The sequence below is a fragment of the Staphylococcus sp. HMSC14C01 genome (assembly GCF_001808085.1).
Classification (GTDB): Bacteria; Bacillota; Bacilli; order Staphylococcales; family Staphylococcaceae; genus Staphylococcus; species Staphylococcus hominis.
On sequence record NZ_KV792040.1, the window covers coordinates 57,672 to 115,342 of the forward strand.

General features: G+C 30.9%; 56 protein-coding genes, 1 other RNA gene and 1 pseudogene (2 of these 58 cut by a window edge). 55 read left to right on the forward strand and 3 right to left on the reverse strand.

Annotated elements, in window-relative coordinates; all coding sequences use genetic code 11:
• The 16 genes from HMPREF3131_RS07445 to HMPREF3131_RS07520 all read left to right on the forward strand — a co-directional run.
• Positions 1-259, forward strand: partial view of an ACT domain-containing protein gene (locus tag HMPREF3131_RS07445; RefSeq protein WP_017176158.1) — the 3' portion only. The gene continues 197 nt to the left of window position 1, outside the view; the window shows 259 of its 456 coding nt (coding positions 198-456); its start codon lies beyond the left edge, outside the window; its stop codon occupies positions 257-259.
• 11 nt (positions 260-270) lie between these two features.
• Positions 271-876, forward strand: coding sequence for a Holliday junction branch migration protein RuvA (gene ruvA / locus HMPREF3131_RS07450; RefSeq protein WP_070436594.1), 606 nt, complete (start codon positions 271-273; stop codon positions 874-876).
• A gap of 29 nt (positions 877-905) precedes the next feature.
• On the forward strand, positions 906-1,901 hold the full coding sequence (gene ruvB, locus HMPREF3131_RS07455; protein ID WP_017176160.1) for a Holliday junction branch migration DNA helicase RuvB: 996 nt from the start codon (positions 906-908) through the stop codon (positions 1,899-1,901).
• A 9-nt stretch (positions 1,902-1,910) separates the two neighbouring features.
• A complete protein-coding gene (gene queA / locus HMPREF3131_RS07460) occupies positions 1,911-2,936 on the forward strand; it encodes a tRNA preQ1(34) S-adenosylmethionine ribosyltransferase-isomerase QueA (protein ID WP_017176161.1) in 1,026 nt (341 codons plus the stop codon).
• Between the two features lie 19 nt (positions 2,937-2,955).
• Positions 2,956-4,095 carry a tRNA guanosine(34) transglycosylase Tgt gene (gene tgt / locus HMPREF3131_RS07465; RefSeq protein WP_049382000.1) on the forward strand — a complete coding sequence of 380 codons (1,140 nt, stop codon included), beginning with the start codon at positions 2,956-2,958 and terminating at the stop codon, positions 4,093-4,095.
• 16 nt (positions 4,096-4,111) lie between these two features.
• Positions 4,112-4,372, forward strand: a complete 261-nt coding sequence (yajC, locus tag HMPREF3131_RS07470; RefSeq protein WP_002448938.1) for a preprotein translocase subunit YajC — start codon at positions 4,112-4,114, stop codon at positions 4,370-4,372.
• Positions 4,373-4,567: 195 nt separating this feature from the next.
• On the forward strand, positions 4,568-6,853 hold the full coding sequence (secDF, locus tag HMPREF3131_RS07475) for a protein translocase subunit SecDF (protein ID WP_049382001.1): 2,286 nt from the start codon (positions 4,568-4,570) through the stop codon (positions 6,851-6,853).
• Between the two features lie 125 nt (positions 6,854-6,978).
• Positions 6,979-9,252: a single-stranded-DNA-specific exonuclease RecJ gene (gene recJ / locus HMPREF3131_RS07480; protein ID WP_049382002.1), complete on the forward strand. Its 2,274-nt coding sequence runs from the start codon at positions 6,979-6,981 to the stop codon at positions 9,250-9,252.
• Positions 9,253-9,273: 21 nt separating this feature from the next.
• Positions 9,274-9,792, forward strand: coding sequence for an adenine phosphoribosyltransferase (locus tag HMPREF3131_RS07485; protein ID WP_070436595.1), 519 nt, complete (start codon positions 9,274-9,276; stop codon positions 9,790-9,792).
• A 333-nt stretch (positions 9,793-10,125) separates the two neighbouring features.
• Positions 10,126-12,315, forward strand: a complete 2,190-nt coding sequence (locus HMPREF3131_RS07490) for a RelA/SpoT family protein (RefSeq protein WP_017176166.1) — start codon at positions 10,126-10,128, stop codon at positions 12,313-12,315.
• A gap of 15 nt (positions 12,316-12,330) precedes the next feature.
• Positions 12,331-12,783 (forward strand): D-aminoacyl-tRNA deacylase, encoded by a 453-nt coding sequence (gene dtd, locus HMPREF3131_RS07495; RefSeq protein WP_049382003.1) that lies wholly within the window; start codon positions 12,331-12,333, stop codon positions 12,781-12,783.
• Positions 12,780-13,655, forward strand: coding sequence for an N-acetylmuramoyl-L-alanine amidase family protein (locus HMPREF3131_RS07500; protein ID WP_049382004.1), 876 nt, complete (start codon positions 12,780-12,782; stop codon positions 13,653-13,655). The genes dtd and HMPREF3131_RS07500 overlap by 4 nt, the downstream gene beginning before the upstream one ends.
• 351 nt (positions 13,656-14,006) lie before the next feature.
• Entirely contained in the window at positions 14,007-15,284 is a 1,278-nt protein-coding gene (gene hisS / locus HMPREF3131_RS07505) for a histidine--tRNA ligase (RefSeq protein WP_019835425.1), read from the forward strand.
• Entirely contained in the window at positions 15,284-17,050 is a 1,767-nt protein-coding gene (gene aspS, locus HMPREF3131_RS07510; protein WP_070436596.1) for an aspartate--tRNA ligase, read from the forward strand. Before hisS ends, aspS begins: the two co-directional genes overlap by 1 nt.
• Before the next feature lie 212 nt (positions 17,051-17,262).
• Positions 17,263-17,453, forward strand: a non-coding RNA gene (gene ssrS / locus HMPREF3131_RS07515) — 6S RNA.
• An 87-nt stretch (positions 17,454-17,540) separates the two neighbouring features.
• On the forward strand, positions 17,541-18,317 hold the full coding sequence (locus tag HMPREF3131_RS07520; protein ID WP_049382005.1) for a tRNA threonylcarbamoyladenosine dehydratase: 777 nt from the start codon (positions 17,541-17,543) through the stop codon (positions 18,315-18,317).
• Positions 18,318-18,371: 54 nt separating this feature from the next.
• Here the strand turns inward: HMPREF3131_RS07520 and HMPREF3131_RS07525 are convergent, their stop codons facing one another.
• The gene (locus tag HMPREF3131_RS07525) at positions 18,372-19,640 is read right to left on the reverse strand and encodes a replication-associated recombination protein A (RefSeq protein ID WP_070436597.1); all 1,269 of its coding nucleotides are present in this window, start codon (positions 19,638-19,640) and stop codon (positions 18,372-18,374) included.
• 83 nt (positions 19,641-19,723) lie between these two features.
• On the opposite strand from HMPREF3131_RS07525, the gene cymR reads away from it, so the two are divergent.
• Positions 19,724-20,146: a cysteine metabolism transcriptional regulator CymR gene (gene cymR / locus HMPREF3131_RS07530; protein ID WP_002448977.1), complete on the forward strand. Its 423-nt coding sequence runs from the start codon at positions 19,724-19,726 to the stop codon at positions 20,144-20,146.
• A 109-nt stretch (positions 20,147-20,255) separates the two neighbouring features.
• Positions 20,256-20,399: an SAS049 family protein gene (locus tag HMPREF3131_RS11195; RefSeq protein WP_017176172.1), complete on the forward strand. Its 144-nt coding sequence runs from the start codon at positions 20,256-20,258 to the stop codon at positions 20,397-20,399.
• A 98-nt stretch (positions 20,400-20,497) separates the two neighbouring features.
• Here HMPREF3131_RS11195 and HMPREF3131_RS07535 read toward each other — a convergent pair whose 3' ends face one another.
• Positions 20,498-21,502: an LLM class flavin-dependent oxidoreductase gene (locus tag HMPREF3131_RS07535; RefSeq protein WP_049382006.1), complete on the reverse strand. Its 1,005-nt coding sequence runs from the start codon at positions 21,500-21,502 to the stop codon at positions 20,498-20,500.
• 199 nt (positions 21,503-21,701) lie between these two features.
• Between HMPREF3131_RS07535 and HMPREF3131_RS07540 the strand changes: the two genes are divergently transcribed.
• From HMPREF3131_RS07540 to holA, 32 genes and pseudogenes are all read left to right on the forward strand, one after another.
• Positions 21,702-22,841: a cysteine desulfurase family protein gene (locus tag HMPREF3131_RS07540; RefSeq protein WP_070436598.1), complete on the forward strand. Its 1,140-nt coding sequence runs from the start codon at positions 21,702-21,704 to the stop codon at positions 22,839-22,841.
• Between the two features lie 3 nt (positions 22,842-22,844).
• Positions 22,845-23,957: a tRNA 2-thiouridine(34) synthase MnmA gene (mnmA, locus tag HMPREF3131_RS07545; RefSeq protein WP_017176175.1), complete on the forward strand. Its 1,113-nt coding sequence runs from the start codon at positions 22,845-22,847 to the stop codon at positions 23,955-23,957.
• An 86-nt stretch (positions 23,958-24,043) separates the two neighbouring features.
• On the forward strand, positions 24,044-24,715 hold the full coding sequence (locus HMPREF3131_RS07550) for a tetratricopeptide repeat protein (RefSeq protein WP_017176176.1): 672 nt from the start codon (positions 24,044-24,046) through the stop codon (positions 24,713-24,715).
• A 1-nt stretch (position 24,716) separates the two neighbouring features.
• A pseudogene (locus HMPREF3131_RS07555) lies at positions 24,717-27,140 on the forward strand (ATP-dependent RecD-like DNA helicase).
• A 279-nt stretch (positions 27,141-27,419) separates the two neighbouring features.
• Entirely contained in the window at positions 27,420-30,050 is a 2,631-nt protein-coding gene (gene alaS / locus HMPREF3131_RS07560; protein ID WP_070436599.1) for an alanine--tRNA ligase, read from the forward strand.
• 64 nt (positions 30,051-30,114) lie between these two features.
• The gene (locus HMPREF3131_RS07565; protein WP_002448947.1) at positions 30,115-30,375 is read left to right on the forward strand and encodes an IreB family regulatory phosphoprotein; all 261 of its coding nucleotides are present in this window, start codon (positions 30,115-30,117) and stop codon (positions 30,373-30,375) included.
• Entirely contained in the window at positions 30,376-30,804 is a 429-nt protein-coding gene (gene ruvX, locus HMPREF3131_RS07570; protein WP_017176179.1) for a Holliday junction resolvase RuvX, read from the forward strand.
• A 14-nt stretch (positions 30,805-30,818) separates the two neighbouring features.
• A complete protein-coding gene (locus HMPREF3131_RS07575; RefSeq protein ID WP_017176180.1) occupies positions 30,819-31,133 on the forward strand; it encodes a DUF1292 domain-containing protein in 315 nt (104 codons plus the stop codon).
• Positions 31,134-31,393: 260 nt separating this feature from the next.
• Complete coding sequence (locus HMPREF3131_RS07580; RefSeq protein WP_017176181.1) at positions 31,394-32,029, forward strand: O-methyltransferase; 636 nt, start codon at positions 31,394-31,396, stop codon at positions 32,027-32,029.
• Positions 32,030-32,031: 2 nt separating this feature from the next.
• Positions 32,032-32,955 carry a peptidase U32 family protein gene (locus HMPREF3131_RS07585; protein WP_017176182.1) on the forward strand — a complete coding sequence of 308 codons (924 nt, stop codon included), beginning with the start codon at positions 32,032-32,034 and terminating at the stop codon, positions 32,953-32,955.
• A 13-nt stretch (positions 32,956-32,968) separates the two neighbouring features.
• On the forward strand, positions 32,969-34,237 hold the full coding sequence (locus HMPREF3131_RS07590) for a peptidase U32 family protein (protein ID WP_017176183.1): 1,269 nt from the start codon (positions 32,969-32,971) through the stop codon (positions 34,235-34,237).
• A complete protein-coding gene (gene udk, locus HMPREF3131_RS07595) occupies positions 34,237-34,860 on the forward strand; it encodes a uridine kinase (protein ID WP_017176184.1) in 624 nt (207 codons plus the stop codon). Before HMPREF3131_RS07590 ends, udk begins: the two co-directional genes overlap by 1 nt.
• A gap of 57 nt (positions 34,861-34,917) precedes the next feature.
• Positions 34,918-35,394: a transcription elongation factor GreA gene (gene greA, locus HMPREF3131_RS07600; RefSeq protein ID WP_017176185.1), complete on the forward strand. Its 477-nt coding sequence runs from the start codon at positions 34,918-34,920 to the stop codon at positions 35,392-35,394.
• Between the two features lie 336 nt (positions 35,395-35,730).
• On the forward strand, positions 35,731-36,459 hold the full coding sequence (pxpB, locus tag HMPREF3131_RS07605) for a 5-oxoprolinase subunit PxpB (RefSeq protein WP_070436600.1): 729 nt from the start codon (positions 35,731-35,733) through the stop codon (positions 36,457-36,459).
• On the forward strand, positions 36,449-37,453 hold the full coding sequence (locus HMPREF3131_RS07610; protein ID WP_070436601.1) for a 5-oxoprolinase subunit C family protein: 1,005 nt from the start codon (positions 36,449-36,451) through the stop codon (positions 37,451-37,453). The genes pxpB and HMPREF3131_RS07610 overlap by 11 nt, the downstream gene beginning before the upstream one ends.
• A 2-nt stretch (positions 37,454-37,455) precedes the next feature.
• Positions 37,456-37,896: an acetyl-CoA carboxylase biotin carboxyl carrier protein gene (locus HMPREF3131_RS07615; RefSeq protein ID WP_017176188.1), complete on the forward strand. Its 441-nt coding sequence runs from the start codon at positions 37,456-37,458 to the stop codon at positions 37,894-37,896.
• Positions 37,897-37,910: 14 nt separating this feature from the next.
• Positions 37,911-39,272, forward strand: coding sequence for an acetyl-CoA carboxylase biotin carboxylase subunit (locus HMPREF3131_RS07620; protein ID WP_017176189.1), 1,362 nt, complete (start codon positions 37,911-37,913; stop codon positions 39,270-39,272).
• On the forward strand, positions 39,272-40,024 hold the full coding sequence (gene pxpA / locus HMPREF3131_RS07625) for a 5-oxoprolinase subunit PxpA (protein ID WP_070436609.1): 753 nt from the start codon (positions 39,272-39,274) through the stop codon (positions 40,022-40,024). The genes HMPREF3131_RS07620 and pxpA overlap by 1 nt, the downstream gene beginning before the upstream one ends.
• 12 nt (positions 40,025-40,036) lie before the next feature.
• Positions 40,037-41,275 (forward strand): NRAMP family divalent metal transporter, encoded by a 1,239-nt coding sequence (locus HMPREF3131_RS07630; RefSeq protein ID WP_017176191.1) that lies wholly within the window; start codon positions 40,037-40,039, stop codon positions 41,273-41,275.
• Positions 41,276-41,442: 167 nt separating this feature from the next.
• The gene (locus HMPREF3131_RS07635) at positions 41,443-42,129 is read left to right on the forward strand and encodes a 5'-methylthioadenosine/adenosylhomocysteine nucleosidase (RefSeq protein WP_017176192.1); all 687 of its coding nucleotides are present in this window, start codon (positions 41,443-41,445) and stop codon (positions 42,127-42,129) included.
• A gap of 27 nt (positions 42,130-42,156) precedes the next feature.
• A complete protein-coding gene (locus HMPREF3131_RS07640) occupies positions 42,157-42,684 on the forward strand; it encodes a YqeG family HAD IIIA-type phosphatase (protein WP_017176193.1) in 528 nt (175 codons plus the stop codon).
• Positions 42,685-43,785 carry a ribosome biogenesis GTPase YqeH gene (yqeH, locus tag HMPREF3131_RS07645; RefSeq protein WP_070436602.1) on the forward strand — a complete coding sequence of 367 codons (1,101 nt, stop codon included), beginning with the start codon at positions 42,685-42,687 and terminating at the stop codon, positions 43,783-43,785.
• A 12-nt stretch (positions 43,786-43,797) separates the two neighbouring features.
• Positions 43,798-44,604: a shikimate dehydrogenase gene (aroE, locus tag HMPREF3131_RS07650; RefSeq protein WP_019834855.1), complete on the forward strand. Its 807-nt coding sequence runs from the start codon at positions 43,798-43,800 to the stop codon at positions 44,602-44,604.
• Between the two features lie 6 nt (positions 44,605-44,610).
• Positions 44,611-44,901, forward strand: a complete 291-nt coding sequence (yhbY, locus tag HMPREF3131_RS07655; RefSeq protein ID WP_017176196.1) for a ribosome assembly RNA-binding protein YhbY — start codon at positions 44,611-44,613, stop codon at positions 44,899-44,901.
• 4 nt (positions 44,902-44,905) lie between these two features.
• Positions 44,906-45,475, forward strand: coding sequence for a nicotinate-nucleotide adenylyltransferase (locus tag HMPREF3131_RS07660; protein ID WP_002449696.1), 570 nt, complete (start codon positions 44,906-44,908; stop codon positions 45,473-45,475).
• On the forward strand, positions 45,465-46,031 hold the full coding sequence (yqeK, locus tag HMPREF3131_RS07665) for a bis(5'-nucleosyl)-tetraphosphatase (symmetrical) YqeK (protein ID WP_070436603.1): 567 nt from the start codon (positions 45,465-45,467) through the stop codon (positions 46,029-46,031). Before HMPREF3131_RS07660 ends, yqeK begins: the two co-directional genes overlap by 11 nt.
• An 18-nt stretch (positions 46,032-46,049) precedes the next feature.
• Complete coding sequence (rsfS, locus tag HMPREF3131_RS07670) at positions 46,050-46,403, forward strand: ribosome silencing factor (protein WP_002449779.1); 354 nt, start codon at positions 46,050-46,052, stop codon at positions 46,401-46,403.
• Between the two features lies 1 nt (position 46,404).
• Positions 46,405-47,136 carry a class I SAM-dependent DNA methyltransferase gene (locus tag HMPREF3131_RS07675; protein WP_019834856.1) on the forward strand — a complete coding sequence of 244 codons (732 nt, stop codon included), beginning with the start codon at positions 46,405-46,407 and terminating at the stop codon, positions 47,134-47,136.
• 52 nt (positions 47,137-47,188) lie between these two features.
• Positions 47,189-47,851 carry a helix-hairpin-helix domain-containing protein gene (locus HMPREF3131_RS07680; RefSeq protein ID WP_070436604.1) on the forward strand — a complete coding sequence of 221 codons (663 nt, stop codon included), beginning with the start codon at positions 47,189-47,191 and terminating at the stop codon, positions 47,849-47,851.
• A 66-nt stretch (positions 47,852-47,917) separates the two neighbouring features.
• Positions 47,918-48,382, forward strand: a complete 465-nt coding sequence (locus HMPREF3131_RS07685; RefSeq protein ID WP_017176200.1) for a ComE operon protein 2 — start codon at positions 47,918-47,920, stop codon at positions 48,380-48,382.
• A 176-nt stretch (positions 48,383-48,558) separates the two neighbouring features.
• Positions 48,559-50,565: a DNA internalization-related competence protein ComEC/Rec2 gene (locus tag HMPREF3131_RS07690; protein ID WP_242228114.1), complete on the forward strand. Its 2,007-nt coding sequence runs from the start codon at positions 48,559-48,561 to the stop codon at positions 50,563-50,565.
• A gap of 70 nt (positions 50,566-50,635) precedes the next feature.
• Positions 50,636-51,610, forward strand: a complete 975-nt coding sequence (gene holA, locus HMPREF3131_RS07695) for a DNA polymerase III subunit delta (RefSeq protein WP_017176202.1) — start codon at positions 50,636-50,638, stop codon at positions 51,608-51,610.
• Between the two features lie 41 nt (positions 51,611-51,651).
• On the opposite strand, the gene rpsT is transcribed toward holA, so the two are convergent.
• On the reverse strand, positions 51,652-51,903 hold the full coding sequence (gene rpsT / locus HMPREF3131_RS07700; RefSeq protein ID WP_070436606.1) for a 30S ribosomal protein S20: 252 nt from the start codon (positions 51,901-51,903) through the stop codon (positions 51,652-51,654).
• A 330-nt stretch (positions 51,904-52,233) separates the two neighbouring features.
• On the opposite strand from rpsT, the gene lepA reads away from it, so the two are divergent.
• From lepA to dnaK, 5 genes are all read left to right on the forward strand, one after another.
• Positions 52,234-54,057 (forward strand): translation elongation factor 4, encoded by a 1,824-nt coding sequence (gene lepA, locus HMPREF3131_RS07705; RefSeq protein ID WP_017176204.1) that lies wholly within the window; start codon positions 52,234-52,236, stop codon positions 54,055-54,057.
• 82 nt (positions 54,058-54,139) lie between these two features.
• Complete coding sequence (gene hemW, locus HMPREF3131_RS07710) at positions 54,140-55,261, forward strand: radical SAM family heme chaperone HemW (protein WP_017176205.1); 1,122 nt, start codon at positions 54,140-54,142, stop codon at positions 55,259-55,261.
• A gap of 103 nt (positions 55,262-55,364) precedes the next feature.
• Positions 55,365-56,342: a heat-inducible transcriptional repressor HrcA gene (gene hrcA, locus HMPREF3131_RS07715; protein ID WP_070436607.1), complete on the forward strand. Its 978-nt coding sequence runs from the start codon at positions 55,365-55,367 to the stop codon at positions 56,340-56,342.
• A gap of 31 nt (positions 56,343-56,373) precedes the next feature.
• Positions 56,374-56,997 carry a nucleotide exchange factor GrpE gene (gene grpE / locus HMPREF3131_RS07720; RefSeq protein ID WP_017176207.1) on the forward strand — a complete coding sequence of 208 codons (624 nt, stop codon included), beginning with the start codon at positions 56,374-56,376 and terminating at the stop codon, positions 56,995-56,997.
• Between the two features lie 42 nt (positions 56,998-57,039).
• A protein-coding gene (gene dnaK, locus HMPREF3131_RS07725; RefSeq protein WP_017176208.1) for a molecular chaperone DnaK crosses the window boundary here: on the forward strand, positions 57,040-57,671 show its 5' portion. 1,201 nt of this gene lie beyond the right edge of the window; 632 of the gene's 1,833 nt are visible here — the first part of the coding sequence; it begins with the start codon at positions 57,040-57,042; its stop codon lies beyond the right edge, outside the window.

Here is a 57,671-nt window from a genome sequence, read left to right on the forward strand (position 1 = left end):
GATTTTTGAACACCGTGAATTCACCTTAATTCTCTATGTTAATGATATAGTAGGAATGCTTGCTCAAGTATTACAAACTATTTCAAAATTAGCGTTATCCGTTTTAACTATTCATCAAAGTGTTCCAATGGAAGAAAAAGCAACGATTACACTCTCTTTGAGTGCAAAAGATCAATCATTATCAATAGAAAAGGTCATGGGCACTTTGAGAAATATTCAACATGTTTATAAAGTTGAATTAATTAGTATGAGTATGTAAGGAAGGTATCTATGTACGCTTATATAAAAGGACATTTATCTCAATTGTTTCCAACACATATTGTTGTAGAAACGTCTAATGGTAGCGGTTATGAAATTCAAACTCCAAATTCATATCGATTTCAAAAATATTTAAATCAAGAATGTAAAGTCTTTACTTCACTGATTGTAAGAGAAGACGCACAATTATTATATGGTTTTATTAGCGAAGAAGAAAAAGAGATGTTCTTAAGCTTAATAAAAGTTACAGGTATAGGCCCTAAATCAGCTTTAGCTATTCTAGCAACAAGTACACCTAACGAAGTTAAACGTGCAATTGAAAATGAAAATGATACTTATCTAACTAAATTTCCTGGTATAGGTAAAAAGACTGCACGACAAATTGTATTAGATTTAAAAGGTAAAGTTAAGATTACAGAAGAGACTAGTGAGACCTTATTACAGGTTGAGGGACAAGTTGAAGAAAATGACAATATAATTAAGGAAGCGTTATTAGCGCTTGCAGCTTTAGGATATTCTAAGAGAGAGCTTTCTAAAGTTGAGAAAGTGCTTAATAAAACATCCATCCACTCTGTTGATGAAGCAGTTAAGATTGGTTTAAAAACGCTTATATCTTAATATTATGAACGATAACTGGGGGGATAAATATGGATGATAGAATGGTAGATCAATCATTACACAATGAAGAATCTTCTTTTGAATTCTCACTCAGACCAACTAAATTAAAACAATATATTGGGCAATCATCAATAAAGAATAATTTAGAAGTTTTTATAAAAGCGGCTAAACTAAGGGATGAGCCATTAGATCATGTATTACTTTTTGGTCCTCCAGGATTAGGTAAAACAACACTTTCAAATATTATTGCTAATGAAATGGAAGTCAATATAAGAACTGTATCTGGTCCATCATTAGAGCGACCCGGAGATTTAGCGGCAATTTTATCAGGTTTACAGCCTGGAGATGTTTTATTTATTGATGAAATCCATCGCTTAAGTAGTGTAGTAGAAGAAGTTTTATACTCTGCTATGGAAGATTTTTTCTTAGATATTATTATCGGTAAAGGTGATGAAGCACGTAGTATACGTATTGATTTACCACCTTTTACTCTAGTAGGCGCGACAACACGTGCTGGAAGTCTAACAGGCCCTTTAAGAGATCGATTTGGTGTTCATTTAAGATTAGAGTACTATTCGGAATCAGATTTAAAAGAAATCATTATTCGAACTGCTGAAGTATTAGGTACAAAAATTGATGATGAAAGTGCAGTTGAGCTTGCTAAGCGTTCAAGAGGAACACCTCGTGTTGCAAATCGACTACTAAAAAGAGTAAGAGATTTTCAACAAGTAAATGAAGATGAACAAATTTATATCGAAACAACAAAGCAAGCTCTAAACTTATTACAAGTGGATGATGAAGGCTTAGATTACATTGATCATAAAATGATGAATTGTATTATTAATCAATATAATGGAGGTCCTGTGGGACTGGATACGATAGCAGTGTCAATTGGAGAAGAACGTATTACAATCGAAGATGTCTATGAACCCTTTTTAATACAAAAAGGATTTATAGAACGAACACCAAGAGGTAGAAAAGCGACACCATTTGCCTATGAACATTTCAAAAAAATTAAAGAATGAGGGAATAATATGAACGTTGAGGAGTTTGATTATCATTTACCTGAATCATTGATTGCTCAGACACCTTTAAAAAATAGAGATCAAAGTAGATTACTTGTGCTAGGTAGAAAGACCGGAAATATTGCACATAAACACTTTACAGATATTATGGATTATTTTGAACCTGGAGATACATTAGTATTAAATGATACACGTGTTATGCCAGCACGTTTATTCGGTTTAAAAGAAGAAACAGGTGCAAAGGTAGAAATGTTAATGCTTACTAGAATAGAGGACAATGACTGGGAAGTATTATTAAAACCAGCAAAACGTATTAAAGTAGGTAATACTTTATCATTTGGTAACGGCAAAATCATTGCTGAATGTATAAAAGAATTAGAACAAGGTGGGCGCATTATGCGTTTACATTATGAAGGTATTTTAGAAGAACGCTTAGATGAGTTAGGTGAAATGCCTTTACCACCTTATATTAAAGAACGTTTAGATGATCCGGATAGATATCAAACTGTGTATGCTAAAGAAAATGGTTCCGCTGCAGCGCCTACTGCAGGGTTACATTTTACAGATGAGCTTTTACAGAAAATAAAAGACAAAGGTGTCAATATTGCATTTATTACACTACATGTTGGCCTAGGTACCTTTAGACCAGTAAGTGTGGAGGATATTGATGATCATGAAATGCATAGTGAGTACTATCAAATGACTAAAGAAACGGCAGATATGCTGAATAAAACTAAAGAAAATGGGCATAGAATTATTTCTGTAGGTACGACGTCTACTAGAACGTTAGAAACAATTCGTCGTGATCATGAACAATTTGTCGCTACAAGTGGTTGGACAGATATATTTATTTATCCAGGGTTTGAATATAAAGCAATTGATGGGTTAATTACTAATTTTCATTTACCCAAATCAACATTAGTGATGTTAGTCTCTGCTTTTAGTAGTCGTGAATACATTTTGAATGCTTATAAAGAAGCGGTAAAACTTAAATATAGATTCTTTAGTTTTGGAGATGCAATGTTAATAATTTAATGAATGAGAGGTACAGATTATGCCAGCAGTAACTTATGAGCACATTAAAACATGTAAGCAATCAGGTGCACGTTTAGGGATTGTTCATACACCCCATGGCTCATTTGAAACACCCATGTTTATGCCAGTAGGTACGAAAGCAACAGTTAAAACAATGAGTCCAGAAGAGTTAAGACAAATTGAAGCTAGAATTATATTAGGAAATACGTATCATTTGTGGTTACAACCTGGAAATGATATTATCAAACAAGCTGGGGGCTTACATAAGTTCATGAATTGGGATGGCCCTATTCTTACAGATTCTGGTGGTTTCCAAGTGTTTAGTTTGAGTAATCTTAGAAAAATATCAGAAGAGGGTGTCGAATTTAGACATCATACAAATGGCTCTAAGTTGTTTTTAAGTCCAGAAAAATCAATGCAAATTCAAAATGACTTAGGTTCAGATATTATGATGGCATTTGATGAGTGTCCGCCTATGCCTGCCGAATATAAATACGTAAAAGATTCAATTGAACGTACAACAAGATGGGCTAAACGATGTCTTGAAGCACATCAACGTCCAGAGGACCAAGCATTATTTGGTATTATACAAGGTGGAGAGTACAAAGACTTAAGAGAACAAAGTGCTAAAGAACTTGTATCATTGGATTTTCCTGGATATGCTATTGGTGGTTTATCTGTAGGTGAACCAAAACCAGTGATGTACGATATGGTTGAACATACGGTTCAATTTATGCCAGAAGACAAACCAAGATACTTAATGGGAGTAGGATCACCTGATGCATTAATAGAATGTAGCATTCGCGGTATGGATATGTTTGATTGTGTGTTGCCAACACGCATAGCTAGAAATGGAACATGCATGACATCTCAAGGACGATTGGTTATAAAAAATGCTAAATATGCAGATGATTTTAGTCCTATAGATGCGAATTGTGATTGCTATACTTGTAAGAATTATACACGTGCATATATTAGACATCTAATTAAAGCAGAGGAAACGTTTGGTATCCGTCTTACTACTATTCATAATTTACATTTTCTGCTAAAATTAATGGAAGATATTAGACAGGCCATTCGAGAAGATTGTTTATTAGATTTTAAAGAAGAATTTTTCGAACAATATGGGCTAAATGTAGAGAACCCTAAAAACTTTTAATAAGGAGAACAATATAATGAATGTTTCAGCATTAATCTTGCCTATAATTTTAATTATAGTATTTTATTTCTTTTTAATTAGACCGCAACAAAAACGTGCGAAAGAACATCGTGAAATGATTAGTCGTATCGAAGCAGGTCAAAAAATTACAACTATTGGTGGAATCAAAGGAACTGTTAAAGCTGTGGATGAAACAGCAGTTGTAATCACAGTAAATGGTCATGGTACTGAAATGACATTTGAAAAACCTGCGATTAAACAAGTTGACCCATCATAAATTATAATAACAAGACATTCCAGACAACAAATTGTCGTGGAATGTTTTTTTATTAACTAGCTATCGTGATTACACTAATAAAAAGGTTATGTTAAGATAGATAAGTCTTGTCACATAGATGTAATCTTTAATTCACTTGCACATGGTTTATTAAAAGATTATTCTAATTACATAATTAAATAATGAGGTGTTCATGTGAAAAAAACAAGTAGAATAATTGCATTCATACTCATTGTAGCGCTACTATTTGTAGGTATGGGCTTTACATATAAGAATGTAGTTAAGAATGTAAATCTAGGTTTGGATTTACAAGGTGGTTTTGAAGTGTTATATCAAGTTAAACCACTTGGCGGTGATGGTAAAATCGATGATAAGGCTTTACAATCTACTGCTCAAACTTTAGAAAATCGTGTTAATGTATTAGGCGTATCTGAGCCTCATATTCAAGTTGAAGACCCTGATAGAATTAGGGTACAGCTCGCAGGGGTAAAAAATCCTGATGAAGCTCGGAAAATTTTGTCTTCACAAGCAAATCTGACTATACGTGATGCTAATGATCATGTTAAATTAACAGGTAAAGATATTGTACAAGGTTCTGCAAAACAAGAATTTAAACAAGGTACAAACGAACCTGCAGTCACTTTTAAATTAAAAGACCGCGCGAAATTTAAAAAAGTTACAGAAGAAATTTCTAAAAAACAAGAAAACATGATGGTAGTGTGGTTAGATTATAAAAAAGGTGATAGCTATCATAAAGAGTTGGATAAACCTGAAGATAAACGGAAATACGTTTCAGCCGCTTCGGTGGATCAACCTATTAATTCAGACAGTGTAGAAATTTCAGGTGGCTTCCAGGGTCAACAAGGCGTAGAACGTGCTAAGCAAATTGCAGAATTGTTAAATGCAGGTTCATTACCAGTTGATTTAAAAGAAGTTTATTCTAATTCTGTAGGTGCACAATTTGGTCAAGATGCATTAGATAAAACAATCTTTGCATCAATGATTGGTGTTGCAATTATCTATTTATTTATGGTAGGTTTTTACAGATTACCAGGTATTGTGGCAGTGATTGCTTTAACAGTATATGTTTATTTAACATTGGTAGCATTTAACTTTATTTCAGGTGTACTTACATTACCAGGTTTAGCTGCCTTAGTATTAGGTGTAGGTATGGCTGTAGATGCAAATATCATCATGTATGAACGGATTAAAGATGAACTTAGAGTAGGACGAACGCTTAAACAGGCTTATTCTAAAGCAAATAAAAGTTCTTTCTTAACGATTTTTGATTCAAACTTAACAACTGTTATAGCAGCAGCAGTGTTATTCTTCTTTGGTCAAAGTTCAGTTAAAGGATTTGCTACGATGTTATTATTAGGTATTTTAATGATATTCATCACAGCTGTCTTTTTATCAAGAGGACTATTATCACTTTTAGTTTCTTCTAATTACTTTAAGAAGAAATATTGGATGTTTGGTGTAAATAAAAATAATCGCCATGATATCAATGAAGGTGTAGATGTTCATGACTTAAAAACAGCTTTTGAAAAATGGAATTTTGTTAAATTAGCAAAACCATTAATTGGAGTAAGTATTTTAATTTTAGTAATTGGTATAATTATTCTAAGTATATTTAAACTTAACTTAGGTATTGATTTCTCATCTGGTACAAGAGTAGATCTTGATTCTGATACGAAGTTATCTCAAACGAAAGTTGAACGTACGATTAAAGATGTTGGTTTGACACCTGATCAAATTCAAATTAATGGTAATGACAATAAACAAGCAACAGTTCAATTTAAAAATGATTTATCTAAAGATGAAACTTTGAAACTTAATAAAGTCATTAATGATCAATATGGTCATAAACCGACAGTGAACACAGTCTCTCCAATGATTGGTCAAGAGTTAGCTAAAAATGCAATGAAAGCATTAATTTATGCAGCTATTGGTATTATTATCTATGTTTCATTAAGATTCGAATGGAGAATGGGGCTTTCTGCTGTCTTAGCATTACTTCATGACGTATTTATTATCATTGCTTTATTCAGTTTATTAAGACTTGAAGTAGATATTACATTTATCGCTGCAATCTTAACGATTGTAGGTTACTCAATAAATGATACAATTGTTACTTTCGACCGTGTAAGAGAAAATCTTCATAAAATTAAAGTCATAACAGAACCTCATCAAATCGATGATATTGTTAACCGATCTATTAGACAAACGATGACTCGTTCTGTTAATACAGTTCTTACAGTCGTTGTAGTAGTTATCGCCATACTGATCTTTGGTGCATCAAGTCTGTTTAACTTCTCATTAGCATTACTTATTGGATTATTATCTGGTGTATTCTCTTCTATCTTTATTGCAGTTCCACTATGGGGCATCATGAAGAAACATCAGTTGAAAAAATCTGAGAACGGTAAGCTTGTAGTTTATAAAGAGAAAAAATCAAATGATGAAAAAATCTTAGTATAATTAAATACATGATATAAAATTAGTGGAAGAAACAAAAGAATTCTAATTGAATTCAGTGTTTCTTCCTCTTTTTATTTATTCTTTTTTTAGGTATAATTGCTTGTGGAAAAAGGAAGGATAACTTTATGATTCAATCTAAATATAAATGGCTTTATGAAGCACCTAAACAAGATATATCGTCTGAGATTATTAAGGAATTTAATTTATCTCCTATTGTAAGAAAGATTTTAGAAAGTAAATCGATTACACAGTATGATGAGATAAATACATTAATTAATGGTACAAATAAAAAGCATGATTCATGGCTAATGAGTGATATGCGAAAAGCTGTTGATCGAATTAATTTAGCGATTGATAAACATGAAAGAATATTAGTATATGGAGACTATGATGCTGATGGCGTAACATCTACAACGATATTAGTTCAAACACTGCAAAAATTGGGCGCTGAAGTCGGTTGGTATATTCCTAATCGATTTAGCGAAGGTTATGGCCCAAATAAATACGCCTTTCAAAATGCTTACGATGAAGGCGTATCACTTATTATTACAGTTGATAATGGAATACAAGGTCATGAAGAAATTGAAATGGTACAAGCATTGGGAGTCGATGTAATTGTTACAGACCATCATGAAATAGGCCGTACATTACCAAAAGCATATGCCATTATTCATCCTATGCATCCAGAATTTGAATATCCATTTAAATATTTATGTGGAGCTGGTGTCGCATACAAATTATCGCAATGTTTAATAGATCATCCTCCAGAATATTTCATAGCGCTTGCAACTATTGGGACGATTGCAGATTTAGTGTCACTGACTGATGAAAACAGAACGATTGTTCAAGAAGGTCTTAAATATTTAAATCAATCCTGTCCATTTCAAATTCAATCATTATTAAATCAAGCAGGATTTAATGATGAAATAGATGAAGAAACAATTGGTTTCATTATTGGACCTCGTTTAAATGCGGTAGGTAGATTAGAAGATGCGTCATTAGCAGCGGAATTACTGATGGCAGAAGATTCTGAAGAGGCGAATTTTTTAGCTGAACAAGTAGAGGCATTTAACATTGAACGTAAAGATATTGTAGCTCAAATAACAGAAGAAGCCCTATTGATGGCTAATGAAAAAGTTGAAAATGGCGACAAATTTTTACTTTTAGCTAAAGAAGGATGGCATGAGGGAGTATTAGGTATTGTGGCTTCAAAAATTGTAGAAACTTATGCTTTACCCACTCTTATTTTAAATATAGATTTAGAACAACATCATGCAAAAGGTTCAGCTAGAAGTATTGAACAAGTGTCCATGTTCGAAATTTTAAGTGCACATCAAGATTTGATATCTAAATTTGGTGGTCATCATATGGCAGCTGGAATGACGATGGAGATTGATAATATTGATGCATTATCAAAAGGACTAAATGAGTGGATGGTTCAGCTTTCTAAACATACTTCTTTAGAACCAACAAAACATATTACGACTAAACTTTCAGAAGATGACATTACTGTATCAAATATTCATGATATTAAAATACTGAAACCGTTTGGTACTGATTTTGACAAACCTTTATTTGAATTGGATGATACAGAAGTTAATGATGTTAAAGCGATTGGAAAAGATAAAAATCATTTAAAATTAGTAACTGGTCAAGCTAAGTTACAACATTTATTTTGGAAAAATGGTGGTTTAATTACACAAATAGAATTAGGCCAACCCGTCAATATCATAGGACATTTACAAATAAATGAGTGGAATGGCAATCAGACACCTCAAATGATGATACAAGATTTAGCGACTCAAAATGAGCAAATATTAGATTATAGAAGTAAACGTAAACAACTTAACATTGATACGTCATCTAAAAATGTTGCTTTTGTCATTCATTCTAAAAAAGAGAAGCTAGGGGAGAATTATTTCCACTACGGTGAAACAATTGATTCATCATATAATACGATTGTATTTCGTGATTTACCAACTGATTTAGATAGTGTTAAACAATCTCTAAAACATTTAGAATACTCACAACTCTATTTAGTATTACACCATCAACATTCAATTTATTTCGAGGGGTTACCGAGTAGTCATCTATTTAAACAAAGTTATAAGGCACTATTCATTAGGAAAGAAATGAATTTAGAAAAAGAAGGGTTACAATTATGTCAATACTTAAATATTAAGCCAAATACTTTAAAGTTTATTTTAAAAGTATTTCTTGACCTAAGTTTTATTTACGAAGAAAATGGTATAATTAAAATAAATGATAATCCAAGTAAACAATCTATTGAGTCGAGTCAAGTTTATAAATCGAGACAGTCAAGAATTGAAGTTGAAAAATTAATGCTTTATGATGACTTTTCACATCTTAAGAATTGGATTAAAGCTCAAAAAGCGTAACGCATAGGAGGAAATTTTTAAATGGATTTAAAGCAATACGTATCTGAAGTACAAGACTGGCCTAAACCAGGTGTTAGTTTCAAAGATATTACAACTATTATGGACAATGGTGAAGCATACGGTTATGCAACTGATCAAATTGTAAAGTATGCAAAAGATCGTAACGTTGATATTGTAGTAGGCCCTGAAGCAAGAGGATTTATTATTGGCTGTCCAGTTGCGTACTCAATGGGAATTGGATTTGCACCTGTAAGAAAAGAAGGAAAATTACCACGTGAAGTTATTCGCTATGAATACGACTTGGAATATGGGACAAATGTTTTAACAATGCATAAAGATGCAATTAAACCAGGACAACGTGTTTTAATCACTGATGATTTATTAGCGACAGGTGGAACAATCGAAGCGGCTATTAAATTAGTAGAAGAATTAGGTGGTATTGTTGTTGGAATAGCTTTTATTATTGAATTAAAATATTTAAATGGTATGGAAAAAATTAAAGACTATGATGTCATGAGTTTAATTTCTTACGTTGAATAGTCATTAATTTAGTAACTAGATTAATATATATTAAAGCGAGTGTAGGAATTCAGATTGAATACTATCTCGCTTTTTTTATTATCGTTGCATCATCATTAATCTAATCACATTTATTTATTTAAAAACTTGTAGTATTATATAACTATTATTTAAACCAAAGTTAATCTTTTAGAGATTTTAATACTTTTGTTAAAATTACATTAATACTCACGCATCTTTAATTAATAGGAGTGGTACTCGGATTAATTAAGTAATGAAAAGAAATTTCTTGATTTTCAATGATTCGGTTATCGGTAGAGTATTTGAAATATTAAAAAGTCGGGGTGTCATATATTGAATAACGAGTATCCATATAGTGCTGATGAAGTACTAAATAAAGCTAAATCCTATTTATCAGCAGATGATTATCAATATGTTTTAAAAAGTTATCATATTGCTTATGAAGCACATCAAGGACAGTTTCGAAAAAATGGGCTACCTTATATCATGCATCCAATTCAAGTAGCAGGTATATTAACAGAAATGCGCTTAGATGGACCAACAATTGTAGCTGGCTTTTTACATGATGTGATAGAGGATACACCATATACATTTGAAGATGTAAAGAATATGTTTAATGAAGAAATTGCACGAATTGTAGATGGTGTAACTAAGTTAAAAAAAGTTAAATACCGTTCTAAAGAGGAACAACAAGCTGAAAATCATAGAAAGTTATTTATTGCGATAGCTAAGGATGTTCGTGTCATATTAGTTAAATTAGCTGACCGCTTACATAATATGAGAACGCTAAAAGCAATGGCTAGAGAAAAACAAATTCGTATTTCAAAAGAAACATTAGAAATCTATGCACCTTTAGCACATCGTCTAGGTATTAATACCATTAAATGGGAATTGGAAGATATTGCATTACGTTATATTGATAGTGTACAGTATTTTAGAATTGTTAATTTAATGAAGAAAAAACGTAGTGAACGTGAAGCATATATTCAAAATGCTATGGATAAAATTCAAACTGAAATGAATAAAATGAATATCCAAGGTGAAATAAGCGGTCGCCCTAAACATATTTACAGTATTTATCGTAAGATGGTAAAACAAAAAAAACAATTTGATCAAATATTTGATTTATTAGCTATACGAGTGATTGTGAATTCAATTAATGATTGTTATGCTATTTTAGGCTTGGTTCATACATTATGGAAACCGATGCCAGGTCGTTTTAAAGATTATATCGCTATGCCAAAGCAAAATATGTATCAATCATTACACACTACTGTTGTTGGACCTAATGGTGATCCTTTAGAGATTCAAATTCGAACATTTGAAATGCACGAAATTGCTGAGCATGGGGTGGCAGCGCATTGGGCATATAAAGAAGGTAAAACAATAAATTCTAAAACACAAGATTTCCAAAATAAACTTAACTGGTTAAAAGAACTTGCAGAAACTGACCATACATCTTCAGATGCACAAGAATTTATGGAATCACTTAAATATGATTTACAAAGTGATAAAGTATATGCGTTTACGCCTGCAAGTGATGTGATTGAATTACCTTATGGCGCAGTCCCTATTGATTTTGCTTATGCCATCCATAGCGAAGTGGGTAATAAAATGATTGGCGCAAAAGTCAATGGTAAAATTGTGCCTATTGATTATATGCTTAAGACAGGCGATATTATTGAAATTCGCACAAGTAAACATTCATACGGTCCAAGTAGAGATTGGTTGAAAATTGTTAAATCATCTGGAGCAAAAAGTAAGATAAAAAGTTTCTTTAAAAAGCAAGATCGTTCTTCTAATATAGAAAAAGGTAAATTTATGGTAGAAGCGGAAATTAAAGAACAAGGTTATCGAGTTGATGAGATTCTAACAGAAAAAAATATTGAAGTCGTTAACGAAAAATATCATTTTGCCAATGATGACGATTTATATGCTGCAGTAGGTTTTGGTGGTGTTACTGCTTTACAAGTAGTGAATAAATTAACGGAAAGACAGCGTATACAAGATAAACAAAAAGCATTAAATGAAGCACAAGAAGTCATTAAAACGTCACCAATTAAAGAAGATATCATTACTGATAGTGGGGTTTATGTCGAAGGATTAGAGAATGTTTTAATCAAATTATCTAAATGTTGTAATCCAATTCCTGGTGATGATATTGTTGGATATATCACTAAAGGACATGGTATTAAAGTTCATAGATCAGATTGCCCAAATATTAAAAATGAAAACGAGAGATTAATTAATGTCGAATGGGTTAAATCAAAAGATTCAACACAACGTTATCAAGTAGATTTAGAAGTCAATGCATATGATCGAAATGGGTTACTCAATGAAGTGATTCAAGCCGTAAATTCAACCGTAGGAAGTATTATTAAAATGAATGCACGATCTGATATTGACAAAAATGCAATTATTACAATTAGCGTTATGGTTAAAAATGTAAATGATGTATTTCGTGTAGTTGAAAAACTTAAACAATTGAGTGATATTTATACAGTTTCTAGAGTATGGAATTAAAAGAGGTGCTAAGATATGAAAATAGTTGTACAAAGAGTAAAACGAGCATCTGTCACTAATAAATCTATTCATAACCAAATTGAAAAAGGTTATTGTTTATTAGTAGGTGTTGGGAAAAATTCGACGGAATCTGATATAGAAGTATTAGCGAAGAAAATTATTAATGCACGTTTGTTTGAAGATGATAACGGAAAATTAAATTTAAATATTCAACAAATTAATGGTGCGATTTTATCTATTTCTCAATTTACACTTTATGCAGAAGTTAAAAAAGGTAATAGACCAGGTTTCTCACAATCCATGCGACCTGAAGATGCCAAAATATTATACGATAAGTTTAACTCTGAACTTCAAAAGTATGATATTGATGTTCAAACTGGTGAATTTGGGACAGATATGGAAGTAGAAATTATTAATGATGGTCCCGTAACGATTATATATGAAAGTCAGGATGGCAAAGTAATATGAATAAATTAGATACATGGTTAACCAAACATGATCTAAAAAATATGTTGACGTTAGTAGTAGTGTTATTATTTATTCTTTTTATAATATTAATATTTATGTTTATGAATCATAATGATCAAGATAGTAATAGACTAACAATAACAGAAGATGCTGAAATAAGAACAGGACCTAATGCAGGATATCCGGTGATATATAAAGTTGAAAAAGGAGATAGTTTTAAAAAATTAAAGACGTCAGGAAAATGGATTGAAGTCCAAAATGCTAAAGGAGATGAAAAAGGATGGGTTGCTGGTTGGCATACGAGTTTGAATATTAAAGCTGATGTCAGTAAACAGGAAAATCCTTTTAAGAATAAAACTGTGGTGCTTGATCCTGGTCATGGAGGGAGTGATCAGGGAGCCTCAAGTTCCACGGCTCTTAAATCTCTCGAAAAAAACTATACTTTGAAAACAGCACTTGAATTAAAACGTGCATTAGAAAAAGCAGGAGCGCATGTTAAATTGACGAGAACAGATGATAGTTATGTAAGCTTAGATAATAGAAAAGCGACAGGTGATGTATTTATAAGTATTCATAATGATTCATTAGATAGTCATAATGCTAATGGCGCTACTGTATATTGGTATCAAAATAGTCAAGAAACATTAGCAGAAGTATTAAATGCGAATATTCAAAAAAAGTCATTACTTTCTAATCGTGGTGTGCGTCAACAAAATTATCAAGTTTTAAGACAAACGAATAAACCAGCTGTGTTACTTGAATTGGGCTATATAAGTAATCCTACTGATGAAAAAATGATTAGAAATCAATTACATAGACAGGTTGTAGAAGAAGCGGTTGTAGATGGATTAAAACAATATTTTGCTTCATAATACTTGCAAACTTTTCCTAAAATCGGTATCATAATCAGTGAACTTTATAAATAATACCGTTTGTATTCTTGAAAAGACTAATGAAATAGTGAACAATCATATTGATTGTGAAGAGAAGTAATCCTAGGCTGAAAGATTACACTAGTACATTGGTATCTTTGAACACAAGAAAAGGTGCTTTGATAAAATAAAGCCGGTTTGCGTACGTTACGCGTGATGAGTGGAGAATATTTTTATTCTCAATTAGGGTGGCAACACGGCATATCGTCCCTTATATAGCATGAAGCTATATAAGGGACTTTTTTATTAAAGAAATTTAATAGTTAACAACAATTTAGAAGGAGTGATTGTATGATTAAGATTCCTAGAGGAACGCAAGATATTTTACCTCAAGAGTCTGCAAAATGGCGATATATTGAAAATAAATTAGATGAATTAATGAAATTATACAATTATAAAGAGATACGTACACCAATATTTGAAAGTACTGACTTATTTGCAAGAGGTGTAGGAGATTCTACTGATGTCGTTCAAAAAGAGATGTATACGTTTAAAGACAAAGGCGATAGAAGTATTACATTAAGACCTGAAGGAACTGCAGCAGTCGTGCGATCATATATTGAAAATAAAATGCAAGGTGAACCTAATCAACCTATTAAGCTCTACTATAACGGACCAATGTTTAGATACGAACGAAAACAAAAAGGACGTTATCGACAATTTAATCAATTTGGTGTAGAAGCAATAGGAGCAGAAAATCCAAGTATTGATGCAGAAGTATTAGCAATGGTAATGCATATATATGAATCATTTGGTTTAAAACATTTAAAGCTAGTGATTAATAGTATAGGAGATCAAGCATCTCGTAAAGAATATAACGAAGCATTAATTAAGCATTTTGAACCTGTCATTGATACATTCTGTAATGATTGTCAATCACGTTTGCATACAAATCCAATGAGAATCTTAGATTGTAAGGTTGATAGAGACAAAGAAGCAGTTAAACATGCTCCAAGAATTACAGATTACTTAAATGATGAATCAAAGGCATATTATGAAGCAGTTAAACATCATTTAGATCAACTAGGTATCAATTATGTTGAAGATCCTAATTTAGTGCGTGGGCTTGATTATTATACTCATACGGCATTTGAACTCATGATGGATAATCCGAATTATGACGGTGCTATTACTACACTATGTGGTGGAGGTCGTTATAATGGACTTCTTGAGTTATTAGATGGTCCTAAGCAAACAGGAATAGGTTTTGCCCTTAGTATTGAACGATTACTTCTTGCACTTGAAGAAGAAGACATAGAATTGAATGTGGATGAAGATTTCGATTTATTTGTCGTAACGATGGGTGAAAAAGCAGAACAATATAGCGTGAAACTTTTAAATGATTTAAGAAAACATGGCGTGAAAGCTGATAAAGATTACTTAAATCGAAAAATTAAGGGACAAATGAAACAAGCTGATCGTTTAAATGCTAAATATACGATTGTAATAGGTGACCAAGAGCTAGACAATAATAAAATTGATGTTAAAGAAATGTCTACTGGTGAAACAAAAACAATTCAATTAGATGAAGTAGTTAGTTTCTTTAATAAAGAAAAGGAGAATAAATAATGGGTAAAAGAACAACATATTGTGGTTTAGTAACTGAAGAATTATTAGGTCAGAAAGTAACACTAAAAGGTTGGGTTCATAACCGACGCGATTTAGGTGGCCTTATTTTTGTTGATTTACGTGATAGAGAGGGAATTGTACAAATTGTATTTAATCCAGATTTTTCAAAAGAAGCTCTATCTATTGCTGAAACTGTAAGATCAGAATATGTAGTCGAAGTTGAAGGTTCAGTAACTAAAAGAGACCCAGAAACAGTTAATCCAAAAATTAAAACAGGTCAAGTAGAAGTTCAAGTATCTAATATTCGTATAATTAATAAATCAGCGACGCCTCCATTTTCAATTAATGAAGAAAATCAAAGTGTTGATGAAAATATTCGTCTTAAATATCGCTATTTAGATTTAAGACGACCAGAATTAGCTCAAACATTTAAAATGAGACATCAAACGACTCGATCAATTCGTCAATACCTTGATAATAATGGTTTCTTTGATATTGAAACACCCGTATTAACAAAATCTACACCAGAAGGTGCGAGGGACTATTTAGTGCCATCTCGTGTACATGAAGGCGAATTTTACGCTTTACCACAATCACCACAGTTATTTAAACAATTATTGATGATTAGTGGTTTTGATAAATACTATCAAATTGTAAAATGTTTCCGTGATGAGGATTTACGTGCTGATCGTCAACCTGAATTCACACAAGTAGATATCGAAATGAGTTTTGTTGATCAAGAAGATATTATTCAAATGGGCGAGGAAATGCTTTCTAAAGTTGTAAAAGATGTAAAAGGTATTGATATCCAAACACCATTCCCTCGTATGACATATGATGAAGCAATGAAACGATATGGTTCTGATAAACCAGATACACGTTTTGGTATGGAATTGCAAGATGTGTCTCAATTAGGAAAAGAAATGGATTTCAAAGTGTTTAAAGATACTGTAGAACACGACGGAGAAGTTAAAGCAATCGTTGCTGAAGGTGCTGCAGATAACTATACACGTAAAGATATGGACGGATTAACAGAATTTGTAAATATCTATGGTGCTAAGGGTCTAGCTTGGGTGAAAGTTGTAGATGAAGGCTTAAGTGGTCCGATAGCAAGATTCTTTGAAGAAGAGAATGTTAACACATTAAAAGAATTAACAGGTGCTAAACCTGGAGATTTAGTAATGTTTGTTGCAGATAAGCCAAATGTTGTTGCACAAAGTTTAGGTGCACTTCGAATTAAAATTGCAAAAGAATTAAAATTAATTGATGAATCAAAATTAAACTTCTTATGGGTAACAGATTGGCCTTTATTAGAATATGATGAAGATGCTAAACGTTATGTTGCTGCGCATCATCCGTTTACATCACCTAAAGAAGAAGATATTGCTAAACTAGATTCTGAACCTGAAAAAGTTCAAGCAAATGCTTATGACGTTGTATTAAATGGATACGAATTAGGCGGTGGATCAATCAGAATATCTGATGGAGAATTACAAGAAAAAATGTTTGAAGTTTTAGGATTTACTAAAGAACAAGCTAGAGAGCAATTTGGTTTCTTATTAGATGCCTTTAAATACGGCGCACCACCACATGGAGGCATCGCTTTAGGTCTAGACAGACTAGTTATGTTACTCACAAATAGAACTAATTTACGTGATACTATCGCTTTCCCTAAAACTGCTTCTGCAACTTGCTTATTAACGGATGCACCAAGTGAAGTATCAGATAAACAATTAGAAGAATTATCATTAAGAATTCGTCATTAATCTTCATTTTTAAAATAGAATAATTTAGTGCTAAATTGGGACGGGAATTGAGTTTCTGTTCCAATTTTTATATACACTAACTTAAATTTTAAATAACAATAATTATATTATGTAAACTTATATATTTAAAAATATTTTAAAAATAAACATCCTCATACAATATTTAAGGATTTATTTAATAAGCTCTTTATGATAAAATATATCTATAAGATAGTCATCTGTGTTGTTCGTATGTTTGCTTTTTATTTGGGCCTAACACTTTTTGATCAGGGAGCCCAATAGGTTTTCTTGCAGCGCACACGCCTCATTTGGAGGACTTGCAAAACAAGAAACAGGGCACCCACCTGTATATAGCAGGCCGAATGATCAAGCTTTTTATAACTACGGCAACTACGGACTCTATCGGTACGTAAGGCTTTAGCCTTACGTATTTTTTTTTGCTTTTTTCTGTTAATATAGTATTAACATTTGCTAAGTAAAGGAGTTAATTATGAAACATCAATTTTCTAGAAATGAATTAGCCTATGGACAAGAAGGACTAGATTTACTAAAAAACAAGACAGTAGCGGTCTTAGGAGTAGGTGGAGTTGGTTCATTTGCTGCTGAAGCTTTAGCAAGAACTAACATTGGTCACATTATTCTTATTGATAAAGATGACGTAGATATCACTAATGTAAACCGTCAAATTCATGCATTAACTACTACCATAGGTCAAAGTAAAGTAACATTAATGGAAGAACGAATTAAACTCATCAATCCAGATTGTAAAGTTACATCTCTTCACATGTTTTATACTGAAGAGACATATGAAGACATTTTTAATAATTACGATATTGATTATTTTATCGATGCAAGTGACACGATTATATACAAAGTTCATTTAATGAAAGAATGCTTAGATAGAGGAATCAAGTTGATTTCAAGTATGGGCGCTGCGAATAAAATAGATCCCACACGTTTCAAAATTGCTGATATTTCAAAAACATATATGGATCCAATGGCAAAAATTATTCGCAACAAGTTGAAAAAACTTGGAATAAAAAAAGGCGTTCCTGTTGTTTTCTCAGATGAAAGTCCAATAGTTATTCGTGAAGATGTTAAGAAAACAGTTGGAGATGCAAATGCAATAAATCGAAAAGGTCAAATGCCTCCATCATCGAATGCATTTGTACCAAGCACAGTAGGTTTAATTTGTGCAAGTTATGTCGTAAATGATATTTTAAAAGACATTCCTGTACGTAGAATTAAAGATAAGGGTAATAACTAACAAAAACCTATGGAAGAGATGAAAGAGGTATTATCATCTTTTCCATAGGTTTTATTAGTTTTTATGATTTAAATTATCATACACTATTTTAAATTGTTGTTCACTTTTAGAAGTTGTTTTTGGTTCATAATATATTTTATTTTTTAAAGCGTCAGGTAAATATTGTTGTTTAATATAACCATTCTCATAATCATGGGGATATTTATAACCGATAGATCGGCCTAAGTCTTTTGCTCCTTGATAGTGACCATCACGTAGGTGTTTAGGTATTTGTTCAACTTTGCCTTTTCTGATGTCACTTAATGCACTATCAATTGCTTTTATAGCTGAATTAGACTTAGGAGATAGTGATAATTCAATTACTGCTTGACTTAGAGGAATTCGTGCTTCAGGCAATCCGAGTCGTTCAGCTGATTGAATAGCTGCTAGTGTTCTTTGACCAGCACTTGGAGAAGCTAAGCCAATGTCTTCATAACTAATAACGAGTAAACGTCGTACGATTGTTGGAAGATCACCTGCTTCAATTAATCTTGCTAAATAATGTAAAGCAGCATTAACGTCACTTCCACGAATAGACTTTTGAAATGCACTCATGACATCATAATGCATGTCGCCATCTTTATCACTGATAAAAGCACCTTTTTGTAAACAATCTTTAGCATCTTCTAAAGTAACATGACGTTGATTATTGGATACTTTAGCACTTAATACTGCTAATTCCAAAGCATTTAAAGCACTTCTTACATCACCATGACTTTGAGTTGAGAAATATTTTAGTGCATCTTCATCAATTTTGGGTTGATACGATTTTAAACCATTTTGATCATCATTTAATGCTCTAGTTAATGCTTGATATACATCCTTTTCATCAAGTGGATATAATTCAAAAATTTGTACACGTGAGCGAATCGCTGGATTAATTGCATGATAAGGGTTAGAAGTTGTAGCACCAATTAAAATGATTTTACCATTTTCTAAATGTGGTAATAAAAAATCCTGTTTTGCTTTATCTAAGCGGTGAATCTCATCTAATAATAAAATGACTTGTCCTGACATTTTAGCTTCTTCAACTATCATTTGCATATCTTTTTTTGTATTCGTTACTGCATTTAATTGTCTAAATTTATATTCAGTACTGCCAGCAATGGCTTTAGCAATACTAGTTTTTCCAATTCCAGGAGGTCCATAAAAAATCATAGAAGATAATTTTTTAGTTTCTACCATACGTCTTATAATGCCTCTTGGACCAACTAGATGTTGTTGTGAAATAATTTCATTTATATTTGTAGGCCTCATTCTTGAAGCTAAAGGTTCTGTATTCAATTTTTTCACACCTTTCTATTACTATATTAACTGAAAAAATGATAGAATGGGACTATATTATTCGAATTAAGTGAGGTAAAACTATGAAAATATCAACGAAAGGGAGATATGGGTTAACTTTAATGATTTCCCTAGCAAAAAGAGAGGGGCAAGGGTGTGTATCATTAAAAACAATTGCTGAAGAAAATCATTTAAGTGATTTATATTTAGAACAACTCGTGGGTCCTTTAAGAAATGCTGGATTAATTCGAAGTATTCGTGGCGCTAAGGGTGGATATCAATTAAGAGTCCCATCTGAAGAAATTTCAGCTGGCGATATTATTCGCTTATTAGAAGGACCTATTACTATTGTAGAAAGTATAGATTCTGAACCACCAGCACAAAAAGAATTATGGTTGCGAATGAGAGATGCTGTTAGAGAAGTTTTAGATAATACAACATTAAAATATTTAGCTGATTTTGTAGAATCAGATAACGATTTAGATGGTTATATGTTTTACATTTAAAAATTCAAATTTATTATGTTTAAAACTTTTTTGCTGTGGTATTGGATTAATATAAGTAAAAATTATTTATTAAAAATTAAATGCTTAAATTCGAAAGGAGAATTTCAACATGGGATTCATGGATAAAGCAAAAGATGCAGCAGAGAAATTTAAAAATAGCGATAACGAACAAGTAAATAAAGTAAAAGATAAAATTAATGAATATACTGGCGGAAATAATGACAGTAAAGACGACAAAAAAGACAATAAATAATTAAAATTGTGAGTGGTGATTTTGATCATCACTCTTTTTTTATGAAAAATTTAAAACCTGTTGACAATTTATTTATATTCAACAGGTTTTAATCAATATTATTTATTTAATTTTTGAATGACTCGTTTAAAACGCTCATATGATTCAAATTGTCTATCTTGGTCATAAATATAGCTTACGACCATTATTTCATCAATATCACCATATTCCTCTAAAAATGCTTCTAATTTAGCTTTCACTGTTTCTTCAGAACCAATAAGAGAATCATCAAATCTTTGTTTTGCCATTTCATACTCTCTAGGTGTTAAAAGACCTTTTAAATCATCAGTTGGTGGTTGAACTGGTTGCATTCTTCCTCGAGCAATACTAATGAATACTTGTGCTAAAGAACTAGCTAAATATTCTGCTTCTTTATCAGTTTCTGTCACTATAGCATTTAAACATACAATCATATATGGTTTATCTAATGCTTCAGATGGTTCAAATAAGTCGTGATAAATTTCAATTGCTTCTTTCATTTGCTGTGGTGCAAAATGACCTGCAAAAACATAGGGTAGACCTTTTCTAGCTGCTAAATGTGCAGAGTCAGTTGATGATCCGAGTATATACAACGGTACATTTTTATCTACTGCAGGATAAGCCCTTACATAAGCTTGTTTATTTCCTGGACCAAAATAAGTTTGTAATTGTTCTACTTCTTCAGGGAAAGCATACACACCATTATGTTGATCTCGTCTCAATGCACTTGCTGTCATCATATCAGTACCAGGTGCTCTACCTAATCCTAAATCTACACGATTGGGATAAATGGTTTCTAAGGTACCAAATTGCTCAGCAACAACTAAAGGTGCATGGTTTGGAAGCATGATGCCACCTGAACCAACTTTAATATTATGAGTATGTTCAAGCGTATGTTGTATTAACAATGATGTAGCTGAGCTTACTAAATTAGGTGCATTATGATGTTCTGCAATCCAATAACGCTCATAATCTAATTCATCTAATTTCTGAGCTAAAGCCACCATATCATTAATTGCATCTTTATCAGTTTGACCTTCTCGTATAGGAACTAAATTTAATGCAGAAAATTTTATATCAGACATAGACTATTTCTCCTTTTTATCTTTATTATCTAATAGTTTAACAACTTAAAACGATTACAGTTATTAAATTGCTCATACTTAAAATAATTATTGAAAGAAAAATAGTTAATATATTAATTCATAAACAAGAAGGTAGAAAATTTTAGAATGAGGTGCTATTATAGGAACATTGATAATATTGTGAGGAGTGTACTTAATAATGGAAGTATATGCAGATTATGCTGCAACTACACCAGTCAAACCAGAAGTTATAGAAGCAATGATGGATATATATCAATCGCACTACGGCAATCCATCTTCTATTCACACAGTAGGTAGAGATGCTAGACGTTATTTAGATGAATCTAGAAGAAATGTAGCTCAATTACTAGGTGCTAAACCAAGCGAAGTCATTTTTACTAGTGGTGCTACAGAATCAAATAATACTGCTATTAAAGGTTTAGTCTATGCTAATGAGCATTTAGGTAATCATATTATTACTACAAAAATTGAACATCATTCTGTATTACACGTATTCGAGCAACTAGAAAAAGAAGGATATGAAGTCACATATTTAGATGTAGATGATACAAGTAAAGTTGATTTGGATCAATTGGAAGAAGCCTTAACAGATGATACTATCTTAGTATCTATTATGTTTGTCAATAATGAAGTGGGCACAGTAGAACCTATTTACGATATCGAAAACATTGTTTCTAATTCAAATGCTCTATTACATGTGGATGCAGTCCAAGCAATTAGCCATTTAGATATTAAATTTAGTGAGTTTAATATTGATACCATGAGTATTACTGCTCATAAATTTGGTGGACCTAAAGGTGTAGGTATTTTATTAGTAAAAAACAATACACCAATCGAGTATTCTCAATTAGGCGGGGAACAAGAAACTAAACGCCGTGCTGGAACGGAAAGTGTTCCACAAATAGTTGGAATGACAAAAGCTCTAGAAATAGCTACTAAAAATCGAGATCAAAATAATATTCATTTAATGCAATTAAAAGAACTATTTTTAGTAAGTTTGCAAGAACGTGCAATTCCATTTGAAGTCAATGGTTCAATGGTAGAAACGACTGGCCATATACTTAATTTATATTTTCCATTTATAGATGTAGAAACAATGTTAACTTTATTGGATTTAGCAAATATTTATGTTTCGTCTGGTTCTGCATGTACAGCTGGCTCAACAACTCCGTCACATGTACTTGCTGCTATGTATGAAGATGAAGATCGTGCAAAACATTCAGTTAGATTTAGTTTTAATGAACTCACAACCGAACAAGATATAAAATATATTGTTGCTGAAATTCATAAAATATATCATAAATTTAAGGAGGAATAGAACTTGTCAAATAAAGATATACGTGTTGTAGTTGGTATGTCTGGAGGTGTAGATAGTTCAGTCACAGCATATCTTTTAAAGGAACAAGGATATGATGTCATTGGCATCTTCATGAAAAACTGGGACGACACAGATGAAAATGGTGTATGTACAGCTACAGAAGATTATAATGATGTCATAGCTGTATGTAATCAAATTGGTATACCATATTATGCTGTGAATTTTGAAAAAGAATATTGGGATAAAGTATTCACATATTTCTTAGATGAATATAAAAAAGGTCGTACCCCTAACCCAGACGTCATGTGTAATAAAGAAATTAAATTTAAAGCATTTTTAGAACATGCATTAAAATTAGGAGCCGATTATGTGGCTACTGGTCATTATGCACGAATCCGTCGACATGAAGATGGTCGCGTAGAAATGTTACGTGGGGTAGATGATAATAAGGATCAAACATACTTTTTAAATCAATTATCTCAAGAACAATTATCTAAAGTCATGTTTCCAATTGGAGACATAGAAAAAAAAGAAGTTCGTAAAATCGCTGAAGAACAAGACTTAGCAACAGCTAAGAAAAAAGATTCTACAGGTATTTGCTTTATTGGGGAACGTAATTTTAAATCATTCCTTTCTCAATATTTACCGGCACAATCTGGTGAAATGAGAACACTCAATGGTAAAAAAATGGGCATACACAGTGGTTTAATGTATTATACTATTGGCCAACGTCATGGACTAGGTATTGGTGGAGATGGAGATCCATGGTTTGTTGTTGGTAAAAATCTTGAAGATAATATTTTATATGTCGAGCAAGGCTTCCATCATGATGCATTATATAGTGATTATTTAATTGCTTCCGACGCATCATTTGTTAATCCAGTTGATTTAGAAAATGGATTTGAATGTACTGCTAAATTTAGATATCGTCAAAAAGACACTAAAGTATTTGTTCAAAAAGAAGATGAACAATCTATTCGAGTTACTTTCGACGAACCTGTTCGAGCTATTACACCAGGCCAAGCAGTGGTATTCTATAATGGAGAAGTTTGTTTAGGTGGCGCTACTATAGACGATGTATATAAAACAACAGGTCAACTTAGCTATGTTGTTTAATTTTTAGTAAACCGTTAACTCATTGTAAATGAGAATTAGCGGTTTCTTTTTAATTGCAAATTTATGTTAGAAATGGAGACATGGAAATGATTGAACAAGAAACAATATATCAGTGGATGAATAATGGTAATTATGAAGAAGCCATTAAAGCATTATTTAATAACATTGAAGAGAATCCTAACATTATTGAAAATTATATTAATGCTGGTATTATTTTAGCTGATGTTGGTGAGATTGAGAAAGCAGAAAGATTCTTCCAAAAAGCAATAACATTAGATGACAAAAATGGTGCTGTTTACTATAATTTAGCTAATCTATATTATGAACAATCTCGTTTTCAAGAAGCAATAAAACTTTATCAACGAGCTTTAAAGTATAATATGAATCCCATTGATACTAATTATATGATTGGTATGTCTTTTAGCCAACTAGATGCGCAAAGAGAAGCATTACCCTTTTTTATGACTGCTGCTGAATTAGATCAAACTTTGGACACAGAAGTTCAATTTCAATATGGTTTAACCTTATGTCATTTAGAAATGTTTCAAGAAGCCATTAAGCAATTAAACTATGTTTTATCTATTAATCCTAATCACGTAGATGCATTATATAATTTAGGTCTGGCAACGTATATGGAAACTGAGGATGCTGATGAAGCAATTCAGTATTTTGATAAAGCAATTCAAATTGATCCTAAACATTTATTAAGTCAGCATGCTAAACAAACATTTAAATCTCTAAAAAATGAGGAGGAATAATATGTCAAACCCTACACTATTTGATTACTCAATGGTTAAAGGAACAGTTGATACCATTCTATTTCAAAATAAAGATAACTTTTATACTGTTTTAAAAGTAGATTCCATTGAAACTAATGAATCATTTGATAATCTGCCTACAGTTGTAGGGTTTTTTCCTAATATTGTTGAAGGAGATGTCTATACGTTTAAAGGACAAATTGTTCAACATCCTCGTTATGGTAAACAACTTAAAGCTGAAACATTTGAAAAAGAACTGCCTCAAACTAAAGATGCCATAATAAGTTATTTATCTAGTGATTTATTTAAAGGTATTGGTAAAAAGACTGCTCAGAATATTGTAAATACATTAGGAGAAAATGCAATAAATGATATTTTAACTGATCCTTCTGTTCTCGAAAACGTTCCTAGTTTAGCAAAATCGAAACAAAAACAGATTGCAGAACAAATTAGTGCAAATCAAGAGTCAGAAAAAATAATGATTCGCTTACATGACTTAGGTTTTGGTCCAAAATTATCCATGGCGATTTATCAATTTTATCAATCAGAGACTTTAAAAATTCTAGAAAACAATCCATACCAATTAGTTTATGATGTAAAAGGTATTGGTTTTCAAAAAGCTGATACATTAGCTAGAAATAATGGTATTGCTTATAACGATTCAGAACGTTTAAAAGCTGGGTTATTATATACTCTTGAAGAAGAATGTATAAAACAGGGACATACTTATTTAGATGAAAATGCTGTATTAGAAATTACAGAAGATATGCTTTCAGATAAGCATTTAGATGAAACAATTGAACAAGAACAATTAAAACATGTGCTACAAACACTTTTTGAAGAAAAGAAAATTATTTTAGAGAATAGTCATGTTGCGATTCCAAGTTTATACTATTCAGAACTTAAAAGTGTTCAAAATTTGTATCGTATCAACACATACAAAAATCACTTTAAAATAATAGAGCAATCAGATTTACAGATACATATTGGTGAAATAGAAGATCAAAATAATGTTAATTATGCTAAATCACAACAAGAAGCACTTGAAACGGCGATGAATTCGAAAATAATGTTACTAACTGGAGGTCCAGGAACAGGTAAAACAACTGTTATTAAAGGGATTGTAGAATTGTATGCTGAAATTCATGGTCTATCTCTTAAGTATTCCGATTATCAAGAAGATGATTATCCAATCGTATTAGCCGCCCCAACTGGAAGGGCATCAAAACGTTTACAAGAATCAACTGGATTAGAAGCAATGACGATTCATCGATTAATAGGATGGAATCAAGATACTCAACCAGAAGATATTCTTGAAAATGAAATTAAAGCTAAGCTCATTATAATTGATGAAATGTCAATGGTTGATTCTTGGTTGTTCCATCAATTTTTAAGTGCCGTTCCACTAGATGCACAAATTATTCTAGTAGGCGATGAAGATCAATTGCCGTCTGTCGGTCCTGGCCAAGTATTTAAGGATTTAATTGAGTCTAAAGCATTTCCAAGAGTTAATTTAACTTAAGTTTATCGCCAACAAGATGGTTCTAGTATTATTGACTTAGCTCATCGCATGAAACATCATGAGTCAATAGATATTACAAAACGTTATCACGATAGAAGTTTTATTCATTGCAATGTAGAACAAATTCCAACCGTAGTGGAGAAAGTAGTATCTAGCGCTGTAAATAAAGGATATGATATGAGTGATATTCAAGTTTTAGCACCTATGTACAAAGGAAGTGCAGGGATAAAAAGACTTAATCAAGTATTACAAAATATTTTAAATCCTAAAGAAAAAGATACAAGAGAAATAGAGTTTGGCGATATAAAGTTTAGAAAAGGAGACAAAGTTTTACAACTAGTTAATCGACCAAATGACAATATTTTTAATGGTGATATTGGCGTCATAGTAGGTATATTTTGGGCTAAAGAAAATGCACTTAATAAAGATGTACTGATTGTCGATTTTGAAGGAAATGAAATTACATTTACTAGACAAGATTTATTAGAACTCACACATGCTTATTGTACCTCAATCCATAAATCACAAGGATCAGAATTCCCAATTGTTATTATGCCTATTGTCAAACAATATTTTAGAATGTTGCAAAGACCTATTTTATATACAGGTCTGACACGTGCAAAACAATCTTTAGTACTATTAGGAGATCCAAAAGCATTTGACATTGCCTTAAATACTCAAGGTCAAGAAAGACATACACAATTAAAAACACTAATTATAAATTATTTTGGTATGAGTCAGGTTAATATAGACGTAGAAGAGAATGATGAACCGATAAATATAGATGGTACAGAGGATAATAATGCAGATGAACACATTACTTTAAGTGAAGAAACAATTTATCAAATTAATCCAATGATTAATATGGGAAATGTTTCACCTTACGACTTTGTTGAACATTGACAATTTAAATAAAAATACTTAAAATAAATTTGAATTCGCATAAAGATGAGTAAACTTTTTAACTTAAGTAGAGATGTACTGGTTGGTGAAAAGTACAAGTTAATCTGTTGAACGCTACTTTGTGTTAACGTTAATATGATAATTAAGTGATGAGAAATTAAATATATTTGAAAAATATTTATTTCTTGTAACTAGGGTGGTACCGCGAAAACGTTCGTCCCTTTGTTGGATGAACGTTTTTTTATTTATAAATGTATTAATTATATTAGGAGTGAAAAAATGAAAAAACTTAAAGCAAGTGATATACGTCAAAAATATATTGATTTCTTTGTTGAAAAAGGTCATATGGTAGAACCATCTGCACCACTTGTGCCTATTGACGATGATTCGTTACTTTGGATAAACTCTGGTGTTGCAACTTTAAAAAAATACTTTGATGGACGAGAAACACCTAAAAAGCCTAGAATAGTGAACTCTCAAAAAGCAATCAGAACAAATGATATTGAAAACGTAGGTTTTACTGCGCGTCATCATACTTTCTTTGAAATGCTTGGAAACTTCTCAATTGGTGACTATTTTAAAAAAGAAGCAATTGAATTTGCTTGGGAATTTTTAACTAGTGACAAATGGATGGGGATGGAACCAGAGAAGCTATATGTAACGATTCATCCAGAAGATGTTGAAGCCTATCGTTTATGGCATGAAGATATTGGTTTAGAAGAAAGTCGTATTATTAGAATTGAAGGGAATTTCTGGGATATTGGAGAAGGACCATCAGGACCTAATACCGAAATTTTCTATGATCGTGGTGAAGCATATGGTCAAAATGATCCAGCAGAAGAAATGTATCCTGGCGGTGAAAATGAGAGATATTTAGAAGTATGGAACTTAGTATTTAGTGAATATAACCATAATAAGGATCATACTTATACACCACTTCCAAATAAAAATATTGATACCGGCATGGGATTAGAACGTATGACGTCTATTTCCCAAAATGTTCGTACCAATTATGAAACAGATTTATTTATGCCAATTATTGAAGAAGTAGAGCATATATCAGGAAAAAAATATCTTGAAAATAACGAACAAGATGTAGCATTTAAAGTCATCGCCGATCATATCAGAACAATCTCATTCGCAATCTCTGATGGTGCTTTACCTGCAAATGAAGGGCGCGGTTATGTTTTACGTCGTCTCTTACGTCGTGCTGTACGTTTTAGTCAAACGCTTGGCATTAATGAGCCATTTATGTATAAATTGGTTGATATCGTTGCTGACATTATGGAGCCATATTATCCAAATGTAAAAGAAAAATCGGATTTTATTAAACGTGTTATTAAATCTGAAGAAGAACGTTTCCATGAAACACTTCAAGAGGGTGTATCTATATTAAATCAACTCATTACGCAAGCAAAAGAATCTACACATCAGATTAATGGTTCAGATGCGTTTAAATTATATGATACGTATGGATTCCCAATTGAGTTAACTGAAGAACTAGCAAGTCAAGAAGGTATTACAGTCGACATGGCAACATTTGAAACTGAAATGGAACAACAACGTACTAGAGCGAGAGAAGCTAGACAAAGTTCACAATCTATGCAAGTTCAAAGTGATGTTTTAAAAAATATTAATACTGAAAGTCAATTTGTTGGATATGAAACAACAGAATATCAAACAATTTTAACAGATTTAATTTATAATGGTAAAACTGTTACATCTGCTGAGGCTGGAGAAACAGTTTACTTTATCTTAAAAGAAACACCATTTTATGCAGTAAGTGGTGGACAAGTTGCAGATAAAGGAACAGTAGGAAATGATCATTTCGAAATAGCCGTTCAAGAAGTTACAAAGGCACCAAATGGACAAAATTTACATCAAGGTACAGTTCAATTTGGACAAGTAAGTGTAAATAGTCATGTAGATGCAACTGTAAATAAAGAAGAACGTAAAGATATACAAAAAAATCATAGTGCCACTCACTTACTACATGCTGCATTAAAAGAGATTTTAGGTGAACATGTTAACCAAGCAGGTTCACTCGTTGAAAGTGAACGATTAAGATTTGACTTTTCTCACTTTGGTCCAATGACAGAAGAAGAGATTGATCAAGTTGAAAGAAGAGTAAATGAAGAAATTTGGAAAGGAATTTCAGTTCATATTCAAGAAATGCCTATTCAAGAAGCTAAAGAAATGGGTGCTATGGCTCTATTTGGTGAAAAATATGGTGATATTGTAAGAGTAGTCAATATGGCTCCATTTTCAATTGAATTATGTGGTGGTATTCATGTAGATAATACTGCTGAAATAGGGTTGTTTAAAATTGTAAGCGAATCAGGTACAGGCGCAGGTGTTAGACGTATTGAGGCACTTACCGGTAAAGCTGCATTCTTATATTTTGAAGATATTCAGAATAAATTTAATTCTGTCAAAGAACAACTTAAAGTAAAATCAGATAAACAAGTTTATGATAAAGTTGTTCAAATTCAAGAAAATGAAAAACAATTGAATAAGCAATTAGAGCAACGTAATAAGGAAATTACTTCACTTAAAATGGGTAATATAGAGGATCAAGTAGAAATGATTAATGGATTTAAAGTATTAGCTACAGAGGTAGAAGTATCTAATCCAAAAGAAATCCGTCAAACAATGGATGATTTTAAATCAAAACAACAAGATACAATTATTATTTTAGCAAGTCATGTTGGTGAAAAAGTTTCGTTAATTGCCGTTGTACCTAAAGAGCTTACAAGTCAGGTTAAAGCCGGAGATATCATTAAAAACATGGCTCCAATTGTAGGAGGAAAAGGTGGCGGTCGTCCAGATATGGCACAAGGTGGCGGCACACAACCTGAAAACATCTCAGAATCATTACGCTTTATTAAAGATTATATTAAAAACCTATAACTTTTTAATCAACTGGTGTAAAATTAATATGTAAGTTAATACATGTCAGAGGAGTGTCGCATCTATGGAAAATATTGATAAAACTATGAAATTCGATTATGATGAAATTCCAAAAGAAAATGTCCAAACAGTTTTAAAAAACGTACATCAAACTCTAGAAGAACGAGGCTACAATGCTGTAAATCAAATTGTTGGTTATTTACTTTCAGGAGACCCTGCATACATTCCACGTCAAAATGATGCACGTAATCAAATACGACATATTGATAGAGATGTAATTATGGAAGAACTCGTTTCAAACTACTTAAAAGAGAATAATAAATAAATGTTAAGTCATAAAATTTTAGGATTAGATGTAGGTAGTAGAACTGTAGGTATCGCAATTAGTGATTTGATGGGCTGGACTGCTCAAGGACTAGACACTCTAAGAATAAATGAAGAAAATGAAGAATTTGGTATTGATAGACTGGTTTCAATCATAAAAGACAATAATGTTGGTTCAGTAGTCATAGGATTACCGAAAAACATGAATAATTCTATTGGTTTTCGTGGAGAAGCATCTCTTAAATACAAAGAATTGCTTCAAGAGGCTTTACCAAATATTGAAATTATTATGTGGGATGAACGTTTAAGTACCATGGCTGCTGAGCGCTCATTATTAGAAGCTGATGTCTCAAGACAAAAAAGAAAAAAAGTAATTGATAAAATGGCAGCAGTTTTCATACTGCAAGGCTATTTAGATTCAATTCAATAAAGGAGAATATCATTATGACTGAACATAATCACAATCATAATACAGAATTAAATATTAGTAATGAAGAAGAATTATTAACTTTATTCGATGAAAATGGAAATGAAGTTTTATATCGAAAAATGCTAGAATTTTATCATCCAGAATTTAAAAAAGAGTATGTTATTTTAGCTGAAGAAGGTGCTCAATCTGATGATGATGACATGATTGAGCTCATTCCAATGATTAATGAACCAGATGAATCTGGTGATGGTGGTAAACTTGTTCCTATCGAAACAGATGAAGAATGGGATATGATTGAAGAAGTTGTAAATACAAATATGGAAGAATAAACAGTCTTTTGTTAATAATAAATCTCTAATCAATGTACTTTGGTTAGAGATTTTTAATATTTCAGACTTAAATTTAATTTAGAATTATGATAAAATATTTAAAGTTAAATTACTATAAGCATAAATTTTTAAATATACAGTCAGTTACTATATTTATACATTAAAATATAAAGTAGGTTTATTATTTTATTTTAAATAATGTAATATTAGTTGACTGATTTATTTTTATGCCTATTGATATTAAAAGGGAAGTTATAGAAGTGGAATCAAATCAATCCTATTTATTAAATCTTCATGAACAGTTAGATAATAATATTGAAGAGCTAAGATTTTATGCAGAAGAACATGCTGTTCCTATAGTAGATAAATTAACTTTAGACATGATAAAACAATTAATTAGAATTCATCATTCGAAAAATATTTTGGAAATTGGAACTGCTATTGGATATAGTTCGATGCAATTTGCTTCTGTTTCACCAGATATTTCTATTACTACTATTGAACGTAATGAGAATATGATAAAACAAGCAAAACTTAATTTTAAAAAATTTGAATACGAAAATCAAATTCGCCTTATAGAGGGCGATGCGCTATCACAGTACGATAAAGTGAGCAATCATTTATATGATATGATATTTATCGATGCAGCTAAAGCGCAATCTCAAAAATTTTTTGAATACTATACACCGTTATTAAAAAAAGGTGGCTTAGTTATTACTGATAACGTTTTGTATCATGGATTTGTATCTGATATAGATATTGTACGATCAAGAAACGTTAAGCAAATGGTAAAAAAGGTACAAAAATATAATACTTGGCTTATGAAACAAAAGAACTATAAAACAAATTTTTTAAATATGGATGATGGTTTAGCCATATCTATTAAAGGAGAATGAATATGACTGAATTACTTGTCACTCCAAAATCTTTAAATCATATGAAAACATTGATAGAACTCGGTGCTGATGCATTTGTGATTGGAGAACAAAAATTTGGATTGCGATTACCTGGAGAATTTAATCGTGAAGATGTTAGAAAAGCAGTTAATTTAGCACACGAACATGATAAAAAAGTATATGTGGCAGTTAATGGTATTTTTCATAATTATCATTTAAATGCCTTAGAAAACTATATTGAATTTTTACATGAAATAAGAGTGGATAGAATAATTTTTGGTGATCCTGCTGTCGTGATGTATGTTAAAAAACAAGATAATCCGATACCATTAAATTGGGATGCAGAAACAATTGTTACGAATTATTTCCAATGTAATTATTGGGGTGGAAAAGGCGCTAAAAGAGCTGTATTAGCACGTGAATTAAATCTAGATGAAATTTTAAATATCAAAAAACATGCAAATGTTGAAATTGAAGTTCAGGTTCACGGTATGACTTGTATGTTCCAATCTAAACGTATGTTATTGGGTAATTATTACACTTTTCAAGATAGACAAATGAAAATCCAACGTAGTGAAAATGATCAAGATTTATTATTGTACGATGAAGAAAGAGAAAATAAATATCCTGTTTTTGAAGATTACAATGGTACTCATATTATGTCTCCTAATGATATCTGTTTAATTGAAGAATTAGAGCCATTCTTTGAAGCAAATATCGATTCATTTAAAATTGATGGTATCTTACAAAGTGAAGCATACATTAATACTGTTACAGCACAATATAGAGAAGCCATTGACTTATATCATGAAGATCCAGAAGCTTATGAAGATGAAAAATTTATGTTAATTGATCCAATAGAAGAAATTCAACCTGAACATCGTCCGTTTGATGAAGGGTTCTTATATAAACAAACAGTATATTAAGGGAGGCGCCAGTATGAAGACGTTAAATGAAATTGAAGTAAATGCTAAAAGAAAAATAAAAAAACCTGAATTATTAGCGCCTGCTGGAAACTTAGAGAAGTTAAAGATTGCGGTTCACTATGGTGCTGATGCAGTATTTTTAGGTGGACAAGAATACGGGTTACGTTCTAACGCTGATAACTTTACAATGGAAGAAATTAAAGAAGGCGTTGAATTTGCAAACCGTTATGGTGCAAAAATTTATGTTACGACTAATATTATCGCTCATGATGAAAATATAGACGGTTTAGAAGATTATTTACGTCAATTAGAAGCTACAGGTGCAACAGGAATTATTGTAGCTGATCCACTTATTATTGAAACATGTAAGAAAGTAGCTCCTAAATTAGAAATTCATCTTTCAACACAACAATCTCTTTCTAATTACAAAGCTGTGGAATACTGGAAAGAAGAAGGACTTGATCGAGTAGTATTAGCTCGTGAAACAGGCGCTATGGAAATGAAAGAGATGAAAGACAATGTTGATATCGAAATAGAAGCCTTTATTCACGGTGCAATGTGCATTGCTTATTCAGGTAGATGTACTTTAAGTAATCACATGACAGCACGAGACTCTAACAGAGGTGGTTGTTGCCAAAGTTGTCGTTGGGATTATGATTTACTAGCTGTTGATGAAGAGGGAGAATTAGATTTATTTTATCAAGATGGCGACGTTGTGCCTTTTGCTATGAGTCCAAAAGATTTAAAATTAATTGAGTCTATTCCTCAAATGATGGATATTGGTATAGATTCTTTAAAAATTGAAGGACGAATGAAATCTATTCATTATATTGCTACGGTAGTATCAGTTTATCGTAAGGTTATTGATGCATATGCAGAAGATCCAGATAATTTTAAAATTAAACCAGAGTGGTTAATTGAATTAGACAAATGTGCTAATCGAGATACAGCACCTGCTTTCTTTGAAGGAACGCCTGGGTATGAAGAACAAATGTTTGGTGTTCAACAAAATAAAAAGTCACCATATGATTTTTGTGGATTAGTTTTAGATTATGACGAAGCAACTCATATTGCTACAATACAACAAAGAAATCACTTTAAACCAGGCCAAGAAATTGAATTTTTTGGACCTGAAATTGAATCATTTAAACAGGTTATTGATGTCATTTATGATGAAGAAGGAAACCACCTTGATGCAGCACGTCATCCTCTTCAAATTGTTCAAATTAAAGTGGATCATCCTATTTATCCTAATAATATGATGAGAAAGGAAATTGGCTAATGACACAGACAACAATCATCGGAATCGCTGGCGGTTCAGGATCAGGAAAGACAACTGTTACAAATGAAATAATGAAAAACTTAGAAGGCCATAGTGTTGCTTTACTTGCTCAAGATTATTATTATAAAGATCAATCGCACTTAACATTTGAAGAACGTCTTGAAACTAACTATGATCATCCTTTTGCATTTGATAATGATTTACTGATTAGTAATTTAAAGGATTTACGTAATGGTCAAGCGGTGGAAGTTCCAACATATGATTATAAAAATCATACTAGAAGTGATGAAACAATTGCATTTGAACCTAAAGATGTTATTATCGTAGAGGGTATATTTGCTTTGGAAAATAAAACATTACGTGATATGATGGATGTTAAAATATACGTTGATACTGATGCTGATTTACGTATTTTAAGAAGACTTGTACGTGATACAAAAGAGCGAGGGCGCTCAATGGAATCAGTTATTAACCAATATTTAAATGTTGTCAGACCTATGCATAATCAATTTATAGAACCAACAAAAAAATATGCTGATATTATTATTCCAGAAGGTGGAAGTAATAAGGTAGCAATTGATATAATGACAACAAAAATACAAACGCTTGTTGGTAAGCATTAACGAATAATATGTATTTTTTCAGAATTAAATTAACTTGTTGAAAAGGAAGATGAACTTATGGAAAATCAAAAACAATATCCAATGACACAGGAAGGTTATGAAAAATTAGAACAAGAATTAGAAGAACTTAAAACAGTTAAACGTCCTGAAGTAGTAGAAAAAATCAAAGTTGCTAGATCTTTTGGTGACTTATCTGAGAACTCAGAATACGATGCTGCTAAAGATGAACAAGGTTTTATTGAGCAAGATATTCAACGTATTGAACACATGCTTAGATATGCTTTGATTATTGAAGACAACGGTGATAACAATGTTATTCAAATTGGTAAAACTGTTACGTTTGTCGAATTACCTGGCGATGAAGAAGAAAGCTATCAAATTGTTGGATCTGCAGAAGCAGATGCGTTTAAAGGAAAAATTTCGAATGAATCTCCAATGGCGAAAGCACTTATTGGTAAAAGTTTAAATGATGAAGTTCGTGTTCCACTTCCAAATGGTGGAGAAATGAAAGTTAAAATCGTTGATATTAAGTAACAAAAAATCCAAAAATCATTTTGATTTTTGGATTTTTTTATAGTTAAATATTTATAATTATTTAACTATTAATTAGATATAAGCAAGTACATTCATTTAATTTTTAGAACTTTTACATGACAAAAATATAAATATATGCTTAAATAACAATGTAGATAAATTATATAGTTATCTTGTACTGAAAGGGAGTAAGCGATTACATTAATGCATTACTTACCTTCTTTTATTATTGTCTATTTGAAAGACATATTAAACTACTATGAATACGTGGATATTTTATATTACTAATATATAAAATGAAATACGTTATTTATAATCGAAGGAGGACCATCATCTTTGGAAATAAAGATTATTAATGAACAATCAATTGCGCTTTATTTTAAAGAAGAAATATCTGAAAGTAATTACAGAGATGTTGAATCCGTTACTAAACATATACACGCTAAAAGAATAGATGGTATCAAAGATGTGATACCGTCATATAGAGCAATTATGATAAATTTTGATAATATAAAGCTTAATTTTAAGCAATTAATAGATATATTAGATTTAAAACAGTTAAATGGTGAACATGCTAAAGATATTTCAGATAAAACGATCATACATATTCCAGTATTATATAATTCAGAAGTCGGACCTGATTTACCATATGTAGCTAAACATAACAAACTAACTACTGATGAAGTCATTCAAATCCATACTCAAAATGAATATCTCGTTTACATGTTAGGTTTTATGCCTGGTTTTCCATTTTTAGGTGGATTGGATTCTCGTTTACATACTCCACGTCGAGATGAACCTAGAGTCAACATTGACGCAGGGTCAGTAGGAATAGCAAATAATCAAACGGGTTTATATCCTTCTGATTCACCAGGTGGTTGGCAAATTATTGGAAGAACACCATTAAAAGTATTTGATATCAACGACGATGAAATGTCTTTATATCAAGCGGGGGATTATATTAAGTTTTATTCTATTGATGAAAATACATTTAACGACATCCAAAGTGAAATAGCAGAAAATCGATTTAATAAAGAAAAGTGGGTGTTAAATCATGTCGATTAGTATTATTCAACCTGGTATGTTTACAACTGTTCAAGATGAAGGAAGATTTGGTTTTCAACACCTAGGTTTTTCAAGTGCTGGTGCTATGGATTTATATAGTTATTTAATTGGTAAGACTTTAATTGGTAATAATGGACCGAGCCTTGAATATACTATTATCGGTCCAACACTTCAATTTAATAAAGATAATACATTTATTTTGACAGGAGCACATGTAAACGCAAAATTAAATGAAGAGACAGTTGATATTAATACTGTAATTTATGCATGCAAAGGCGATATTTTGAAAGTTGGAGCAGTGACTGCAGGCGCTCGTGGTTATATTTTCTTTGGACATCCTTTAGATATTCAACCAATAGCAGAAAGTTATTCGACACATACTAGAAGTAAAATTGGTGGTTACAAAGGGAGACCATTATCAAAAGGAGATTTGATATACTTAAAAGAAAATCCATCTTTCAAACAAAATTTGGGTAAAACAACAGTTTATAATGCTATTCCCGAAGATAATATAATACATATTATTACCGGTCCACAAATTGAAGCATTTTCAAAGGAAAGTATAAATAAGCTCGTTAATATGGAATATAAAGTTTCTGAAAAATCTGATAGAATGGGGTATCGTCTTAATGGTGACCATATCCCTCCTAAAACTGGGGCAGATATTATTTCAGAACCTGTTGCTTTAGGAAGTATTCAAGTCCCAAATGATGGTAATCCTATTATCTTATTAAATGATAAACAAACTATAGGTGGCTATACGAAAATCGCTACAGTCACTCAACTGGATTTAAATAAAATTGCTCAATTTAAGCCAGGGGATTTAATTCGATTTAAGTGGTCAACGATTGAAGAAGCTACAAAGGTTCAGGAACAATATCTAAATCACTTTAATCATTTAAATGCTGAAATTAACACGTCACCAACCTTTAATATGGGTGAAATGAGACCGACAGCAAAGAAATTGACTAAAATCATTACAGAGGAGAGATAGTTATGGATATAAAAAAAATAGAAGAAGTCATTAAACTTGTAAAATCAAATGATGTAAAAAAATTTAAATATAAAGATAATAAAAACGAAATCGAATTAGATTTTACTGAACAAAGTAACAATCAAAATAATAGTACTCCAGTAATACAATCTGAAGGGAATTCTCAAGACAAAAGTATTTCAGAAAATAACCCTTTAAATGATTCAGCAAAAACAATTACTTCTCCTATGGTAGGCACATTTTTCTTACAAGATAGCAAGGAATTAACGGATCCTATAATTCAAGTAGGTGATAACATTAAATCTGGTGATGTTATCGGATATGTTGAAGCAATGAAAGTAATGAATGAAGTGACTAGTGATATAGATGGTGAGATTACCGACATTGTGGTTGAACATGGTACAAACGTTGAATACGATCAAGTTCTAGTTAAAGTAAAATAAAGGGGGGCAGAAATATGTATCGTTGTTTAGTAGCAAATAGAGGAGAAATTGCGGTACGTATCATTCGAGCGTGTCGAGAAATGGGAATAGAAACTGTCGCAGTATACGCTAAAGGTGATGAAAAAAGTCTTCATGTAAGTTTAGCTGATCAAGCAGTTTGCATTGGAGAAGCAAATCCTTTAGATAGTTATTTAAATATAGAGCGTATTATTGGTGCAGCTGAAATCACAGGTTCTAATGCTATTCATCCTGGATACGGCTTTCTATCGGAGAGTACAACATTTGCCCAAAAAGTTGAAGAAAATGATATTCATTTTATTGGCCCTAACAAAAAAACAATGGAAATGATGGGTGATAAAATAACTGCTCGTCAAACTGTTCATTCAGCAGGAGTGCCAGTTATTCCTGGCTCAACAGATGCAGTAAATTCTGTAGAAGAAATTAAAGAATTAGCAAAAGACATAGGATATCCTTTAGTATTAAAAGCCGCAAGCGGTGGTGGCGGTAAAGGTATTCGAATTGTTAAAGAAGAAAATCAACTTGAAAAATCATTAAAAGAAGCTAAAAGTGAAGGTCAAAAATATTTTAATGATGATCGTGTGTATGTGGAAGCATTTATTCCTGTTGCAAAACACGTAGAGGTTCAAGTGATTGGTGACGGAAAAGAAAATTATGTTCATTTAGGTGAACGAGATTGTTCAGTCCAAAGAAAAAATCAAAAATTAATAGAAGAAGCACCATGTGCAGCATTATCTGAAGAACGACGTGAAAAAATATGTAATGATGCTGTCAAAGTTGCAAAAGCCTCTAATTATCGTAGTGCTGGTACTATTGAATTTTTAGTTACTGAAGATGCACATTACTTTATTGAAATGAACGCAAGAATACAAGTAGAACATACTGTTACTGAAATGCGTGCAGATAGAGATTTATTACAAGCACAATTATATTTGTTATTACATAATAAATTACCGTTTAGTCAAGAAGATATTGTATTCAATGGTCATGTAATAGAGGCACGTATCAACGCTGAAAATCCAGAAAAGAAATTCCAACCTACTCCAGGTAAAGTTAAACGTCTACACTTACCTCAAGGTTTTAATATTAGAGTAGATTCGTTATTATATGCTGGTTATCAAGTATCTCCTTACTATGATTCACTAGTTGCAAAAGTTATCGTAAAAGACTCTAATAGAACTTCTGCGATTAACAAATTAAAAGTGGCACTTGATGAAATGGTAATTGATGGTTTCACTACTACGGCTGATTTTCTATATGCAGTATTAAGTTACCCACCATATGCAAAAGGAAATGCAGAAGAAGTTGATATTAAATTCCTTGAAAAACATCAAATAGTTAAAGGAGTGAAATTATGATGAAAGTTGATTTAAACTGTGATCTAGGTGAAGCATTTGGTAACTATTCATTTGGAGGTGATAAAGATATCATTCCTTTAATTACATCTGCTAATATAGCCTGTGGTTTTCATGCGGGTGATGAAAATGTAATGAATCAAACAGTAAAATTAGCTAAAGAAAATCATGTGAGTATTGGCGCTCATCCCGGACTTCCAGATTTAAAAGGGTTTGGTCGTCGAAAGATGGATATTAGTCCTACCGAAGTATATAACCTAATAGTTTATCAGTTAGGTGCTTTAGAAGGATTTTGTAAAGTACACCAAACACGAATAAATCATGTTAAACCACACGGTGCACTGTATAATATGGGTGCTAAAAATAAAGCAATTGCAAAAGCAATTGCAAAAGCAGTATACGATTTTGATTCTACTATAGTGCTTGTAGGTTTATCTAATTCATTATTAATATCTGAAGCTAAAGCAATCGGATTGAAAACAACTTCTGAAGTATTTGCTGATAGACGTTACGAAGATAATGGTCAATTAGTTAGTCGTAAAGAACCAGACGCAGTCATTACTGATTCTGACGAAGCATTAAAACAAGTTTTGAAAATGGTAACTGAAAACAAAGTGATAAGTCGCAATGGAAAAGAAATTGATTTGGAAACAGATACAATATGTGTTCACGGTGATGGTAAACATGCACTAGAATTTGTTGAACAAATAAGAAAAAAATTAACGAAAGAAGGCATTGATATTCAATCCTTATAAGGGGGTTTTCTAATGAAAGAAAATTTAAATCAAAAACAAGATAAAGACAATTTTAAATTTACAAAAAGTCATAGACGCTTACTTTATGGATCTGTATTTTTAATGGCTACATCAGCGATCGGTCCTGCATTTCTAACTCAAACTGCTGTGTTTACGGCAGAATTTTATGCAAGTTTCGCTTTTGCAATCTTAATATCTATATTAATTGATATTGGAGCTCAAATTAATATTTGGCGCGTATTAGTTGTAACAGGTTTACGTGGTCAAGAAGTATCAAATAAAGTGTTACCTGGATTAGGAACTTTAATTTCAATATTGATTGCTTTTGGAGGACTTGCTTTTAATATCGGGAACATAGCTGGTGCAGGTTTAGGATTGAATGCAATGTTTGGACTTGATGTTAAATGGGGAGCAGCTATTACAGCCATTTTTGCAATTTTAATATTTGTAAGTAAAAGTGGTCAAAAAATTATGGATATTGTTTCAATGATTTTAGGAGTAATAATGATATTAGTAGTAGCTTATGTCATGGTTGTATCTAACCCTCCCTATGGTGATGCACTTGTTCATACAGTTGCACCAGAACATCCTATTAAATTAATTTTACCAATCATTACTTTAGTTGGAGGAACAGTAGGTGGATACATCACATTTGCTGGTGCACATAGAATACTTGATTCTGGAATGAAAGGTAAAGAGTTTTTACCATTTGTGAATCGTTCAGCTATTGCAGGTATCTTAACTACAGGTATTATGAGAACATTATTATTCTTAGCAGTACTTGGAGTTGTAGTGACAGGTGTCACTTTAAATGCAGATAATCCGCCAGCATCAGTATTTGAACATGCTATTGGACCAATAGGAAAAAATATTTTTGGAGTTGTTATTTTCGCAGCCGCAATGTCATCAGTGATTGGTTCAGCATATACAAGTGCAACTTTCTTAAAAACATTACACAAATCATTATTTAATAAAAATAATTTGATTGTCATTGTCTTCATCGTGATTTCAACAATAATTTTCTTATTAATTGGAAAACCAATTAGTTTATTGATTATTGCAGGAGCAATAAATGGATGGATTTTACCGATTACTTTGGGTGCAATATTGATAGCGAGTAGAAAAAAATCAATTGTTGGAGATTATAAACATCCAATATGGATGTTAGTATTTGGCATTGTAGCAGTTATTGTTACAATTATAACAGGTGTATTGTCTCTACAAGATTTAGCTACTTTATGGAAAGGTTAACCATAAATAAATATGTAATTTAAAATTTAACTGTCGACAGTGTTTAACTGTATCGACAGTTTTTTTATTAAATATTTTTCAAGATGATTTAATAAAAAAAGTTAGTCGTGATGAACTAGAAATTATGTTAGAATAACATGTGCTAAGATTAAAGTTGAGGTGTAAATATGATTGGAATTATTGGAGCTATGGAAGAAGAAGTAGCGATTTTAAAACATAAATTAGTGAATTTAAATGAGATTGAAGTAGCACATGTAAAATTTTATCGTGGGCAACTAAATAATAAAGATGTTGTCTTAACACAAAGTGGAATTGGAAAAGTAAATGCTGCAATTTCGACAACACTATTAATTGAAAAATTTAAACCTACATTGATTATAAATACAGGTTCTGCTGGTGCTTTAGATGATAGTTTATCAGTTGGAGATATTTTAATTAGTAATAATGTGATGTACCATGATGCAGATGCAACTGCCTTTGGATACGACATCGGTCAAATACCTCAAATGCCAGCTCAATTTGAAGCTAACCAACAATTACTCCAATTAACTGAAAAAGTTGTAAAACAACAAAATTTAACCGCTAAAATTGGTCAAATTGTAAGTGGCGATAGTTTTATTGGTAGTAGTGAACAGCGATTAAAAATTAAACGTCAGTTTTCAAAAGCTATGGCAGTTGAAATGGAAGCAACGGCTATTGCTCAAACTTGTTATCAATTTAATTTACCTTTTATCGTTACTCGTGCTGTTTCTGATTTAGCAAATGGGGAAGCAGAGATGTCGTTTGAAGAGTTTCTTGGTAAAGCAGCTCAATCATCAAGTAAAATTGTTGAACAGTTGGTTAATGAAATATAAAAAATAAATAACTTAAAGGTGAAATGAATGGGATTAATTAAAACATATTTTATGCCTAATGATTATGTACAATCTGTATTTCAAATTGATATTGAAAAATTAGCAAATTCTGGTTTTAAAGGTATTATTACAGATTTAGATAATACATTAGTAGGTTGGGACGTTAAAACACCAACGAAAGAAATACAAGAATGGTTTAAAAAGGCAAATGATTTAGGTTTAACGATTACAATAGTATCAAATAATAATGAAAAACGTGTTTCCGGTTTTTCGAAAGACTTAGACGTTGATTTTATCTTTAAAGCTAGAAAACCTATGGGAAGAGCTTTTAAAAAAGCGATACAACACATGAATATTAAACCAGAAGAAACAATCGTTATAGGTGACCAAATGCTTACAGACGTACTTGGTGGCAATAATAACGGTCTATATACTATCATGGTAGTTCCTGTCAAAAAGACAGATGGATTTTTAACTAGACTAAATAGAATAATCGAACGTCGATTATTAAACTATTTTAAAAGAAAAGGTTATATTACATGGGAGGAAAATTGATTGGATGAAACTTTAAAATGTATCGGTTGTGGCGCTCCTTTACAATCTGAAGATAAAAACGCACCTGGGTATGTGCCAGAACATAATTTATTTAGAGATGATGTTATATGCCAACGTTGTTTTAGATTAAAAAATTATAATGAAATACAAGATGTAGGAATGGATAGTGAAGATTTTTTAAATTTATTAAATGGATTATCCGATAGACAAGGGATTATCGTTAACGTAGTTGATGTTTTTGACTTTGAAGGATCGTTTATTAATGCTTTAAAACGAATTGTAGGAAATAAGAAAATCATTTTGGCAGCGAATAAATTAGATCTTTTACCAAGACAAATTAACCAACGTCGTGTAAAAGAATGGTTAAAAAGAACAGCTAGAAAGTATGGATTAGAAGCTGAAGAGGTGGTATTAATATCAGCTCATAAAGGATGGGGTATTGATGCACTTTTAGAATCAATCAACCGTTTTAGAAATCATCAAGATGTTTATATCGTTGGTACTACAAATGTTGGTAAATCAACTTTAATCAATAAATTAATTGAGCAAAGTGTAGGTGAAAAAGATGTCGTTACAACATCAAGATTTCCAGGTACAACATTAGATATGATAGATATTCCTTTAGATGAGAAAACTTTTATGTATGACACACCTGGCATTATACAAGTGCATCAAATGACCCATTATGTTACTGAAAAAGAATTAAAAGTGATTATTCCTAAGAATGAAATTAAACAACGTGTATTTCAATTAAATGAGGGACAAACTTTATTCTTCGGTGGATTAGCTAGGATAGATTATGTTTCTGGTGGGAAACGACCACTTGTATGTTATTTTTCTAATGATTTAAATATTCATAGAACTAAAACTGAAAAGGCAAATGATTTATGGCGAAAGCAAATAGGACATTTATTAAGTCCACCTAGTAATCCAGAAAAATTTAATATAAGTGATATGAAAACTGTACGTCTAGAAACAGGGAAAGAAAAACGTGACATTATGATTTCTGGATTGGGCTTTATTACAATCGAAGCAGGTGCAAAAGTGATTGTCCGAGTTCCTAAAAGTGTTGATGTTGTTTTAAGACAATCTATTATGTAGGGAGGATTCATAATGAAATTTGCAGTGATAGGAGATCCGATTTCACATTCATTATCACCAGTGATGCATAATACTAATTTTAAAGTTTTAGGTTTAAATGATACTTATGAAGCATTGCATATACCGGTTCAAGATTTCGATAATATTAAAGAAATAATAACTGAAAAAAATTTAAGTGGATTTAATGTTACTATTCCTCATAAAGAACGCATCATTCCATTCTTAGATGATATTGATGAACAAGCTAAAGCTGTAGGTGCAGTGAATACTGTGAAAATAGAGGGGAATAAATGGATTGGTTATAATACTGATGGTCTTGGATACGTAAAAGGATTAAAACAAGTATATCCTGACTTATCTAATGCATATATTTTAATTCTTGGAGCTGGGGGCGCAAGCAAAGGTATTGCAACTGCACTTTCACAATGTGTACAGCCTAAATTAACTATAGCGAATAGAACAATGAGTCGCTTTGATAATTGGAAATTAGATATTAATGCGATTACCCTACAACAAGCTGAACAATATCTTGATGAGTTTGATATTATTATTAATACAACATCAGCAGGATTAGATAATAATAAAGAGAGTGTAATTCGTCTCAATCAATTATCACCGAATACATTGGTAAGTGATATCATTTATATTCCCTATAAAACATCATTTTTACAACAAGCTGAAGAGAAGGGTAACCCTATTTATAATGGTCTAGATATGTTTGTATATCAAGGTGCTGAGAGCTTTAAAATATGGACTGGCAAAGATGCTGAAATTAAAGAAATGAAATTAGCAGTTTTAAATCAATTAAAAGGAGAATAATATGCTATGCTAACAGGTAAACAAAAAAGATATTTAAGAAGTTTGGCGCATAACATTGATCCAATTTTTCAAATAGGTAAAGCTGGAATTAATGATAATATGATTAGTCAAATAGATGAAACACTTGAAAATAGAGAATTAATTAAAATTCATATACTTCAAAATAATTTTGATGATAAAAACGATTTAGCCCAAACGCTAAGTCAAGCTACTAATAGTGAAGTGGTCCAAGTCATTGGATCAATGATAATCATTTATAGAGAATCTCAAGAAAATAAGGAAATTTCATTACCATAATTCTATGAAAAAAATTGTTTTATACGGCGGACAATTCAATCCTATTCATACTGCACATATGTTAGTAGCTAATGAAGTATTTCATAAAATTAAACCGGATGTTTTCTATTTTTTACCAAGTTATATGGCTCCACTTAAAGAACATAACGATTACTTAGATGCTCATTATCGCATCAAAATGATTAATATGGTAATCGAGCAGTTAGGTTTCGGAAATATTTGTTATGCAGAATTAGAAAGAAAAGGTCAAAGTTATACGTATGATACATTAAAAGCTTTAATTGACCAAAATCCTTACGATAAGTTTTATTTTGTAATAGGATCAGACCAATATGATCAACTTGATAAATGGTATAAAATAGATGAATTAAAGCAAATGATTATCTTTATAGTAGTAAATAGAGAAAAAAATATTCAAAAGGTTGATGAAAATATGATTTCCATATCTATTCCAAGAATGGATATTAGTTCATCAATGATTAGACAACGTGTAAAAGATAAAAAAACAATTGATATTTTAGTCCCTCGAAATGTTAGTAAATATATTAGAGAGGAAGGATTCTATGAACACTAAAGAAGCAAAAAAACTTATCGAAAATAAATTGCCCGAAAAGCGTTTTAAACATTCTCTTAGAGTAGCTGACACAGCAGTTAAGCTTGCTGAAATCTATGATGGAGATAAAAGTAAAGCAGAGTTAGCAGGCATTTTACATGATTATTGTAAATATGATGATTTAGGAAAAATGTATCAAGTCGTTCGCCAACATGATTTAGATAGCAATTTGTTAAGTTATGGAAGTGAAATTCTTCATGGACCTGTATGTGCAGCATTAATGAAGGCTGATTATGGCATCGAAGATGAAGAAACATTATTAGCCATTAAATATCACACTACTGGTCGTAAAGAAATGACAAAAACTGAAAAATTGGTATTTATTGCTGACTATATAGAACCTGGTAGAAAAACTCCAGGAGTTGAAGAAATTAGAGATATGGCATACAATCAAGGTAGCTTAGATAAAACAATTTATGAAATATCAAAGCGAACAGTGCTATTTTTAATTAGTAAAGATATTACTGTTTATGGTTCTACGATTGAATGTTTAAATTATTATAATTATAGTGATTAAAAGATAAAGGATGATTAAATGAATTCAGAAGAATTATTAAATATTGCTGTCACAGCGACAGAAGATAAAAAAGCAGAAGATATTGTTTCTCTTAATATGCAAGGTATTAGTGATATGACTGATTATTTTGTAGTGTGTCACGGTAACAATGAACGTCAAGTTCAATCAATTGCTAGAGCAGTAAAAGAAAAAGTGCATGAAAATAATATTGAAGTAAAGCGTATGGAAGGTTATCAAAGTGCAAGATGGGTCTTAATTGATTTAGCAGACGTAGTAGTTCATATTTTCCATAAAGATGAACGCAATTACTATAATATAGAGAAACTTTATCAAGATGCTCCAATAGAATCATATAATCAGGTAGCATATTAAAATGGTGCAATACACTGAAATGAGTAAAGTTTATGATCAGCTTACTCAAGATCAACCTTATGAAGAATGGTTTAATATTGTAAAATATTATACAAGAACAATGTCTTCTAATGATTCAATGAATATTCTTGATATTGGTTGTGGCACCGGAAGTTTAACGCAATTACTTCCTTCTATTGGCACGGTTACCGGCATGGATTTAAGTACAGACATGTTATCTATTGCTGCAAATAAATCTAATCAAGTTACTTGGTTAGAAGGTGACATGACCGATTTTTCATTAAATACAACATATGATGTTGTAACAATATTTTGTGATTCCCTGAATTATTTACCTGATATTGATGATATCGTAAATACGTTTAATTGTGTATTTAATCATTTATCTGATTTAGGAATGTTTATATTCGATATTCATACGATATATAAAATGAACACAGCATTTAATAATCAATGTTATATTGATGATAATGATGATATATTTTTAGCGTGGGAAGCTATAAAGGGTGAAGAACCTTATAGTGTTTATCATGATATGAGTTTCTTTTTAAAACAGCATAATGGTAATTATCACCGTTTTAATGAATCACATTATCAAAGAACATTTGAAAAGGATTTCTATATTCGATTGTTAAAACAAACTGGATTTAATCGTATTGAAACTTTTGTAGACTTTGACATCAATAATCATAATGAAAAAGGTGACAGATTGTTTTTTGTTGCTTATAAATAAAATAAAGTAAACTCATCTTCTTATACGTTTGTACATATAAGGAGATGAGTTTTTGTTTAAGTATAGAAATGAAATAATTCAATTGTTAACTAAGTGGAAGACTCATATCATCATTTTAATTACAGTAGTGTTACTTTTTATAGTGATTCTCATGCTTATGAAAAATAATGAGCCTTCAGAATATATGACAACATCTAATGCTAACAATAGCCAATTTAATAATAATGAAAAATATAATAAAAATAAAAATGATAATAATTTATCCACTTCTTCTAAAGAAAATTCAACTATTTATGTAGATGTCAAAGGAGCGGTTAAATTACCAGATGTTTATAAAATGAAAAAGAACGATAGAGTTAAAGATGTACTAAAAAAAGCTAAAGTTTCTGAAAATGCTGATATTACAAAAATCAATTTATCTGAAAAACTTACTGATCAAAAAATGATTTATATACCTAATAAAAATGAAACGAAACTAAATGCTACACTCACTAATCAAAGTAATTTAGATACTTCTGAAAGTATTAAAGTCAATCTTAACACAGCAAATGAAAGAGAATTGCTTAATGTTCCAGGTATAGGTCCAACTAAAGTGAAAGAGATTATTAAATACAGAGAGGAAAAGGGACAATTTAATAAGGTTGAAGACTTAAAACAAGTAAGAGGAATTGGAGGGAAAACTTTCGAGAAACTTAAAGATTACTTTACTACATAAATTAAATTGGAAGAATTTTTAATATAAATTATAATAGATATATATTTTTTTAAGGAGTTGAACTTTATGGATAGAATAAAATGGGACGAATATTTTATGGCACAAAGCCATTTGCTTGCATTACGTTCTACATGTCAAAGACTATCAGTAGGCGCAACAATTGTAAAGGACAATAGAATAATTGCAGGAGGTTATAATGGCTCAGTAGCAGGAGAAGTTCACTGTATTGATGTAGGATGTTTAATAGAAGATGGTCATTGTATTAGAACCATTCACGCAGAAATGAATGCATTATTACAATGCGCAAAACAAGGTGTATCATCAGATAATGCAACGATATATGTCACACATTTTCCTTGTTTAAACTGTACTAAGTCTATTATTCAAGCAGGTATTAAGAAAATATACTATGCAAAAGATTATCATAATCATAAATATGCTATTAAATTATTAAATCAAGCAGGTATTGAGTATGAAAAAATACCATTTTCTGCTAATAAAATAGCTGAATTTTTAACTAAAGAATGTTAGTTGTTTTATATGCACTTTCTTTTTTAAGTGGTATATTATGGGTTCATCTTAAATTATTTTCAATTTTAATATTTGCTATTATATTAATTATTGTGTATCGAAAGAGTATTCCTTTATACCACTATTTATTAATTTTATCCTTTTTCTTTCTAGCTTTATTTCAAGTACACCATACTTTGAAAACAAATCATTTTATACTCCAAAATTTAAAAGTCCACAGTAATATAAATTCAAAAGTAACGTTTCAAAATGATATAAAACAATTCAATCAAATTATTAAAGGACAATTTCAATATAAACATAATAATTATCACTTTACTTTTAAAAGTCCACAATTGAAAGCTAAAGATTTAAAAAATCGAGAATGTAAAATTAATGGAAATATCACAAATAGTATTCATAATGAAGTCTATGTTTATATCGATCAAATAGATAATAAACATTGTACTAAAGTTAATCATATAAGTTTTATAGATAAACACCTAAATTATATTCAAAACAAGTTATACCATTCTTCGTTAAAATATCCAGAGAGAGTCTTAGCTTTAATTACTGGAGATACTAGTGCAATTGATACAGATTACTTAGATAAAGTTAAAGCGATAGGTATTTATCATTTACTTGCTGTCAGTGGATCACACGTTGCTACCATTATTTTTATCATTCAATATAGTTTGGTCAGGTTTAATATTCCAAAATTATTCATACGAATTTTTATTATTATGATACTAATACTATTTATTTTTTATACAAATTTTGCACCGAGTGCTATAAGAGCAGTTTTAACCGCTATTACTTTTTTTATTATCCCTAAGACTTTTAAAATTTCGTCTATAAGTGTATTATCGTTAGTCTTTTTATTTATGACAATTTGGAATATGAATTTTGCTTATGACATTGGATTTCAATTTTCTTTCATCATTTCTTTTTTTATACTATTTTCTAAGCCATTATTTAATAATCAATCAATTTTAAAGAATTATATTTATATAACAATTATCGCTCAATTTTCATCCATGATTATTAGTATTTACCATTTTAATCAGTTTCAATGGATTGGTTTTATTTCTAATGTAATATTTGTCCCATTATATTCTTTCATTATTTTTCCACTTTCTATTGTTCTATTTACTTTCTATCATTTCTTTAGTGACTTGCGATGTATAAATATGGTTGCAAATCAATTATTTGAACTGCACGATAAAATAATGCAACCGTTCATTTTATTTAGAAATTACCAAATAAATATTGCTGATCAATCAAATTTAAGTCTACTCTACTGTTTCATTTTATTAACTCTACTAACTATATTTATATGTTATAAAAATTATAGAGCATTCTTAATTATAATTATCTTATTTATAATATTTATAAGATTAACTAATCAACCATTAGCGACGACGTTTACTGCTTTAAATGTTGGTCAAGGTGATAGTTTTCTTTTTCAAACAAAAAATAATGAAACTGTGATGGTAGATACTGGTGGTAAAGTAGTTCAAACGAAGATTAAAGATAATCATAATATTGCGAAATATCATATTATTCCTACTTTAAAATCTAGAGGAATATCAAAAATTGATCACTTAATTCTTACTCATCCACATAATGATCATATAGGCGAATTTCCTTATTTAGCACAAAATATAAGAATTAAAAATTTATATTTATATATAAAAAGTTATTCAGTAGATCAAATTAAAACTATACATACATTTTGTAGTATATATCATATAAAAGTTATTGATGTTTTAGAGACTAATAATATTCAGTTGAAAGAAGCTAAAATATCATTTTTAAATGCTTTTATTGATTCCAATGAAGACAAAAATGCACAAAGTATAATTTCATTAATAGAGTACAAAAATTACAAATTATTATTGATGGGCGACGCAATTGAAGAAAATGAAAATTTATTATTAAAGAAATATCATTTACCGTTAATTGATGTTCTAAAAGTTGGACACCATGGCAGTAAAACAAGTAGTTCAAAACATTTTTTAGAAATCATACAACCTAAAATTAGTATGATTTCAAGTGGAAAAAATAATACTTTTCATTTGCCTAATAACGAAACGATAGATAAATTAGAGAAAATTAATTCTCATATCTACAATACTCAAACTGATGGAGAAATTACTTTAAATCTCGATAATCAACTTATATCATCCTTTAATAGAAGTTAATGATAGAGAATAATAATTACACAATGCTATAATAACTTAATGGTATAATTTTGAAAGGGTGCAAGTTTACATGGCTAATAATATAATGGCTATATACGGAGAAGTGCCAGAACTAGTGGAGAAAAAAAGTAATGAAATCGTAGAAAGTTACTTAAATGAAAAAAAAGACGATTTTAACTATGTTAAATATAATCTTTATGATACAAGTTTTAATCAGATTATAGAAGAAGCATTAACAATGCCTTTTATTTCAGAGAAAAAAGCTATTGTTGTTAAAAATGCTTTTATTTTTACAGGTGAGAAAGTTTCAAAAGATATCCAACCGAACAACGAACAAGTAAATGAATTTTTAGAAAAATATGATGGAGAAAACTTTATCATTTTTGAAGTGTATCAAAATAAATTAGATGAAAGAAAGAAAATTACTAAGACTTTAAAAAAGACAAGCAAGCTAGCTAAAGTTGAACAGATGTCTGAACAAGAGATTAAAAATTGGATAAAAAATAAACTTCATGAAAATTTTAAAGATATTAAACAGGATGCATTAGATTTATTTATAGAATTAACTGGTATTAACTTTAATATAGTTTCGCAAGAATTAGAAAAAATTATTTTATTCTTAGGAGAGCGAACAACTATAAATAAAAAAGATGTTGAAGAGATTATTAATAGAAGTTTAGAACAAAATGTTTTTCTTTTAACTGAATATATACAAAAAGGGGAAAAATATAAAGCCATTCAACTTATTAAAGATTTAATAGTAATGAAAGAAGAACCTATTAAACTATTAGCATTAATAACAAGTAATTATCGATTATATTATCAATGTAAAATTTTAAGTCGAAAAGGATATAGCGGACAACAAATTGCTAAAACAATTAATGTGCACCCATACCGAGTTAAATTGGCTTTAAATCAAGTAAAACATTATCAATTAACTCATTTGCTAAATATTATTGATCAATGTGCAGAAACTGATTATAAGTTAAAATCCTCATATATGGATAAACAACTGATTTTAGAATTATTTATTCTTTCTTTATAAATAAAAAAAGTTCAAGCTAATCGCTTGAACTTTTTAAATGATTATTTGCTTGAAAACATTAATTGAGATTTAATGCGGTCAGCTTTATTTGAATGAATTAAGTTACTGTGTGCAGCTTTATCAACTGATTTAATTGCGAAGTTAACTAATTCAGCTTTATTATCAGCATTATTTTCAATTGCTGATTTAGCATTTTTCACTGCAGTACGCATAGCGTTTTTTTGTGAAATATTACGTGCTTCAGCAGTTTCAGTTGTTCTTACACGTTTAATAGCAGATTTAATATTTGGCATTACTGTCACCTCCTAAAAGTGATCTAAGCATATCAAATTTTATTTTGATTACAACAAGAAATATTTTATCAAAACATGAATATTTGTGCAATCATTTATTAACATTAAACCTATTTATTTACAAAAAGAACGATATTAACTATTGGAAACCTTTATACAACACTTTATAATTGTTATGTAGTTTAAGAAAAATCTTAAAATTAAAAGTAAATAAAGAATCTTCACATGATGATTCTTTTCTCTTAAATTTGCAAATAATGATTAAAAACGATATTATGTCAAAGATGTATACATATACGGGTAAATTTACGAAAGCGAGAATGATAAGTTATGGATATGCAAGAACGCTATAACCGAAGAGATAATATAAGAAACTTTTCTATAATTGCTCATATTGATCATGGTAAATCAACGTTAGCAGATAGAATTTTAGAAAATACTAAATCTGTAGAAACTAGAGAAATGCAAAATCAATTGCTTGATTCAATGGATCTTGAAAGAGAGCGCGGTATTACAATTAAATTAAATGCTGTTAGATTAAAATATGAATCTAAAGATGGACAGACTTATACGTTTCATTTAATCGATACTCCAGGTCACGTCGATTTCTCATATGAAGTTTCTCGTTCATTAGCTGCATGTGAAGGCGCTATTTTAGTAGTTGACGCTGCACAAGGCATCGAGGCTCAAACTCTTGCTAATGTTTACTTAGCACTAGATAATGATTTAGAACTCTTACCGGTAGTAAATAAAATAGATCTACCCGCTGCTGAACCAGAAAGAGTAAAACAAGAATTAGAAGATGTTATTGGCTTAGATAAAGATGAAGTTGTGTTAGCAAGTGCCAAATCAAATATTGGTATCGATGAAATCTTAGAAAAAATTGTTGAAGTTGTTCCTCCACCAGAAGGAGATCCTAGTGCACCGCTTAAAGCTCTTATTTTTGATTCAGAGTACGATCCTTATCGAGGCGTTATTTCTTCTATTCGAGTAATGGAAGGTGTTGTAAAAGCTGGAGATCGTATCAAAATGATGGCAACAGGAAAAGAGTTTGAAGTTACTGAGGTTGGGATTAATACTCCTAAACAACTACCAATTGAAGAACTTACAGTAGGCGATGTTGGATATATTATTGCAAGTATTAAAAATGTCGACGATTCACGTGTTGGGGATACTATCACTCATGTAGATAGACCAGCAGATGCTCCGTTAAAAGGGTATAAAAAGATGAATCCAATGGTTTATTGTGGATTGTTCCCAATTGATAATAAAGATTATAACGATTTAAGAGAAGCTCTTGAAAAACTTCAATTAAATGATGCATCATTAGAATTTGAACCAGAATCATCACAAGCACTGGGATTTGGATTTAGAACAGGATTCTTAGGTATGCTACATATGGAAATTATTCAAGAGAGAATTGAACGAGAATTTGGAATAGAATTAATTGCGACTGCACCTTCAGTTATATATAAATGTGAAATGAATGATGGTTCAGAAGTTACAGTTGATAATCCATCTCAAATGCCTGAACGTGATAGAATTAAAGCGATTTATGAACCATATGTAAAAGCGACAATGATGGTGCCAAATGACTATGTTGGAGCAGTTATGGAACTGTGTCAACGTAAACGTGGCCAATTTATAAATATGGATTACTTAGATGATATCCGTGTGAATATCGTTTATGAAATTCCATTATCAGAAGTTGTATTTGATTTCTTTGACCAATTAAAATCTAATACGAAAGGCTATGCTTCATTTGATTATGAATTTATTGAAAATAAAGAAAGTAATTTAGTTAAAATGGATATTTTATTAAATGGTGACAAAGTAGATGCACTTAGTTTTATCGTTCACAGAGATTTTGCATATGAACGAGGTAAAGCTCTTGTTGAAAAATTAAAAACACTTATTCCTAGACAACAATTCGAAGTTCCAGTTCAAGCTGCAATAGGTCAAAAAATTGTGGCCCGAACTAATATTAAATCTATGGGTAAAAACGTGTTATCTAAGTGTTATGGTGGAGATATCAGCCGTAAACGTAAATTACTTGAAAAACAAAAAGCTGGTAAAGCAAAAATGAAAGCTGTTGGTAACGTAGACATACCACAAGATGCTTTCTTAGCTGTTCTTAAAATGGATGATGAATAGGTTATTAATGCGAGGCTGGAACCCAGAATCATGTGTTCCAACCTCGTTTGTGTTTTAAAAACTTAAAAATGAGGGTGTAACGATGTCAATAAAAAGTGCATATATTCATATACCTTTTTGCGTTAGGATTTGTACATATTGTGATTTTAATAAGTACTTTATTAACAAACAACCAGTAGATGAGTATATTTCTGCATTAATTAAAGAAATGAAAACAAGTGAAATTAGAAATCTTGAAACAATGTACGTTGGAGGAGGTACGCCTACAGCTTTAAATCTCAAGCAACTTGAAAGACTTTTAAAAGCAATACAGTCAACTTTTTCAATTAAAGGTGAATATACATTTGAAGCAAATCCCGATGAATTAACCTTAGATAAAGTGAAATTACTACACTCATATGGTGTAAATAGAATTTCTATGGGCGTACAAACATTTAAACCAGAATTACTAAAAATTCTAGGTAGAACACATAAAACTCAAGATATATATAATGCTGTAGAGTATGCTAAAAAAGCAAATATTGAATCGATTAGTTTAGACCTAATGTATCATTTACCAACTCAAACATTAGAAGATTTTTCAGATAGTCTTAATAGAGCAATACAAATGGATATAGATCATATTTCAAGTTATGGATTAATTTTAGAACCTAAAACTCAATTTTATAATATGTATCGAAAAGGCAAATTAAAATTGCCAAACGAAGATATAGGAGCTGAAATGTACCAATATTTAATGAATGTTTTAGGAGAAACCTCATTTAAACAATATGAAATCTCAAATTTCGCTAAGTCTCATCATGAATCAAGGCATAATAAGACTTACTGGCTAAATGAAGAATATTATGGTTTTGGAGCAGGCGCAAGTGGATATGTAAATGGGGAACGCTATTCGAATCTCAATCCTGTTAATCATTACATCAATGCTATTAATAATCATCAACGTCCTATTTTAACTTCCAATTTTCCTACTCATTCAGAAAGAATGGAAGAAGAAATGTTTTTAGGATTAAGAATGAATAAAGGTGTCGATAAAGTTAAATTTCTTTCAAAATTTGGTACCTCAATGGATAAAGTATTTGGTGAGACAATAAATAATCTGAAAAAGAAAAATTTACTTTATGAAAGAGATAACCATATTTCATTGACCAATAAGGGAAAAATCATTGGAAATGAAGTTTTTGAAGCATTTCTATTAAATTAATAAATTTTTTTGAAAAATAAGAGCTTTAACGTTGACTTACTTTGACCAATTTGTTAAATTATAATTAGCACTTGAGACAAAGGAGTGCTAATGAGGTGAAGACATGATTACAAATAGGCAATTAAGCATTTTAAATGCAATTGTTGAAGATTATGTTGATTTAGGACAACCGATAGGTTCTAAAACCTTAATTGATAGACATAACTTAAATGTAAGCCCAGCTACTATTAGAAATGAAATGAAGTATTTGGAAGAGTTGAATTTTTTAGAAAAAATACATTCATCTTCAGGGCGTGCACCTTCTGAACAAGGTTTTAGATTATACGTCAATCAATTGTTAAAACAAACATCTCATCAAAAACAAAATAAAGTTCAACGTTTAAATCAACTTTTGATTGAGAATCATTATGATATTTCTTCAGCCCTTAGTTATTTTGCTGATGAATTATCAATAAAATCTCAATATGCAACGTTGGTTGTTCGACCTAATCACAAAACAGATATTATAAATAATGTTCATTTGATTCGTGCAAATTCGTCTATAATTATAATGGTCATCATCTATAATTCTGGACATGTAGAACATTTACATTTAAGTGAATCAATGGAGTTTGACGATGAAAGGTTAACAAGGATTTCAAATTTTCTGACTGATAATTATTATAAAAGTCAATTTGATTTTAATAAGAAATTAAAACAATTTACAAATTCTATGGCGGAACAATCCTTTATAAATGAATTAACTATCATGCTAACTTCTCATCTCCATAAACAAAGTAATAGCATTTTTATGGGTGGAAAGGTTAAACTTATTGATGCACTGAACGAAACCAATGTTTCTTCTATTCAGCCAATTTTACAATATCTAGAATCAGAAAAAATTATCGAGTTACTAGAAGATATTTCCACTTCTGAAATTAATGTTAAAATTGGCCACGAAATAGATGAAGGGTTAAGTGATATTTCAATTATAACGAGCCAGTACCATTTTGATGATGCACTAAAAGGACAAATTGCGGTTATCGGACCAACTGCGATGCATTATCAAAATGTGATTCAATTACTTAATCAAATATGGTGAATCTAATTGTAATTATATTGGAGGGCATAAAATGACAGAAAAAGACGAATCAGTGAAAAATAACACTGAACATACTGAAGAAAATGAAAACGTTAAAAACGAAGCGTCGTCTTCAAATGATGTAGAAAATAATCCTTCTGAAGAAGAATTAAATAATGAATCTACATCTGAACATGATAATGATGATAAAAATGATCAATCTAAAGACGAAGAAATTCAACAATTACAATTAAAAGCAAATGAAAATGAAGAAAAATATTTAAGATTATATGCTGAATTCGAAAATTATAAGCGTCGAATTCGAAATGAAAATGAAACAAATAAAAAATATCAAGCTCAACCCGTGCTTACTGATATTTTACCTACTATCGATAACATTGAACGTGCACTTCAAATTGAGGGTAATGACGAATCATTTAAATCTCTCAAAAAAGGCGTTCAAATGATTCATGAAAGCTTATTAAGAGCATTAAAAGACAATGGCTTAGAAGAAATTGAGTCTGAAGGTCAAGAATTCGATCCAAACTTCCATCAAGCTGTTGTTCAAGATGACAATCCTGATTTCAATTCTGGTGAAATCACTCAAGAATTACAAAAAGGGTATAAATTAAAAGATAGAGTTTTAAGACCATCTATGGTCAAAGTTAATCAATAAGATTTAAATTTGAAAAATTTTTAAAATTGGAGGAATTTTATTATGAGTAAAGTAATAGGTATTGACTTAGGTACTACAAATTCTTGCGTATCTGTATTAGAAGGAGACGAACCTAAAGTAATTCAAAATCCTGAAGGTGCTAGAACAACTCCATCAGTTGTGGCATTTAAAAATGGAGAAACTCAAGTAGGTGAAGTTGCTAAACGTCAAGCAATTACAAACCCAAATACTGTACAATCAATTAAACGTCATATGGGTACAGATTATAAAGTAGATATTGACGGCAAATCATATACACCACAAGAACTTTCAGCAATGATTTTACAAAATTTAAAAAACACTGCTGAAAGTTATTTAGGAGATAAAGTGGATAAAGCAGTAATTACTGTGCCTGCTTATTTCAATGATGCTGAACGTCAAGCTACTAAAGATGCTGGTAAAATTGCTGGTTTAGAAGTAGAACGTATTATTAACGAACCAACAGCTGCAGCATTAGCTTATGGTTTAGATAAAACTGAACAAGATCAAAAAGTTTTAGTATTTGACTTAGGTGGCGGTACTTTCGACGTTTCTATTCTTGAATTAGGCGATGGCGTATTCGAAGTATTATCAACTGCAGGGGATAACAAACTTGGAGGGGACGACTTTGACCAAGTAATCATCGACTATTTAGT

What these genes read in the sequence shown, in the direction of transcription:
- HMPREF3131_RS11195 (WP_017176172.1), top strand. Translation starts at nt 20,256, where the DNA reads ATGGGATTCATGGATAAAGCAAAAGATGCAGCAGAGAAATTTAAAAAT.
- hemW (WP_017176205.1), top strand. Translation starts at nt 54,140, where the DNA reads ATGTCAATAAAAAGTGCATATATTCATATACCTTTTTGCGTTAGGATT.
- grpE (WP_017176207.1), top strand. Translation starts at nt 56,374, where the DNA reads ATGACAGAAAAAGACGAATCAGTGAAAAATAACACTGAACATACTGAA.
- HMPREF3131_RS07535 (WP_049382006.1), bottom strand. Translation starts at nt 21,502, where the DNA reads ATGTCTGATATAAAATTTTCTGCATTAAATTTAGTTCCTATACGAGAA.
- cymR (WP_002448977.1), top strand. Translation starts at nt 19,724, where the DNA reads ATGAAAATATCAACGAAAGGGAGATATGGGTTAACTTTAATGATTTCC.
- ruvX (WP_017176179.1), top strand. Translation starts at nt 30,376, where the DNA reads ATGTTAAGTCATAAAATTTTAGGATTAGATGTAGGTAGTAGAACTGTA.
- HMPREF3131_RS07640 (WP_017176193.1), top strand. Translation starts at nt 42,157, where the DNA reads ATGGGATTAATTAAAACATATTTTATGCCTAATGATTATGTACAATCT.
- HMPREF3131_RS07520 (WP_049382005.1), top strand. Translation starts at nt 17,541, where the DNA reads ATGAAACATCAATTTTCTAGAAATGAATTAGCCTATGGACAAGAAGGA.
- udk (WP_017176184.1), top strand. Translation starts at nt 34,237, where the DNA reads ATGACACAGACAACAATCATCGGAATCGCTGGCGGTTCAGGATCAGGA.
- recJ (WP_049382002.1), top strand. Translation starts at nt 6,979, where the DNA reads ATGATTCAATCTAAATATAAATGGCTTTATGAAGCACCTAAACAAGAT.
- HMPREF3131_RS07685 (WP_017176200.1), top strand. Translation starts at nt 47,918, where the DNA reads ATGGATAGAATAAAATGGGACGAATATTTTATGGCACAAAGCCATTTG.
- lepA (WP_017176204.1), top strand. Translation starts at nt 52,234, where the DNA reads ATGGATATGCAAGAACGCTATAACCGAAGAGATAATATAAGAAACTTT.
- ruvA (WP_070436594.1), top strand. Translation starts at nt 271, where the DNA reads ATGTACGCTTATATAAAAGGACATTTATCTCAATTGTTTCCAACACAT.
- HMPREF3131_RS07500 (WP_049382004.1), top strand. Translation starts at nt 12,780, where the DNA reads ATGAATAAATTAGATACATGGTTAACCAAACATGATCTAAAAAATATG.
- aroE (WP_019834855.1), top strand. Translation starts at nt 43,798, where the DNA reads ATGAAATTTGCAGTGATAGGAGATCCGATTTCACATTCATTATCACCA.
- HMPREF3131_RS07540 (WP_070436598.1), top strand. Translation starts at nt 21,702, where the DNA reads ATGGAAGTATATGCAGATTATGCTGCAACTACACCAGTCAAACCAGAA.
- holA (WP_017176202.1), top strand. Translation starts at nt 50,636, where the DNA reads ATGGCTAATAATATAATGGCTATATACGGAGAAGTGCCAGAACTAGTG.
- yqeK (WP_070436603.1), top strand. Translation starts at nt 45,465, where the DNA reads ATGAACACTAAAGAAGCAAAAAAACTTATCGAAAATAAATTGCCCGAA.
- HMPREF3131_RS07485 (WP_070436595.1), top strand. Translation starts at nt 9,274, where the DNA reads ATGGATTTAAAGCAATACGTATCTGAAGTACAAGACTGGCCTAAACCA.
- queA (WP_017176161.1), top strand. Translation starts at nt 1,911, where the DNA reads ATGAACGTTGAGGAGTTTGATTATCATTTACCTGAATCATTGATTGCT.
- HMPREF3131_RS07630 (WP_017176191.1), top strand. Translation starts at nt 40,037, where the DNA reads ATGAAAGAAAATTTAAATCAAAAACAAGATAAAGACAATTTTAAATTT.
- rpsT (WP_070436606.1), bottom strand. Translation starts at nt 51,903, where the DNA reads ATGCCAAATATTAAATCTGCTATTAAACGTGTAAGAACAACTGAAACT.
- yhbY (WP_017176196.1), top strand. Translation starts at nt 44,611, where the DNA reads ATGCTAACAGGTAAACAAAAAAGATATTTAAGAAGTTTGGCGCATAAC.
- HMPREF3131_RS07675 (WP_019834856.1), top strand. Translation starts at nt 46,405, where the DNA reads ATGGTGCAATACACTGAAATGAGTAAAGTTTATGATCAGCTTACTCAA.
- greA (WP_017176185.1), top strand. Translation starts at nt 34,918, where the DNA reads ATGGAAAATCAAAAACAATATCCAATGACACAGGAAGGTTATGAAAAA.
- HMPREF3131_RS07550 (WP_017176176.1), top strand. Translation starts at nt 24,044, where the DNA reads ATGATTGAACAAGAAACAATATATCAGTGGATGAATAATGGTAATTAT.
- HMPREF3131_RS07620 (WP_017176189.1), top strand. Translation starts at nt 37,911, where the DNA reads ATGTATCGTTGTTTAGTAGCAAATAGAGGAGAAATTGCGGTACGTATC.
- HMPREF3131_RS07660 (WP_002449696.1), top strand. Translation starts at nt 44,906, where the DNA reads ATGAAAAAAATTGTTTTATACGGCGGACAATTCAATCCTATTCATACT.
- rsfS (WP_002449779.1), top strand. Translation starts at nt 46,050, where the DNA reads ATGAATTCAGAAGAATTATTAAATATTGCTGTCACAGCGACAGAAGAT.
- ruvB (WP_017176160.1), top strand. Translation starts at nt 906, where the DNA reads ATGGATGATAGAATGGTAGATCAATCATTACACAATGAAGAATCTTCT.
- HMPREF3131_RS07585 (WP_017176182.1), top strand. Translation starts at nt 32,032, where the DNA reads ATGACTGAATTACTTGTCACTCCAAAATCTTTAAATCATATGAAAACA.
- tgt (WP_049382000.1), top strand. Translation starts at nt 2,956, where the DNA reads ATGCCAGCAGTAACTTATGAGCACATTAAAACATGTAAGCAATCAGGT.
- HMPREF3131_RS07575 (WP_017176180.1), top strand. Translation starts at nt 30,819, where the DNA reads ATGACTGAACATAATCACAATCATAATACAGAATTAAATATTAGTAAT.
- pxpA (WP_070436609.1), top strand. Translation starts at nt 39,272, where the DNA reads ATGAAAGTTGATTTAAACTGTGATCTAGGTGAAGCATTTGGTAACTAT.
- aspS (WP_070436596.1), top strand. Translation starts at nt 15,284, where the DNA reads ATGGGTAAAAGAACAACATATTGTGGTTTAGTAACTGAAGAATTATTA.
- hisS (WP_019835425.1), top strand. Translation starts at nt 14,007, where the DNA reads ATGATTAAGATTCCTAGAGGAACGCAAGATATTTTACCTCAAGAGTCT.
- HMPREF3131_RS07635 (WP_017176192.1), top strand. Translation starts at nt 41,443, where the DNA reads ATGATTGGAATTATTGGAGCTATGGAAGAAGAAGTAGCGATTTTAAAA.
- dtd (WP_049382003.1), top strand. Translation starts at nt 12,331, where the DNA reads ATGAAAATAGTTGTACAAAGAGTAAAACGAGCATCTGTCACTAATAAA.
- HMPREF3131_RS07610 (WP_070436601.1), top strand. Translation starts at nt 36,449, where the DNA reads ATGTCGATTAGTATTATTCAACCTGGTATGTTTACAACTGTTCAAGAT.
- yajC (WP_002448938.1), top strand. Translation starts at nt 4,112, where the DNA reads ATGAATGTTTCAGCATTAATCTTGCCTATAATTTTAATTATAGTATTT.
- alaS (WP_070436599.1), top strand. Translation starts at nt 27,420, where the DNA reads ATGAAAAAACTTAAAGCAAGTGATATACGTCAAAAATATATTGATTTC.
- HMPREF3131_RS07615 (WP_017176188.1), top strand. Translation starts at nt 37,456, where the DNA reads ATGGATATAAAAAAAATAGAAGAAGTCATTAAACTTGTAAAATCAAAT.
- HMPREF3131_RS07590 (WP_017176183.1), top strand. Translation starts at nt 32,969, where the DNA reads ATGAAGACGTTAAATGAAATTGAAGTAAATGCTAAAAGAAAAATAAAA.
- HMPREF3131_RS07565 (WP_002448947.1), top strand. Translation starts at nt 30,115, where the DNA reads ATGGAAAATATTGATAAAACTATGAAATTCGATTATGATGAAATTCCA.
- hrcA (WP_070436607.1), top strand. Translation starts at nt 55,365, where the DNA reads ATGATTACAAATAGGCAATTAAGCATTTTAAATGCAATTGTTGAAGAT.